61 protein-coding genes (2 of these 61 cut by a window edge) are annotated in these 57,671 nt (G+C 36.6%); 19 read left to right on the forward strand and 42 right to left on the reverse strand.

From position 1 onward, the window contains the following. From CDOM16189_RS03615 to galE, 24 genes are all read right to left on the reverse strand, one after another. Positions 1-559, reverse strand: the beginning of a protein-coding gene (locus CDOM16189_RS03615) for a 2-isopropylmalate synthase (protein ID WP_169973014.1). Its footprint begins 965 nt before the window's first position; 559 of the gene's 1,524 nt are visible here — the first part of the coding sequence; the start codon lies at positions 557-559; its stop codon lies off the left edge, out of view. Between the two features lie 134 nt (positions 560-693). Next, on the reverse strand, positions 694-1,431 hold the full coding sequence (pssA, locus tag CDOM16189_RS03620) for a CDP-diacylglycerol--serine O-phosphatidyltransferase (protein ID WP_169973012.1): 738 nt from the start codon (positions 1,429-1,431) through the stop codon (positions 694-696). Continuing rightward, positions 1,428-2,051, reverse strand: coding sequence for a phosphatidylserine decarboxylase (locus tag CDOM16189_RS03625; RefSeq protein ID WP_169973010.1), 624 nt, complete (start codon positions 2,049-2,051; stop codon positions 1,428-1,430). Before CDOM16189_RS03625 ends, pssA begins: the two co-directional genes overlap by 4 nt. Positions 2,052-2,064: 13 nt before the next feature. Then, positions 2,065-4,005 (reverse strand): ATP-dependent zinc metalloprotease FtsH, encoded by a 1,941-nt coding sequence (gene ftsH, locus CDOM16189_RS03630; RefSeq protein ID WP_169973008.1) that lies wholly within the window; start codon positions 4,003-4,005, stop codon positions 2,065-2,067. Between the two features lie 14 nt (positions 4,006-4,019). After that, on the reverse strand, positions 4,020-4,844 hold the full coding sequence (locus CDOM16189_RS03635; protein ID WP_169973264.1) for a 50S ribosomal protein L11 methyltransferase: 825 nt from the start codon (positions 4,842-4,844) through the stop codon (positions 4,020-4,022). 14 nt (positions 4,845-4,858) lie between these two features. Next, positions 4,859-5,224, reverse strand: coding sequence for a chemotaxis response regulator CheY (locus tag CDOM16189_RS03640; protein ID WP_169973006.1), 366 nt, complete (start codon positions 5,222-5,224; stop codon positions 4,859-4,861). 62 nt (positions 5,225-5,286) lie between these two features. Further along, the gene (gene hisA, locus CDOM16189_RS03645) at positions 5,287-5,997 is read right to left on the reverse strand and encodes a 1-(5-phosphoribosyl)-5-[(5-phosphoribosylamino)methylideneamino]imidazole-4-carboxamide isomerase (RefSeq protein ID WP_169973004.1); all 711 of its coding nucleotides are present in this window, start codon (positions 5,995-5,997) and stop codon (positions 5,287-5,289) included. Further along, positions 5,997-6,617, reverse strand: a complete 621-nt coding sequence (hisH, locus tag CDOM16189_RS03650) for an imidazole glycerol phosphate synthase subunit HisH (protein WP_169973002.1) — start codon at positions 6,615-6,617, stop codon at positions 5,997-5,999. Before hisH ends, hisA begins: the two co-directional genes overlap by 1 nt. Next, complete coding sequence (locus CDOM16189_RS03655) at positions 6,614-7,513, reverse strand: PDC sensor domain-containing protein (protein WP_169973000.1); 900 nt, start codon at positions 7,511-7,513, stop codon at positions 6,614-6,616. The genes hisH and CDOM16189_RS03655 overlap by 4 nt, the downstream gene beginning before the upstream one ends. A gap of 3 nt (positions 7,514-7,516) precedes the next feature. Further along, a complete protein-coding gene (locus tag CDOM16189_RS03660; RefSeq protein WP_169972998.1) occupies positions 7,517-9,292 on the reverse strand; it encodes a UDP-N-acetylglucosamine 4,6-dehydratase family protein in 1,776 nt (591 codons plus the stop codon). Continuing rightward, positions 9,293-10,381 (reverse strand): aminotransferase class V-fold PLP-dependent enzyme, encoded by a 1,089-nt coding sequence (locus CDOM16189_RS03665; protein WP_169972996.1) that lies wholly within the window; start codon positions 10,379-10,381, stop codon positions 9,293-9,295. 46 nt (positions 10,382-10,427) lie between these two features. Continuing rightward, positions 10,428-11,033, reverse strand: coding sequence for an acetyltransferase (locus CDOM16189_RS03670; protein ID WP_169973262.1), 606 nt, complete (start codon positions 11,031-11,033; stop codon positions 10,428-10,430). Further along, positions 11,020-11,625 carry a sugar transferase gene (locus CDOM16189_RS03675; RefSeq protein ID WP_169972994.1) on the reverse strand — a complete coding sequence of 202 codons (606 nt, stop codon included), beginning with the start codon at positions 11,623-11,625 and terminating at the stop codon, positions 11,020-11,022. The genes CDOM16189_RS03670 and CDOM16189_RS03675 overlap by 14 nt, the downstream gene beginning before the upstream one ends. Beyond that, the gene (locus CDOM16189_RS03680; RefSeq protein WP_169972992.1) at positions 11,618-12,733 is read right to left on the reverse strand and encodes a glycosyltransferase family 4 protein; all 1,116 of its coding nucleotides are present in this window, start codon (positions 12,731-12,733) and stop codon (positions 11,618-11,620) included. Before CDOM16189_RS03680 ends, CDOM16189_RS03675 begins: the two co-directional genes overlap by 8 nt. 45 nt (positions 12,734-12,778) lie before the next feature. Beyond that, positions 12,779-14,899 carry an STT3 domain-containing protein gene (locus CDOM16189_RS03685; protein WP_169973260.1) on the reverse strand — a complete coding sequence of 707 codons (2,121 nt, stop codon included), beginning with the start codon at positions 14,897-14,899 and terminating at the stop codon, positions 12,779-12,781. Further along, entirely contained in the window at positions 14,889-16,016 is a 1,128-nt protein-coding gene (pglJ, locus tag CDOM16189_RS03690; protein ID WP_170000757.1) for an N-acetylgalactosamine-N,N'-diacetylbacillosaminyl-diphospho-undecaprenol 4-alpha-N-acetylgalactosaminyltransferase, read from the reverse strand. Before pglJ ends, CDOM16189_RS03685 begins: the two co-directional genes overlap by 11 nt. After that, entirely contained in the window at positions 16,013-17,059 is a 1,047-nt protein-coding gene (locus tag CDOM16189_RS03695; protein ID WP_169972989.1) for a glycosyltransferase, read from the reverse strand. The genes pglJ and CDOM16189_RS03695 overlap by 4 nt, the downstream gene beginning before the upstream one ends. Position 17,060: 1 nt before the next feature. Next, positions 17,061-18,116, reverse strand: coding sequence for a glycosyltransferase (locus CDOM16189_RS03700; RefSeq protein ID WP_169972987.1), 1,056 nt, complete (start codon positions 18,114-18,116; stop codon positions 17,061-17,063). Continuing rightward, a complete protein-coding gene (locus tag CDOM16189_RS03705) occupies positions 18,113-19,048 on the reverse strand; it encodes a glycosyltransferase family 2 protein (RefSeq protein ID WP_349304324.1) in 936 nt (311 codons plus the stop codon). The genes CDOM16189_RS03700 and CDOM16189_RS03705 overlap by 4 nt, the downstream gene beginning before the upstream one ends. Beyond that, positions 19,045-19,809, reverse strand: coding sequence for a glycosyltransferase family 25 protein (locus tag CDOM16189_RS03710; RefSeq protein WP_169972985.1), 765 nt, complete (start codon positions 19,807-19,809; stop codon positions 19,045-19,047). Before CDOM16189_RS03710 ends, CDOM16189_RS03705 begins: the two co-directional genes overlap by 4 nt. Further along, positions 19,796-21,328, reverse strand: coding sequence for an MATE family efflux transporter (locus CDOM16189_RS03715; protein WP_169972983.1), 1,533 nt, complete (start codon positions 21,326-21,328; stop codon positions 19,796-19,798). Before CDOM16189_RS03715 ends, CDOM16189_RS03710 begins: the two co-directional genes overlap by 14 nt. After that, the gene (gene tviB, locus CDOM16189_RS03720; RefSeq protein WP_169972981.1) at positions 21,328-22,563 is read right to left on the reverse strand and encodes a Vi polysaccharide biosynthesis UDP-N-acetylglucosamine C-6 dehydrogenase TviB; all 1,236 of its coding nucleotides are present in this window, start codon (positions 22,561-22,563) and stop codon (positions 21,328-21,330) included. Before tviB ends, CDOM16189_RS03715 begins: the two co-directional genes overlap by 1 nt. Before the next feature lie 14 nt (positions 22,564-22,577). Further along, entirely contained in the window at positions 22,578-23,900 is a 1,323-nt protein-coding gene (locus CDOM16189_RS03725; protein ID WP_169972979.1) for a UDP-glucose dehydrogenase family protein, read from the reverse strand. A 108-nt stretch (positions 23,901-24,008) separates the two neighbouring features. Next, complete coding sequence (gene galE, locus CDOM16189_RS03730; RefSeq protein ID WP_169972977.1) at positions 24,009-24,992, reverse strand: UDP-glucose 4-epimerase GalE; 984 nt, start codon at positions 24,990-24,992, stop codon at positions 24,009-24,011. A 324-nt stretch (positions 24,993-25,316) separates the two neighbouring features. On the opposite strand from galE, the gene nrfH reads away from it, so the two are divergent. Then, the gene (gene nrfH, locus CDOM16189_RS03735; RefSeq protein ID WP_249321525.1) at positions 25,317-25,820 is read left to right on the forward strand and encodes a cytochrome c nitrite reductase small subunit; all 504 of its coding nucleotides are present in this window, start codon (positions 25,317-25,319) and stop codon (positions 25,818-25,820) included. 15 nt (positions 25,821-25,835) lie between these two features. Then, entirely contained in the window at positions 25,836-27,515 is a 1,680-nt protein-coding gene (locus CDOM16189_RS03740) for an ammonia-forming cytochrome c nitrite reductase subunit c552 (RefSeq protein ID WP_169972975.1), read from the forward strand. A 73-nt stretch (positions 27,516-27,588) separates the two neighbouring features. Here CDOM16189_RS03740 and CDOM16189_RS03745 read toward each other — a convergent pair whose 3' ends face one another. Together CDOM16189_RS03745 and CDOM16189_RS03750 are read right to left on the reverse strand one after the other, a co-directional pair. Next, positions 27,589-28,083, reverse strand: coding sequence for a hypothetical protein (locus tag CDOM16189_RS03745; protein ID WP_169972973.1), 495 nt, complete (start codon positions 28,081-28,083; stop codon positions 27,589-27,591). Positions 28,084-28,096: 13 nt separating this feature from the next. Then, positions 28,097-28,510, reverse strand: a complete 414-nt coding sequence (locus CDOM16189_RS03750) for a hypothetical protein (RefSeq protein ID WP_169972971.1) — start codon at positions 28,508-28,510, stop codon at positions 28,097-28,099. Between the two features lie 110 nt (positions 28,511-28,620). On the opposite strand from CDOM16189_RS03750, the gene CDOM16189_RS03755 reads away from it, so the two are divergent. Next, positions 28,621-28,893 carry an XRE family transcriptional regulator gene (locus CDOM16189_RS03755; protein WP_169972969.1) on the forward strand — a complete coding sequence of 91 codons (273 nt, stop codon included), beginning with the start codon at positions 28,621-28,623 and terminating at the stop codon, positions 28,891-28,893. A 124-nt stretch (positions 28,894-29,017) separates the two neighbouring features. Here CDOM16189_RS03755 and CDOM16189_RS03760 read toward each other — a convergent pair whose 3' ends face one another. From CDOM16189_RS03760 to CDOM16189_RS03770, 3 genes are read right to left on the reverse strand one after another with little or no spacing between them, the layout of a single operon-like run. Next, positions 29,018-29,872, reverse strand: coding sequence for a DNA ligase (locus CDOM16189_RS03760; RefSeq protein WP_169972967.1), 855 nt, complete (start codon positions 29,870-29,872; stop codon positions 29,018-29,020). Beyond that, positions 29,869-30,927, reverse strand: a complete 1,059-nt coding sequence (locus tag CDOM16189_RS03765) for an NAD-dependent epimerase (RefSeq protein ID WP_169972965.1) — start codon at positions 30,925-30,927, stop codon at positions 29,869-29,871. Before CDOM16189_RS03765 ends, CDOM16189_RS03760 begins: the two co-directional genes overlap by 4 nt. A 51-nt stretch (positions 30,928-30,978) precedes the next feature. After that, complete coding sequence (locus tag CDOM16189_RS03770; RefSeq protein ID WP_169972963.1) at positions 30,979-31,998, reverse strand: 3'-5' exonuclease; 1,020 nt, start codon at positions 31,996-31,998, stop codon at positions 30,979-30,981. Between the two features lie 64 nt (positions 31,999-32,062). Between CDOM16189_RS03770 and waaC the strand changes: the two genes are divergently transcribed. Genes waaC through rfaQ form a run of 4 tightly spaced genes read left to right on the forward strand, consistent with a single transcriptional unit; the run spans position 32,063 to position 35,718 of the window. Continuing rightward, positions 32,063-33,061 (forward strand): lipopolysaccharide heptosyltransferase I, encoded by a 999-nt coding sequence (gene waaC / locus CDOM16189_RS03775; RefSeq protein WP_169972961.1) that lies wholly within the window; start codon positions 32,063-32,065, stop codon positions 33,059-33,061. After that, positions 33,054-33,950, forward strand: coding sequence for a lipid A biosynthesis lauroyl acyltransferase (locus CDOM16189_RS03780; RefSeq protein ID WP_169972959.1), 897 nt, complete (start codon positions 33,054-33,056; stop codon positions 33,948-33,950). Before waaC ends, CDOM16189_RS03780 begins: the two co-directional genes overlap by 8 nt. Further along, positions 33,947-34,642: a glycosyltransferase family 2 protein gene (locus CDOM16189_RS03785; RefSeq protein WP_169972957.1), complete on the forward strand. Its 696-nt coding sequence runs from the start codon at positions 33,947-33,949 to the stop codon at positions 34,640-34,642. Before CDOM16189_RS03780 ends, CDOM16189_RS03785 begins: the two co-directional genes overlap by 4 nt. After that, entirely contained in the window at positions 34,639-35,718 is a 1,080-nt protein-coding gene (gene rfaQ / locus CDOM16189_RS03790; protein WP_169972955.1) for a putative lipopolysaccharide heptosyltransferase III, read from the forward strand. The genes CDOM16189_RS03785 and rfaQ overlap by 4 nt, the downstream gene beginning before the upstream one ends. Here rfaQ and CDOM16189_RS03795 read toward each other — a convergent pair. From CDOM16189_RS03795 to CDOM16189_RS03825, 7 genes are read right to left on the reverse strand one after another with little or no spacing between them, the layout of a single operon-like run. After that, positions 35,715-36,485 carry a polysaccharide deacetylase family protein gene (locus tag CDOM16189_RS03795; protein WP_169972953.1) on the reverse strand — a complete coding sequence of 257 codons (771 nt, stop codon included), beginning with the start codon at positions 36,483-36,485 and terminating at the stop codon, positions 35,715-35,717. The two genes, rfaQ and CDOM16189_RS03795, sit on opposite strands and share 4 nt — an antisense overlap. Further along, positions 36,482-37,546, reverse strand: coding sequence for a glycosyltransferase family protein (locus tag CDOM16189_RS03800; RefSeq protein WP_169972951.1), 1,065 nt, complete (start codon positions 37,544-37,546; stop codon positions 36,482-36,484). The genes CDOM16189_RS03795 and CDOM16189_RS03800 overlap by 4 nt, the downstream gene beginning before the upstream one ends. A 21-nt stretch (positions 37,547-37,567) precedes the next feature. Beyond that, positions 37,568-38,038, reverse strand: coding sequence for an acyltransferase (locus CDOM16189_RS09960; protein WP_169972950.1), 471 nt, complete (start codon positions 38,036-38,038; stop codon positions 37,568-37,570). Next, positions 38,028-39,110, reverse strand: a complete 1,083-nt coding sequence (locus tag CDOM16189_RS03810) for a glycosyltransferase family 9 protein (protein WP_169972948.1) — start codon at positions 39,108-39,110, stop codon at positions 38,028-38,030. The genes CDOM16189_RS09960 and CDOM16189_RS03810 overlap by 11 nt, the downstream gene beginning before the upstream one ends. Beyond that, positions 39,097-40,140, reverse strand: a complete 1,044-nt coding sequence (locus tag CDOM16189_RS03815; RefSeq protein WP_169972946.1) for a glycosyltransferase family 4 protein — start codon at positions 40,138-40,140, stop codon at positions 39,097-39,099. The genes CDOM16189_RS03810 and CDOM16189_RS03815 overlap by 14 nt, the downstream gene beginning before the upstream one ends. Next, positions 40,118-41,428, reverse strand: coding sequence for an O-antigen ligase family protein (locus CDOM16189_RS03820; RefSeq protein ID WP_169972944.1), 1,311 nt, complete (start codon positions 41,426-41,428; stop codon positions 40,118-40,120). The genes CDOM16189_RS03815 and CDOM16189_RS03820 overlap by 23 nt, the downstream gene beginning before the upstream one ends. Then, positions 41,403-42,329 carry a glycosyltransferase family 9 protein gene (locus CDOM16189_RS03825; protein WP_169972942.1) on the reverse strand — a complete coding sequence of 309 codons (927 nt, stop codon included), beginning with the start codon at positions 42,327-42,329 and terminating at the stop codon, positions 41,403-41,405. Before CDOM16189_RS03825 ends, CDOM16189_RS03820 begins: the two co-directional genes overlap by 26 nt. A 51-nt stretch (positions 42,330-42,380) precedes the next feature. Between CDOM16189_RS03825 and CDOM16189_RS03830 the strand changes: the two genes are divergently transcribed. Together CDOM16189_RS03830 and waaF are read left to right on the forward strand one after the other, a co-directional pair. Further along, positions 42,381-43,412 (forward strand): glycosyltransferase family 4 protein, encoded by a 1,032-nt coding sequence (locus CDOM16189_RS03830; RefSeq protein WP_169972940.1) that lies wholly within the window; start codon positions 42,381-42,383, stop codon positions 43,410-43,412. Beyond that, positions 43,396-44,355: a lipopolysaccharide heptosyltransferase II gene (gene waaF / locus CDOM16189_RS03835; RefSeq protein ID WP_169972938.1), complete on the forward strand. Its 960-nt coding sequence runs from the start codon at positions 43,396-43,398 to the stop codon at positions 44,353-44,355. Before CDOM16189_RS03830 ends, waaF begins: the two co-directional genes overlap by 17 nt. Positions 44,356-44,385: 30 nt before the next feature. Here the strand turns inward: waaF and gmhA are convergent, their stop codons facing one another. Genes gmhA through CDOM16189_RS03855 form a run of 4 tightly spaced genes read right to left on the reverse strand, consistent with a single transcriptional unit; the run spans position 44,386 to position 47,839 of the window. Next, positions 44,386-44,952 (reverse strand): D-sedoheptulose 7-phosphate isomerase, encoded by a 567-nt coding sequence (gmhA, locus tag CDOM16189_RS03840; protein ID WP_169972936.1) that lies wholly within the window; start codon positions 44,950-44,952, stop codon positions 44,386-44,388. After that, positions 44,939-46,345: a D-glycero-beta-D-manno-heptose-7-phosphate kinase gene (rfaE1, locus tag CDOM16189_RS03845; protein ID WP_169972934.1), complete on the reverse strand. Its 1,407-nt coding sequence runs from the start codon at positions 46,343-46,345 to the stop codon at positions 44,939-44,941. Before rfaE1 ends, gmhA begins: the two co-directional genes overlap by 14 nt. Continuing rightward, on the reverse strand, positions 46,338-47,327 hold the full coding sequence (rfaD, locus tag CDOM16189_RS03850) for an ADP-glyceromanno-heptose 6-epimerase (protein WP_170000727.1): 990 nt from the start codon (positions 47,325-47,327) through the stop codon (positions 46,338-46,340). The genes rfaE1 and rfaD overlap by 8 nt, the downstream gene beginning before the upstream one ends. After that, positions 47,324-47,839 carry a D-glycero-alpha-D-manno-heptose-1,7-bisphosphate 7-phosphatase gene (locus CDOM16189_RS03855; protein WP_170000728.1) on the reverse strand — a complete coding sequence of 172 codons (516 nt, stop codon included), beginning with the start codon at positions 47,837-47,839 and terminating at the stop codon, positions 47,324-47,326. Before CDOM16189_RS03855 ends, rfaD begins: the two co-directional genes overlap by 4 nt. Before the next feature lie 120 nt (positions 47,840-47,959). Here CDOM16189_RS03855 and CDOM16189_RS03860 point away from each other — a divergent pair, with 120 nt between their 5' ends. From CDOM16189_RS03860 to CDOM16189_RS03870, 3 genes are all read left to right on the forward strand, one after another. Next, complete coding sequence (locus tag CDOM16189_RS03860; protein ID WP_169972928.1) at positions 47,960-48,265, forward strand: c-type cytochrome; 306 nt, start codon at positions 47,960-47,962, stop codon at positions 48,263-48,265. A gap of 88 nt (positions 48,266-48,353) precedes the next feature. Continuing rightward, positions 48,354-48,656, forward strand: coding sequence for a c-type cytochrome (locus CDOM16189_RS03865; protein WP_169972926.1), 303 nt, complete (start codon positions 48,354-48,356; stop codon positions 48,654-48,656). 140 nt (positions 48,657-48,796) lie between these two features. After that, positions 48,797-49,099 carry a c-type cytochrome gene (locus CDOM16189_RS03870; RefSeq protein ID WP_169972924.1) on the forward strand — a complete coding sequence of 101 codons (303 nt, stop codon included), beginning with the start codon at positions 48,797-48,799 and terminating at the stop codon, positions 49,097-49,099. A 14-nt stretch (positions 49,100-49,113) separates the two neighbouring features. Here the strand turns inward: CDOM16189_RS03870 and ccoS are convergent, their stop codons facing one another. Further along, positions 49,114-49,350, reverse strand: a complete 237-nt coding sequence (gene ccoS, locus CDOM16189_RS03875; protein ID WP_169972922.1) for a cbb3-type cytochrome oxidase assembly protein CcoS — start codon at positions 49,348-49,350, stop codon at positions 49,114-49,116. A 12-nt stretch (positions 49,351-49,362) separates the two neighbouring features. Beyond that, positions 49,363-51,747, reverse strand: a complete 2,385-nt coding sequence (locus CDOM16189_RS03880) for a heavy metal translocating P-type ATPase (RefSeq protein WP_169972920.1) — start codon at positions 51,745-51,747, stop codon at positions 49,363-49,365. 152 nt (positions 51,748-51,899) lie between these two features. Here CDOM16189_RS03880 and CDOM16189_RS03885 point away from each other — a divergent pair, with 152 nt between their 5' ends. From CDOM16189_RS03885 to CDOM16189_RS03915, 7 genes are all read left to right on the forward strand, one after another. Then, complete coding sequence (locus tag CDOM16189_RS03885) at positions 51,900-52,277, forward strand: RidA family protein (protein ID WP_169972918.1); 378 nt, start codon at positions 51,900-51,902, stop codon at positions 52,275-52,277. Positions 52,278-52,308: 31 nt separating this feature from the next. Continuing rightward, positions 52,309-53,394 (forward strand): threonine synthase, encoded by a 1,086-nt coding sequence (locus CDOM16189_RS03890; protein ID WP_169972916.1) that lies wholly within the window; start codon positions 52,309-52,311, stop codon positions 53,392-53,394. A gap of 131 nt (positions 53,395-53,525) precedes the next feature. Beyond that, complete coding sequence (locus CDOM16189_RS03895) at positions 53,526-54,287, forward strand: acyl-CoA dehydratase activase (RefSeq protein WP_170000729.1); 762 nt, start codon at positions 53,526-53,528, stop codon at positions 54,285-54,287. Further along, a complete protein-coding gene (locus CDOM16189_RS03900; RefSeq protein ID WP_169972911.1) occupies positions 54,284-55,396 on the forward strand; it encodes a double-cubane-cluster-containing anaerobic reductase in 1,113 nt (370 codons plus the stop codon). Before CDOM16189_RS03895 ends, CDOM16189_RS03900 begins: the two co-directional genes overlap by 4 nt. Before the next feature lie 20 nt (positions 55,397-55,416). Next, positions 55,417-56,376 (forward strand): sugar ABC transporter substrate-binding protein, encoded by a 960-nt coding sequence (locus CDOM16189_RS03905; RefSeq protein ID WP_170000730.1) that lies wholly within the window; start codon positions 55,417-55,419, stop codon positions 56,374-56,376. Beyond that, positions 56,363-57,109, forward strand: coding sequence for an ATP-binding cassette domain-containing protein (locus tag CDOM16189_RS03910; protein ID WP_169972907.1), 747 nt, complete (start codon positions 56,363-56,365; stop codon positions 57,107-57,109). Before CDOM16189_RS03905 ends, CDOM16189_RS03910 begins: the two co-directional genes overlap by 14 nt. Continuing rightward, a protein-coding gene (locus CDOM16189_RS03915) for an ABC transporter permease (protein ID WP_169972905.1) crosses the window boundary here: on the forward strand, positions 57,102-57,671 show its 5' portion. 372 nt of this gene lie beyond the right edge of the window; 570 of the gene's 942 nt are visible here — the first part of the coding sequence; the start codon lies at positions 57,102-57,104; its stop codon lies beyond the right edge, outside the window. Before CDOM16189_RS03910 ends, CDOM16189_RS03915 begins: the two co-directional genes overlap by 8 nt.

Here is a 57,671-nt window from a genome sequence, read left to right on the forward strand (position 1 = left end):
CGCTTATCATTGCCGTAAGCTCGTTTGGCAATCGATACCCAACGGTATCAGGTAGATTTATAGTCTTTGCTCCTGCCTGTATAACAGCCTCACAAATCTCTTTCATAAATCCTAGCTCAGTCCTACCCGCATCCTCGCAACTAAACTCAACGTCATCACAAAATGTTTTAGCATATTTTACAGCTTCAACAGCACGGTGTATCACTTCGTCAGGTTTCATCTTAAGCTTATACTCCATATGAATCGGACTTGTAGCGATAAATGTATGGATTCTATTTTTTTTAGCAGGAAATATAGCCTCTCCGGCAGCTTTGATATCTCTTTCTACGGCTCTTGCAAGAGAACAAACGGTAATATTTGAAGACTGCTTTGCTATCTGATTTATCGCATCAAAGTCTCCCGGGCTTGCTGCAGCAAACCCAGCCTCCATCACATCCACTCCAAGGCGCTCAAGTTGAAGAGCTATTCTTAACTTCTCTTCAGTATTCATTGAGGCACCAGGGCTTTGCTCGCCATCTCTTAATGTGGTATCAAATATAATTATTTTATTATTATTCATTTTAGATCCTTGTTAAGTTTTTTGAAATTTGTAAATTTAATGAGTTTAAGAGTGAGTAGTAGCTGCTTAGCGCAGCAGCAGAGCGTGTTTAATTTGAAAGAAAATTTGGATGAAATATATGCCAGAATCGATACTCATTCGCTCTCCTTTTTAAATTTAGGATTCTTTTTGATAAACATATAGATAAATCTAACTATACCATAAAAAACGTAAATAGTCATTAAAGCCGCAGGAACTTCTATGGGATATATATAGAGCAAAGAGCATATAATAGTTAAAATTATTAAAATTTTTAAAAAATTAGCCTGTTTTAAATCTATTTTTTTAAAGCTTGGATAACGTATATTACTAACCATCAATACAGAAAGAACGGACTGAAGTATTAGCAAAAACCACTCGGCGCTTCTAGCAAAACTATATTCTAAACTAAGCCCAACCCAAAAAGCGCTTACAATAGCGGCTGTTGGTATAGGAAGACCAATAAATACCGAAGGCTCATATGTGCCCGTCATCACATTAAATCTAGCAAGTCTAATAGCACCAAACACTACAAAAAGCGCTGCAACAAGAGAGCCTAATCGTCCAAAATTTTGCCCTACCGAAAAATAAAATAGCATAGCAGGAGCAACACCAAATGCTACAATATCTGCGAGACTATCAAACTCTACTCCAAATTTCGAAGTAGTCTTAGTAAGTCTGGCTACCCTACCATCAAGTCCGTCAAGAATAAGAGAAAATACTATATATGTTATCGCTTTAAAATATTGTCCATTTACAGAAGCAATAATACTAATGACACCCAAAAATGCACTAGCTGCGGTAAATAAATTTGGAAATATATACATAAGCTGAAGTTTGTCATTCTCTCTCATCTTCTATCCTCATGATTAAAAAATCCAATTACGCTACAAGTCGCCTTTACACTATCTCCTATAGCAGCACTTATGCGAGCATTGGCAGGCAGTATCAACACAACTAGTCCATCTCCTATAAACCCGAATTTATCCCCAGCTTCTAAATCCTCAAATTTCTCAACTGATAAGCTTCTGCTTAAAGCCCCCGCTATAGTGCGTATGGCTATCTTTAAATTTCCATGCTTACAAAGATATAAAGCTCTTTCATTTAAAGAATTTGAAGACTTCATAGTACTGCATAAAAATAGCCCATGTCTTCGCCTTAATTCAACAAGCTTAAGATCGCAAGGAGCTTTAAGAGAACCTGATCCTAAAATTGATTTGCAGATAACAATCTCAATAGAATCATCTCCTAAATAAGAAATTCTCCTAATGCTTTTTACTTTGCCGTCAATAGGGCTTAAAATAGCGTATTCGTCGTTACTTCCTTTCTCTCTTTTAGGGTTTCTAAAAATAAAAAAGGTGATAACAAAAAGTGTTAAAAACAGAGCCCAGAGAGTGTCAAAAAACACCGACGATAAAAACAAAAAACTAAAAATTAGTATATATTTATAGCCCTGCTTAGCGACAATCTCCACACTCTACTCCGTTCTAAGACTTTTGCTCGCTATCATTATGCTCTTCAATAAGACGACTAGGAAGTCCGTTTTCATTTTCATAAGCTTTTATAATCTCTCTAACCTTGGCGCCCTCGATAGTCTCTTGTTCGTATAGAGCCTCAACCATCTTTTCGATAGCACCGCTATACGTTCTAAGGGTTTGCAAAACCTCATTATATCTGGCTTCAAGCGTACTCTTAACGAATTCATCAACATTTTCAGCCATCTTATCGCTATAGTCTTTAATACTTTGCCCACCCGTTAAAAATGTATTTCTTTGTTTCTCAAGTACCATAAGTCCGGCAACATCACTCATTCCATAAACCGATACCATAGCTTTTAATATGTCTGTTGCGCGCTCAAGGTCGTTGCCGGCACCTGTCGAAATCTCTTTTATAAAGACCTCTTCGGCAGCTCTTCCTGCTAAAAGCACATCAACGCGAGCGATTAACTCATGGCGCTGCATCATAAATTTATTCTCTTCGGGAGTATTTAGCGTATATCCAAGAGCCGCCAGCCCACGAGGTATAATAGAAACTTTCGTTACCTTATCGGCACCTTTCGTAGTTTCTGAAATCAGCGCATGCCCGCTTTCATGATATGCTACAATACGCTTTTCTTTTGGATTTATACGTCTTGATTTCTTTTCAAGTCCTGCAATAGCGCGCTCAACTGCTTCAACCAGATCTTTTTGCTCGACATAATTTTTCTCTTTTCTTCCCGCTAGAAGCGCAGCCTCGTTTATAATATTTGCAAGATCGGCTCCTGCAAGTCCTGCAGTCATACGAGCGATTTCCTCGATATCCACATTTGGATCAAGTTTGATATCTTTCATATGCACGCGTAAGATATCGATTCTTCCTTTAAAATCTGGCTTATCAACAAGCACTTGTCTATCAAATCTTCCGGGTCTTAAAAGCGCGGCATCAAGCACTTCAGGGCGGTTTGTCGCAGCCAAAACTATAACAGGAGAAGCATCCGAGCTAAAGCCATCCATCTCAGCTAGAAGCTGATTTAGAGTCTGCTCTCTTTCATCATTTCCACCTATCATACCGCTTGCCGCACGGCTTTTACCTATGGCGTCTATCTCGTCGATAAAGACGATCGCAGGAGCTTCTTTTTTAGCGTTTTCAAAAAGATCGCGAACGCGACTTGCACCAACACCCACAAACATCTCTATAAAGCTTGAACCAGAAACCGAGAAAAACGGCACATCCGCCTCGCCTGCAACAGCTTTTGCAAGAAGCGTTTTACCTGTGCCTGGAGGTCCAACCAAAAGCACACCCTTTGGGATTTTAGCTCCTAAATTTATATACCTATCGGGGTGCTTTAAGAAATCAACTATCTCTTTAACTTCTTCCTTGGACTCTTCAACGCCTGCTACATCGGTAAATTTCACTTTTGGCTTTTCGGAATTTACAAGCTTTTTGGAGCTTCCCATACCAAGTATGCCTCCGCCCATGTTTTTTTGCATTCTACTTGCAAGAAACATCCAAATTCCAAAAAATATAAATATCGGCAACACCCACGAAAATAGCAGCTCACTAAACCAGTTTGTTTCGCTATATGCTCCGTATGGTATCTTGTTTTCCTCTAGTAGCGGTACCAAAGTAGGATCGTTTACGCGTTTTGCTATAAATACACTTCTTCCATCTCCCATATTGCCAAGGGCCTTAATAGATGTCTCTGCAATTCCTACTTGAGAAATTTGCTTATTTTTAATCATCTCTTTTAATTCAGAATAGGTCACACTCTTAGTCGCTGTTTGGCTTCCAAATGAGCTGCCTATCTCCATATTGTCTGTAAAACCTCTAAATATCAAAATAATAACAATAGCAAAAATAGCAAAGATAAAGATCGGGTTTTTATTAAAAAATCCGTTATTGCCGTTATTATTTGAATTTCTATCTTCATCGAATCTTTTATTGTTCATTATATCCCTTAAAATTATTTTTGAAATACGAAGCTACTCCACTCATTTTGCGTGTTTAATTCAACAAGCTTAAGTGAAGCAAAGGCCTCCAAGATACGCTCCTTATATTTTTCTAGCACACCTGCTAAAATCAGATAAGAGCCATCTTTGAGTAATTTTATCAAATCATTTTTTAATATTAATATAACATCAGCTATGATATTAGCCACAACAATATCGTATTTGGCATCTAAATTCGATATTGAACCGGTCCAAATTTTATTAAATTTAACATCGTTTAACTCTGCATTTTGTTTAGAACTGTAAGTTGCCTGCTCATCCGTATCGCAACCATCTACATTGCATCCAAGTTTTGCCAATGCTATGCTTAAAATACCGCTTCCACAACCAACATCAATAGCACTCATTCCTTCTTTTGCATATTTTTGCAAAAAACTTATACAAGCGCTTGTGCTCTCGTGATGTCCGGAGCCAAATGCCAAGGCAGGATCTATTATAATATTCAAAAGATCTTCTCTAGGATTTTCCCAGCTTGGACGTATATAAAATTTACCAAGCTTGATGGGCTTAACATTTTTTTTATATTCATTAATCCAATCTTTATTTTCTTTAACCTGCAAATCAAGCTTAAGATCGATCTTTTTATCAAGAGATTTTTCAGCCGCTTTTACATACTCAATTAAGCCAAATTGAATCCCGCTAAGATCGTCCTCATCTCTGATTATAAATCCATTTTCAATCTCTTCTACACAGGTTATTCCAAAGGCAAAAACAAGATCTAGTAATAAATCGCAAGCATTGCTAGAAACAACACTTAGCTCATAAAATTTTTCTTTCAAAGGAGAATTTTGCATTAACCGATAACGTCTTCAAGCTTCTCTTTTAGAACCTGAGGTGTAAAAGGTTTAACTATATAGTTGTTTACACCCGCTTTTAAAGCCGTTATAACCTCCGCTTTACCGCCTTCTGTAGTAACCATTATGATAGGCATATCTACATATTTTTGCTCTGCTCGAACTTTTTTTACAAGCTCGAGTCCGTTCATTTCAGGCATATTCCAGTCGGTTATAAGTATATCTATATCACTATTTTGAGTTAGTAGCTGCCAAGCTTCAAGACCATTTTCAGCCTCTAAAATATCTTGATGACCGAGCCTTTGCAGAGTGTTTTTTATAATTCTTCTCATCGTAGAACTATCGTCTACTACTAATATTTTCACAATCATTCCTTTTAAAATTTTGGTCTATTTTATCAAATTTTATATTTAAATAAACTTTAATTTTAGATAGTTAATTTAAGCGCCTCTTTGAGATCTATCCTGCCCTCATAATAAGCTTTGCCTACTATGACGCCAAATACTTGACCGGTTTTTTGAAGGGCTATTATGTCGCCGATGTCTTTTACTCCTCCGCTTGCTATAGTGTCTATACCGCTAGATCTAGCTATATCAACCGTAAATTCGACATTAACTCCGCTGAGCATACCGTCTTTACCAATATCAGTGCAAATTATCGCCTCGACTCCTGCGTCTGCAAATTTAAGGGCTAAATCAGTTGCTTTCATAGTCGATACATCCGCCCAACCCTCGGTCGCCACATAACCATCTACCGCATCTATGCCAACTGCTACCCTATATTTTTTGGCCGCTTCTTTTACAAAATCAGGATCTTTTAAAGCTATTGAGCCAAGAATCACTCTAGTAATACCGCTATTTATGTAGCTTTTGATACGCTCTTCGTTTCTTATTCCGCCACCAAGTTCTATCTTTAAATTTGTAGCCCTAACTATCTTTTCTACTGTTTTTAAATTTATAGCCTCTCCGGCAAAAGCGCCATCTAAATCGACTAGATGAAGCCATTTAGCTCCTAAATCCTCAAACTTTCTAGCAAGCTCTTCCGGTCTATCAGAATATATCTTAGCACTACTCATCACACCCTTACTAAGTCTTACCGCCTTGCCCTCTTTTAAGTCTATTGCAGGAAAAATTTCCATTAAAGCCTCCCGAAATTTTCTAAAATTTTAAGCCCGACATCCTGACTCTTTTCAGGATGAGGCTGAAAGCCGTAAATATTATCTTTACAAACGGCACTTACGAATTTATAGCCATATTCGCTATATCCAAGAGCAAAATTATCATCGCAAACCACATGATAGCTATGCACAAAATATAGATATTCGCTATGCTTTAAGCCCCTATTTAGTATAGAATTTTTACTAAAATTTATCGTATTCCAGCCAATATGTGGTATCTTTAGGCCATTGTTCATACGGTCTTGATCAAATTTCTTTACCCTGCCCTCTATTATCCCAAGCCCCTTAGATAACCCAAACTCTTCACTTTCATCAAAAAGTAGTTGCATACCAAGGCAGATGCCAAAAAAAGGCTTTCCACTAGCCGCAAATTCCACTATGGCTTGATCTAAGGATTTAGCCCTTAATTTCTCCATTGCCAACGCAAAAGCCCCGACTCCCGGCAAAATAATCTTATCAAATTTTAAAACCTCATCGCAGTTTTTAACAAGCTTTGCATTAAATCCTAAAAATTTAAAAGCATTAATAACACTTCTTAAATTTCCGGCCTCATAATCAATTATGCCTATGCTTGCACTCATTTACTAGCCTTATTTTTTACAGATATCAGGTATACGCTAAGAGCTACCATAAGCATAGCAACTCCAGCTATCAGATAAATAGCGTTTATTATGTGATCAGGAGCCGTTATTGCAAATTTAAATACTAGCATAAGAGCCTCTATGGCAAGCGCGATAATAATAGATCCGATAAATCTGACCATAGTTTTGTTATGATCGGTATCATCATTTTGGTTACTTTTGCCAAGCACCTCTTCTTCAAAAATCGCCTTAACCAAGTCAAAAATAGCTAAAGCAAGAGTCAGAACTATGGTTGTTTCAAACATCTCTTCAACATTGATATTCATAAGGCTATTAGACAAGAATCTGCTCACGCCATATATAAACAAAAATGCAGAAACCATAAAAAGAGCAACTGCAAATGCAGAATATATACATTTTAAAAATTTACCAAAATACCCTTCCGCAACTCCAGGAGCAATTAGCTCTAAAACATTATCCAAAGAGATATCAACGCAAACTACAAATTTAAGCTCATTTTTCTCATCATAAATCGGAGTAGAAGCCGTGACACAAAGCTCGTTTGTCAGAGTTGAAGGGTATGGATCGCTTAATATACATCGCCTCTCTCTAACTGCCCTATAATAATATGCCTTATTGCTTCTATTTTCACCTTTGCCTGCGCAATATTCTTTGTTTAGACTCATAGAGTCTTCGATCTGTATTCCGTTGCTATCGAGCACATAAAAAGCATCAAAGCTCTCTATCTCGTGAGCTATCTTATCAAGCCCCGCTTTAATACCATCCAAACTAACGCCCGGAAGCTTATTTGGCAAATTTCTACTAAAAAGATAGCATAGATAGGCTCTTGCCTTATATCTAGCATCAGAAAATCTCTGAATATCCTTTATAAACAACTTTCAACCTTTCAAATTTAGCGCATGATTAAACTCAGGCACTATATTTTTTAAATTTTTAGCGATATCTTCGCTGTTTAGTAGCTCATCTATCTCGCAATTTAATCTATTTATATCATAAATTTGAGAATCCGTAACAAAAATAGATTCAAATTTCGTTCTGACGTCATCCTCATTGATCAAAAGCTCCTCATATAGCTTCTCTCCCGGTCTTAATCCTATAAATTCTATACTCAAATGTTCTTTATCGGATAAAATCAGCATCTTTTTAGCAAGATCTGCTATCTTAACAGGCTCACCCATATCAAGCACGAACAGCTCTCCGCCTTCTGCTATGGAGGCAGCCTGAAGCACGAGCTGACAGGCCTCTGAGGTGAGCATAAAGTAACGAGTAATATCAGGATGCGTAACCGTTAAAGGCAAATTTTTAGCAATTTGCTCTTTAAATTTAGGTATTACGCTTCCGCTACTTCCAAGCACATTGCCAAATCTAACCGCAACTATCTCGGTTTGGTCCTTGATATTTGAATTTAGCGCATATATCTCACAAACTCGCTTGGTAGCACCCATAATATTTGTAGGTCGTACAGCCTTATCCGAGGAGATAATGACTAACTTTTTTACACCAAATTCTTTAGAGACATCAACTACAAATTTAGTCCCTAAAATATTATTTACAACCGCTGCCTTAGGATTGGCTTCACAAAGTGGCACATGCTTATAGGCTGCGGCGTGAATTACGATTTGAGGTCTAAACTCATCAAAAATAGCTCTTAAATCCTGCAAATCAGTGATATTAATCATCTTGCTAACAGTCTTATTAGAGCTTGTTATCTCTCCGACTCTATATAGATTAAACTCACTATTATCGAGCATTATAAGCTTTTTGACGCCAAATTTCAAACACTGCTTACAAATTTCACTTCCTATGCTTCCTCCGGCACCAGTTACTAAAACCACCTTATCCTCTAAAAACCCTCTAGCTACGCTATCGCTAAGGTCCTTTGGCTTTCTGGCTAAAAGATCCTCAATAGATATATCCTTAATCTCCTGCTTGCCAAATAAAGAGAAAATTTTAATATCGCGTATTCCATATCCGGTTAACTCATCAAAGAGCTCCTGAAGCTCGTCTTGGGATAGTGCAAGAGCGATTATGGCGGTTTTTACACTATATTCTTTGATTATATTTGAAATTTCTTTTTTAGACTGAACTAAAAATCCATCACAATAAGTTCCTACAAGATCGCTTCTTCCATCAACTACGCCTACAGCATAAAAATCTATATAGCCTTGTCTAAGCCCTTTTAAAACATGCAAAGCCTTTGAAGTAGCTCCTATTACGATACAAGGCTCACCTGCATCGGCTTTTTTAGAAAAATCAAGAAACATCCTTTTTGAAATTCTAAGACTTCCTATCAGCAAACAAGAGATAACCGCATCTATTAAAATCACGCTTCTTGGAAAAGGATTAAACACATCTGAAAATGTAAAAAATATCACAGAAAATGACAAAACAGAAGATATATGAACTAGAAAAATTTTTCTAGCCTCATTTAGTCCAAAAAACCTCCAAGGCACCTTATAAATTTTAAAAATCCACATAAAAAATAGCTTTAAAAAGAGCATAAGAGCGCCGCTTATATATAGACTGCCCTTAAAATATTCAGGTATTATGCCACTAAATCTAAGTAAATACGCGCAATAAAACGAAGCTACAAATATAAAGATATCAAAGCTTAGAAAAAATATTAGCCTCTTTAGCTTAGTAGCTTTAAACATCTACAAATTTTCCTTCACTATTTTAACAACTAAATCCAAACTCTCATCGCTCATCGAAGTACCGCTAGGCAGACAAATTCCGCGAGAGAAGAGATCTTCACTAGTGCCGTCTACAAAACTCAATGCACCTTTAAACAGAGGCTGCAAATGCATAGGCTTCCATAGAGGTCGGCTCTCAATATTTGCTTTAAAGAGAGCATCGATAACTTTTAAGTGATCGTTTTTACCTTTAAAAAGCGCTGTTGCAAGCCATCTATTTCCGCGAGAGTTCTTAATCTCAGGCATAAATTCAATTTCCTTTAAACTCTCTTGATACCTTTGAAAAATTTCACGCTTTTTAACTACTCTATCTTCCAAAACCTCCATTTGTGCCACGCCGATAGCACCTAAAACGTTACTTAAGCGGTAGTTATATCCGTAGTCTTCATGCTCGTAGTGTAAAAATGGCTCTCTAGCTTGAGTCGAGTAAAACCTCGCCTTTTCTACTAAATTTTCATCTCCTACTAGCATACCGCCACCGGAGGTTGTTATGATCTTATTTCCATTAAAGCTATAAACTCCAAGCGTTCCAAACGTGCCAAGAGCTTTTTCGTCATAAAACCCACCAAGAGCTTCTGCGGCATCTTCTACTATGGCAATATTTTCATTTTTACAAATTTCAACTATCTCATCCATCTTGCAAGCCTGACCGTAAAGATGAGTCAAAATCAGGGCTTTTGGTTTTTTTGGAAGCTCTAAAATAGCCTTTTTGAGCATTTTTGGACTTAAATTCCAACTCTCATCTGAGTCTATAAAAACAGGAGTGGCATTTTGATAGAGTATCGGAGAAACCGAAGCTATAAATGTAAAGCTAGAAACAAGGACAAAATCCCCCTGCTCTACGCCTAAAACCCTAAGTGCCAGATGAAGTCCAGCCGTGCCAGAGCTAAGGGCAAGAGCGTCCTTTGCGCCCGTATAAGCCTTGACGCTATTTTCAAATTTATTTACATACTCGCCAAGTGGCGCTATATAATTGCTTTTAAAAGCTTCCGCTATATACTCTTGCTCTCGCCCACTCATATGTGGCGGGCTTAAAAATACTCTTTGCATTATTCCTTCTTTGTTTTCTTCAAATTCTATTATTTTTTATCAAATTTTAGTCCAAATTTCTCATTTTTTTAGCAGGAATTCCGTATGCTACGACATTTTCTTCTATATCTCTTACTACAACACTGCCTGCACCGATTACCGAATTTGCACCGATTTTGATATTTTGTATGACGCTTGATCCAATTCCAACATGACTTAAATCCCCTACTTTAACGCCCCCGGCCAGTGCCACATTAGGACTGATATGCGCAAACTCTCCGATAACACAGTCATGCTCTACAACAGCTGCCGTATTTATGATAGCACCCTGCTTTATGATGGCATGAGCGTTTACTACAGCTCTTGGCATGATTACGACTCCACAACAAATTTTAGCACTACTACTTATAACCGCACTTGGATGAATCAAGCTTACGACATTAAATCCAGCTTTCTGCACGACATCTTGAAGCTTTTTTCTAGTGTTATTATCACCTATAGCTACGATAACATCGGCCTTTTTAAGCTCAGGGCTAAATTTTAAGATATTTTTACCGTCAAATTTAACGTCATCCAAAAACCAAATTTTCTCATACCCGCACTCTGCGGCGATATCGGCTACAACTGCGCCATGCCCGCTGCATCCGTAAATATAAATTTCAGTTTGTTCCATCAAATTTCTCCGTCGTCACATGCCCCTCTTTACTCACTCCGCTTCTGTTAAGCACCTTTTTAACGGTCATCAAAGCTATTTTAACATCCATTGTAAAGCTTAAATTTTCTACATACTCAACGTCAAATTTAAACTTCTGCTCCCAGCTTATCGCATTTCTGCCATTTACCTGAGCAAGCCCCGTAATACCCGGCCTTACATTATGTCTTTTAGCCTGTCTAGCATTGTAAAGAGGCAGATATTCTATAAGAAGCGGACGAGGTCCGATGAAGCTCATATCGCCTTTTAGCACGTTAAAAAGCTGAGGAAGCTCATCTAAGCTAAGGCTTCTAATCGTTTTGCCAAATTTAGTTAGCCTCTGTTCATCCGGCAAAAGCTCGCCATTTTCGTCTCTTTCCTCACTCATTGTCTTAAATTTATAAATTTTAAATATCTTTGCATTTAGACCCGGCCTAGCTTGAGTAAAAATCACGCTTTTACTTAGTTTAAAGTAGATTAAAATCGCAACCACAATCATAATAGGCAAAGTAATAGTTATCAAAACAACGGAGCCTAAAATGTCTAAAAACCTTTTAAAAAACGCTTTATACATCGATAAATTTCCTATACGCCTCAATATATTTTATAGCGATATCTCTTTCGTCAAACTCTTTTTCTACCATTGCTCTGCCATTTGCACCCATTTTCTTAGCCAAATTTTCGTTATCCAATAAAATTTCAATCTTTTTGGCTAAATCTGGAGCATTTCTTACCTCGCAAAGTAAGCCGTTTATTCCGTCTATCACAGCCTCATTACATCCGCTGACATTACTTGCAACTACCGGCACGCCCACACTCATAGCTTCCAAAATAGTCCTAGGAAAGCCCTCGCGGTAGCTTGGAAGAGCAAGTAAAAAGCTAGATTTTAAAAGCTCTGCAATATCGTCTCTTGCACCTAGATAAAGGACATCCCCGCTTCTTAAAAAGCTCTCATTAGCAGTGCTTTTATTGCCATCAAAACCCTCTCCGACATAGACAAATTGAGTATCGCTGCGGTGTTTTAGGATTTTTGCAGCTTCATAAAACTCTTTAACTCCCTTGTGCCACATAGCACGCCCTATCATCAAAACGACTTTTTTATCGCTTAAATTTACGCCATTTACGATATTTGGATCAAATTTTTTGCTATCCACTCCGACACTTTTAATTTTTATAATCTTTTCCGATTTGATCAAATTTCTTTCCAAAAAATATCTAGGATCAGCCTCATTTATAAATATACAAGCGTCACTTAAATTTAGAGCTCTTTTATAAAGCATCTCTATAGCTATACGTATCAACCTTGTCTTTAAATCACTATCTATATAAAAGCTTCCAAGCCCTTCGACTAAATTTATAATATGTTTTATACCGGCTTTTTTGGCGGCAAAGGTTCCAAATACATTTGATTTATGTGCCGAAGTTTGCAGTAAATCCAAATTTAGAGTGCGTAAAATTTCGCTAAGCTTATTTGAATTATCTATCACTACAAACGGATTTAAGCTAGCACGGTCAAGCTCGTATGTAACACAATTAAACTCATTTTCAAGCCGTTTTACATATTCGCCCTTTGGACAAATGGCAAAAACTTCATGTCCAAGCTCTTTTAAGGCTCGCATTATTGGGCTTCTAAAGTGATAGATGCTCATATCGGCATGGGATAAAAAACCGATTCTAGCCATTAAAATTAACCTTTTTATTTATCAAATTTAGATTTTATACACTAATTATTTCAATAATTTATAAATTTTAACCGCACCGTTTAATACAACCGGCTCAAAGAGCTCTTTATCAAAATTTTCAAATACAAAAAGCTGGATATAAGTCGAGTTTAATGCATTCTCATCGATTATTAAAAATCTCCTATAATCCTTCATATATACAACATAAACTTTAGCGCTTGAATCTATCTTATAAGGCTTTACTACAAGCTTGTCTTTTTCATCGTAACTTGTCTCAAAATATGTATTTATAGGCACTATCTCGCCATTATAAATTAGCTTAGAAGCGTCATTTGACATGATAAAACCTCCGCCTATATCAACACCTTCGCTTTTTATAGCATAAGGAGCGCCTATATAAAAAAGCACATTATCATACTCCGCCCCACTAGTTAAATCAAGCCTTGAAAACTGCAAAACGACAGGAAATATATGCATCATCGCATCTGGCAGATAAAAATATATATCTCTTGTCTTTTTAGGCAGATTAAAATTATTGTTATTTAGCGAATTTAAAAAGGCATTTGCATTTGTAGCATTATAATCTTGCATCATTTTTGCTAAATTTGAGCCAAATCTCTCAGTAAAATTACGCTCCGTATACTCCACCTCAAGACGAGCCATATTGGCTGAGCTGATTTGTTTTTCTCCAAGCGCAAAACTAACTGCGAAATTATCTCTACCAAGGTGCTTTCCGCCGTCAATCAAACTCTTAACATCAGCATAGTAGCGAATCGGATAGCCATAATCCCACCAAGCAAGAGCATAATCCTCTCTATCAGCCACAAATTTTAATTTATCCAGACTCTCAACTTCTTGCCTATAAAACACCGTAGGAACCTTGTAGCCATATATGTGAAACAAACAAGGCAGAAGCGAAATAATGGATATAGTTAAGATTATACCTCTATTTAGCCATATATTTAGTTTGAATAAATTTATAGCCCAAACAACAAAATATCCAAATCCAATCGCCATAATAGGCACTGAGTATATAGTAAATCTAAGCCCGCCTTTTACAGCTAAAAATCCTAAAAATAGCATAGGAAGAGCGAGCAGAAAAGATCTTTTTTTAAAACATAATATAATTATTCCTGCTAAAGAGGCTGTGAAAGTGATCACATGCCCGCTTATACGCTGTGCAAATACTTCAAATTCCACTATCCCGGACTCCCTTATGGTCTGATTTACGTTAAAGTAGTGAAATGCCAGTCCGGAGCTTTCAGGCACGCTTCTAAATACATAAAATTTCAGTTGAAAAAGTATAGGATTTAGACCACCTGTGACAGCAAAGAGCAAAATAGCAAGGATTCCAAGGGCGGCTATGCTTTTTTGATTCCATAAATTTGGTCTAAAATAGATTAGTAGATAGATGGTTAATATAAGTGAAATTTTAATGTAAAAATTTATATAGGTAAGAGCTATTATCATAAAGATAAGCGCTTCGTAGTTTAGCTTATTATTTCGATCAAAAATTAAGGTATAGAGCAAAAACATACCTATAGTAGCGAAATTTAGCGAGTATGAGCTAGGATACCACCAGATATAAATCAGCATAAAAATAGGCACAAATATCAAATTTACTCGATTTTTTTGCTCTACCAAACGCACCATCGACCAGATGACAAACATCGGCAAGACTATAGTAAGCATATCGGTATCATAATACCCTGCCATTGTGCGATTATAGTAGCTATTAGCTATACTTGCCAAAAGAGCGGCTATGAAACCAGCTCTAGTTACGCCATATTCGCGTGCTATCAAGATAATAGGAACAACAATTAAGGAGCTAAAAAATACGCTCATATACAAGATAGTGGTTTCAAAAGAAAATGGCAGAATTTTAGCTATGACGTAAGTAAGAGTAGAAAGCGAGCTTCCATAGTAGCTAAGGTCATTTGGCTGATGAAATCCGGCTATCATATCACGCGCGCCCTCGGCGAATGCATAGCCGTCATTGGTGCTAATCATAAGCTGATTATTCCAAAAAAACGACTCATAATCGCTTGCCCAATATACCCAATAAAACCTACAGGCAACACTAAAAATAAATGCCAAAGAGATTAATAAAAATGTCTGTTTTGAAAATTGAATACTCTTTAAGCTCTTTAAAAATTCACCTATCATTGTTTCCTTCCAAATACTCAATAAGCTGCCTTGTTATCTCTGTTTTATCAAAATTTTTAATGCGATTATACGCTTTTTTTTCATATTTTTCTCTAAGTTTTTCATCATCAAGCGCTTTTTTCATAGCCTCTAGCATACCTTTTTCATCATCAACGCCTACTAAAACACCAAATTCATCATCACCCAAAAGCTCTCTTGCTCCGCTTTGATGATCTGTTGATATTATAAATTTCTCACATGCCAAGCCCTCTAAAAGCACATTTGAAAAGCCTTCAAAGCGTGAAGCGCAGACTAGGCAAGAGGCGTTTTTGATAAATTTAAATGGATTTTTTTGAGCTCCAAGCAACTTAACTCCATCATTTAGTTTAAGTTTATCTATGAGACTTTGAAGCTCATTATGCAAATTTCCCTTACCTAAAATTCCAAGAGTAGCCCTAGGATCATCTAAATTTGAGATTATTTTAATCAACATAGCCTGATTTTTTCCGCCATCAAGTCGTCCAATATTTATAAAAAAAGGTATAAAATCACTTTCATAATGCTCATTTGCAAGCTCTTTTATGCTTTCTAAATTAACAGCGTTATATAGCACTCTTACCTTTTTTTCATCACAGCCAAAATTCTCAACCAAATCCCTAGCATTCCCATTCGCATTGGCTAAGATTAAATCGGCTCTATTGTAAAGAAGCTTGATAAGAAATTTATTTGCTCTCCCGCTGATTTTTTTGCCGTATATTATAGAGGGACAGCTTCTCTCGCTTATGACCATTCTCCCCTTTAAGCCAAAAATTCTAGCCATTAAAGCGATATAGCAAGGGCGGTTCATCAACACAAAGTGCCTATCTATACTTAAACTCTCGCACAATTTTTTATATTTTAAAGCTAATTTAGGCAGAGTAAAAAATAATCTAAATATCTTTTTTATACCGCTTTCATAGGGATTTGAGTTCTCTATGAGGTGAATTTTTACTTGAGGAGGAATTTCATAAGATATGACATCGCTCATAAGAATCAGATGCACTTCATACTCTTTGGCAAGTCCGGTAAGTAAATTTGATACTACTCTCTCAGCGCCTCCTGGCCCCATAGAGTATAGGAATACGGCTAGTTTTATCACTTGACCACTACTTCTTCCACAAAATTTTGCCACTTTTGCATGACATTATCTATCCTAAATTTATCTAAATCTTTTCTTGCGTTTTCTACAAGAGTTTGGCGTAAATTTTCATCTTTTATAAGTCTTGTTAGCTTCTTAGCCATCTCCTCTTTGTTTTCACCCTTAAACAAAAGCCCGCTTACCTCATCATTTATAAGCTCCTTGCCTCCGACCGTATCGCTAGAAAGTCTTGCGCAATCAAAATTTGCAGCCTCTATCAATACATTTGAAAGCCCTTCACTACGAGAAGATGATACAAATATTTTAGAGCGCTCATAGTATGGCTCTATCTCCTCGATATGTCCTAAAAATTTGATATTCAGCCCAAGCTCATCGGCTAAATTTTTTAGCTCAGCTCCAGCAGAGCCCTCTCCTGCTATCTTTATCTCCCAGCCCTCTAAAATCTCTTTATCTATCTTTGCTAGAGCCTTTAGATATAGATCATAGCCTTTTACAAATTCAAGCCTGCCCACACTTAATATGATATTTTCCTTTGCAAGCCCCTTGGAGTCCTTTAAAAAAAATGGATTATGCAGTATGACCCTATTTTTTATAAATTTATAGTAATCGATATCGTTTTGAGTTAGCACGCTAAGGCCATCCACGTTTCTATATGCAATATCCCTGATAAATCTAAATTTCAATGACTTTAGGTGCTCATTTTCATGGTGTTCGCTAGCTATATGCTTAAATCCAAGTCCGAAATTTGCCGCTACGCAAGCTACATTTGTCCAATCTATAAAGCTTATTATGACATCTGGCGCAATATTTTTAAAGCAACTCCTGAGCGCTGAAATCTTTCTAAATTTATTTAATATCTTACTTTTACCGTAAATTTTAAGATGATGAAAGATTACTTCAGAAGGAAATTTATAATACCCTAAATCCTCCTCAAGGACTGCTATATGCACCTCATTTTGCTTTGCAAACCCACTAGAAATAGCGCTTAAAACGCGTTCTGCACCACCATTTCTAAGTGCTGCTATAACAAATAAAATTCTCAATTCACACCACCTCTTTAATCATATTCAGCCATTTTTCATATATATTATCCACGCTAAACTCATCAAGTCTAGTTCTGGCATTTTTGCAAATCTCATCTCTTTTTGCGCCATCTTGAATTAGATTTAAAACCATCTCACTCATTATCTTATCATCGTTTATTTCGCATAAAAACCCGTCAAATCCATGCGTTATAAGCTCTTTTGCACCGCTTGTCTTAGTAGCAACCCTTGCACAATCATAGCCAATTGCCTCTATTAGCGTATTTCCAAGCCCTTCAACAATAGAGGTTGAGATTAAAATTTTAGCCCTTTTATAAAGTTTCTCAACATCTGCCACATTGCCTAAAAACTCGACTTGCGCTCCAAGCTGTTTAGATAGCATTTGCAGTTTTTCCCTCTGTTCGCCATCTCCAGCAACTATAAATTTATAGCCATAATTCTTTAAATTTGCAGCCACTCTTACAAACATCGCACAGTTCTTTAGCATATTTAAACGCCCGACAAAAATCACTAAATTTTCTTTTAAGCCGCTTAGTTCATCATCATTGTTACTAAAACCAGGATTATATATAACTTCTACATTTTTACAAAATTTAGAATAATATCCTTTATCCTCTTTTGTCAGTACACTAAGCGCATCTGCAAAAGGATAAAAGATATATTTTAAAGCTTTAATAATCGGTTTTTTCGGGGCATTAAAGCTGGTATGTTCGCTGATTATAACAGGAGTTTTTAAACCCGCACTACTCATTAAAACCAAAATATTAGTACTATCCAAAAAGGATATAACAGCATCAAATTTATCATCTTTTAGCATCTTTCTTAAAGAGGCAAATTTGCTAAAACGCTTCTTTAAATTTCGTAAAAATCCAAGATCGCCAACACCTTGATTTAAATTTACAAGTTTTACTCTGCTATCAATCTCGTAAAATGGCTCGTCGCTATCAAATTTAGCTAGCACCACCTCGTTAGTCTCACTAAATTTAGAAGCGATTATAGAGCACACCCTCTCAGCTCCACCACATCTTAGAGTCGAGATTACAAACAAGATTTTCATATCCCAAACCTCTCTTTTATCTTGACTCTAAGCTTAGACAGACTTTGTAAAAACGGGCTTGGAAGAGGACTAAGCAACAAAAATATAAAAGCCTCTTTATTAAATTTGATTCTTAAACTCTTAAATAAACACTCATACATAAGTGCATATTTGCCAGCTATCTTGGCGTAATATGCGGCATTTTTATATTGAAGCGCTAAAAATTCAGGCGCCATCACGCTTGCTATTTCGTGGCATAAATTTGCTGTTTTTAAATAGGCATTAGCAACTTTGCTAGCATATTTGGCTGCATTTGCCGTAGCGCTGTCCGAGCGAGCTATCCTATATATGTAAAGCGGTTTTTTATGATAATAAACTAAATCTTCAAAAAACCTAATATATAGCTCGTTTTCTCCCCCAAAACTCTTCTCGTCCAATCGAAAATTCTCTATAAATTTACGAGAAAAAAGCTTAAAATACTCTCCGCTTATCCTGCCGCAATGATAGTCTATCTTACTCATCTCGCAGCTTTTTTCATATGGATTTCTACCTGAAATTTTCCCGCTTATTTTTTCATTTATCTCACAAACGCAATCTGCAAAAACAGCACTATATCCTTGTTTTATAAAGTCAAAGCACTCGCTAATAGCGGTTAAATAGAGCTCATCATCATCATCAATCAGGCAGATAAACTCACCACTACAAATATCAAAGCCGTTATTCTTATTTCCATTTGGACCCTTTTCGTGGGTTTCGTTCACCACATATTTCACTCTAGGATCTTTTAAATTTTGACAAAACTCACTAGTGCCATCACTGCTCTTATCATCGGTTATTATGATCTCTAAATTTTTATAAGTTTGATTAAGAGCTGAATTTAAAGCCTTTTTTAATAGATCAATACGGTTAAACGTTGGAATTATGACACTTATTAAAGGCTCTTTTATATTCACGTCTTGTCCTTAAAAATTCTCTCATAACCTTTAAATTTAGCCTCGTATCTAGTTGCTAAGATATATTTAAACGATTTAAATAAGGCTTTTAAATTTATCTTGGCATACCCGCGTTCATCGCGCTCTGCATTGATATTTGAATCGCTTAGATCAATAGGATGAGCAAAAATATCGCTAAAATACATATTAAGCTTATTTGATGTCAATAGATAACTCCATAAATCGGCTGTACAGACCGCTCTTTCGTGCGTTTCAAGCAAGGCTTTAGCACTATCTCTTGTCACTATATAAGCAGCTGCCCTATAAATACTCACAAATGAGTGCTTTGAAACCATGTAAAAATTATCTTCTATCTTCTTTCCAAAGGTCGAAAATCTGCCTGCAAGTCCATCTTGACAGCCACAAATCAAAATTGAGTTTTTATCTATTTTATCCGCTAGTTCAAATGCGTTTTTTATACCCTCATCATCCCCTATAACATCATCTTCAAATATTAGTGCGAATTTAGCACCACTATTTAAAAACTCCTCATAAGCACTCATATGAGAGAGACTACAACCAATCTCGCCGGGACTTAAAAGCCTATTATAAGCCTTAAAACTCCTAAGCGCGTATCCAAAATACTCCTTGGCACTCATAACCCTGCCGTCAATCGCATCGATAATATTAAATTTATCATAACTTGCAAAGCGATTTTTAAGAGTCTCTCGTCTAGCATCGTCCTTTTTAAGAGAGATTAAAAATAGGCTATTTTCCTGCATTCAAAAGCCTTTTAAATTTAAAAATAATCTTATTTATAACAATTTTTTGTTCAAACCTATTAAATATCAAAAACAAGTTAACAACGTATCCAAAAATCAAAAATATAACAGAATACAGAATAAATTGTGTCCAATTTTTAATATCAATAAAGCTGCTAAATATAAAAATAATGAGAGATAAAACTACGAAAATAGCTAAATTTTTAAGATATACCCCATAAAATGTAGTAAGTTTTAGCTTTAAATTTAAAGCAGCATTTATAAGGTCAAAAAATAGTATACGGATACTATAAAAAACAGCTCCTATAATAGCCACTCCATATACTCCGTAATCGCTAAATTTTAAAATGAAAATTTGAGCGATTATAGTACTAACCCCTAAAATAGTGTTTGCAATAGCCGGCCTACGAAGCTTATTGGTCGCACTATCAAGGTTAAAAAGTGCAAATGCATAGCTTATGAAGACAATCGGAACAAGCGTTATCATAGAAAGATTATATATTAAACTTATCTCGTCAATACTCTTAAACGGTAGCCAAAGGGTGTAAAATTCTCGCCCAAATACTACGAAAATAGCTGCAGGAACGCTCATTAAAAATGCTATCACTCGCATTGAAAATTTAGTCTCGTTAATCAAAGCTAAAAGATTGCCTTTTGAATAAAGCTCTACAAATTTAGGCGCAAAAACCCCGCTAAGCTGAGCCACAAAACTCTCTAAAATAATAGGAGCCGCCTTTGATACGGCAAGAAGTCCGGTTACATTGGCATTTATAAAGATATTACATATAAACAGATCCATTCCAGTCATCAACACGCGATTTAAAGCATTAAAACTATTCCAAATGCCAGATTTTAAAAGCTCTTTTATCTTCTTAAAATCAAATTTAGACATATCAAATTTTAGCTCCGGCGTGATACGAGCCGATATAAATATAGTGCTTAAAAAGACAAAAATAGAGGTCACAAGTGCCGAAATAGCGATATATGAGATCATCGGCTTAAAAAAATAGAAGAAAAAAACTATCAAAATAGCCAAAATTGCACTTGAAATTGCATTTCTAATAGATAGCAGATAAAGTTTATTTTTAACAAATGCAGATACAGTAATAACCCCGTTAAATAGTCCTACGCAGAAATTTATAAAGTAAAAAACAAAGGTTAATTTAACATCATTCTCTAAATTTTCAGGCACGTTTAAAACACTACTTAAATTTATAATAAAAATCGCCGAAAGCAGCACTACTAAGATAGAAAAAAATATATTTACGCTTAAAACAGACGAGTAGTAGATATTGGCCTTGGCAATATCGCCTCTATGCCACTCGTAAGCGACAAAGCGACCACTAACCGAATTTATAGCCACAGTAACAACAGAAGCGTATGAAACTACAGCGTTAGAAAGAGCGACAAAGCCATAAGCCTCGTTGCCAAGGCTCTTTAAGATATAGGGGGTTAAAAAGAAATTTATCCCCAAGGATATTATAAAAACTACAATTGAGCTAATCAGATTGATAAGCACTATAGTCTCGCATCGGCGTCCGGATAGATATTTTTGATATCGTAAACTAGGACGTTTTTAAATTTTAGCCCCTTAAATTTATCATGTGCAACAGCGATAATCACGCAGTTATAATCATTTTCGTCATAATTTTTTAACGGAGTTATGCCATACTCCCTCTTTACTTCCGCCTCATCCACCCAAGGATCGTATACATCAACTGTGCAGCCAAAATCCTTAAGCTCATCTATCACATCTATAACACGAGAATTTCTAATGTCAGGGCAATTTTCTTTAAAGGTAAGCCCTAAAACAAGCACCTTTGCACTGCTTATGGTTACGCCTTTTTTGATCATCAGTTTTATAACTTGAGATGCCGCGTATTTTCCCATATTATCATTTATCCTACGACCAGCTAAAATCATTTCCGGATGAAAGCCAAGCTCTTGAGCCTTATGTGTAAGATAATATGGATCTACGCCTATACAATGGCCTCCAACAAGCCCTGGGCGGAAATTTAAAAAATTCCACTTAGTGCCGGCAGCCTCTAAAACAGCCGATGTATCTATGTTCATGCGCTCAAATATCATCGCAAGCTCGTTTATGAAGGCGATATTGATATCGCGCTGAGTATTTTCTATGACTTTGGCTGCTTCCGCCACCTTTATACTTGGCGCCTTATGAGTGCCTGCCGTAATTATTGAGCGGTAAACCTCATCCACTTTGTCTGCGATTTGCGGAGTGGAGCCGGAGGTAATCTTTTTTATTTTTGTTACAGTGTGCTCTTTGTCTCCCGGATTTATACGTTCAGGTGAATATCCGCAGTAAAAATCTTGATTAAATTTCATTTTGCTTATTCTTTCAAGTATTGGCACGCAAATCTCTTCTGTAACTCCTGGATAAACGGTGCTTTCATATACTACTATGTCACCCTTTTTCAAAACCTTTGCGACACTTTCACTTGCTTTTATTACAGGGGTTAGATCCGGTCTTTTATTTTTATCTATCGGAGTTGGAACTGTAACGATAAAGAAACTGCAATCCTTGATATCCTCTAAATTTGTACTAAATTTCATTGAATTTTTTATCGCTTCACTCATCTGCTCGCTATTTAACTCAAGAGTGCGATCAAATCCTCTTTTAAGCTCTTCTATACGAGTATTATTTACGTCAAATCCCACCACTTCATACTTCTTGCTAAAAGCAGCCGCCAAAGGCAGCCCCACATAACCAAGTCCGATAACAGCTATTTTCATATATTTCCTTTATTTTAAACTCTAACGCCTATTTGAAAATAGGTAAATCCAAGCTCTTTTAAAATTTTTGAATTGTATTGATTGCGACCGTCAAAAATAAACGGGTTTTTAAGCCTTTTCTTCATCTCGTCAAAGTCAGGCGACCTAAACTCACTCCACTCAGTCACAAGAATCAAAGCATCGGCATCATCTAAAGCATCATACTTGCTTTTTGCATATTTTATTTTAGAATGTGTTAGATATTTTTTGGCCTCATTTACCGCCTTTGGATCGTAAGCCACAATATTTGCACCTGCATTTTCAAGTAAATTTATAAGAGTTAGCGAGCTAGCCTCTCTCATATCATCTGTATTTGGCTTAAAGGCAAGCCCCCAAATGGCAATCTTTTTATCTTTTAAATTTCCGTTAAAATACTTAAAAATTTTATCGAAAAGAACTCGCTTTTGAGCCTTGTTTCTCTCCTCAACCGCATTTAAAAGCTTAGGCTCGAAATCATTTTGCTTAGCAGTATAGATTAAAGCCTCGACATCTTTAGGAAAACAACTTCCTCCGTATCCGCATCCTGCATAGATGAAGCTATATCCTATCCTAGAGTCGCTTCCTATGCCTTTGCGCACCAAATTTACGTCCGCTCCGACTCTTTCGCATATATTTGCTATCTCGTTTATAAAGCTTATTTTGGTTGCTAGCATAGCATTTGCGGCATATTTGGTCATCTCGGCAGACTTTACGTCCATATGGATAAATCTATCGTGATTTTTCATAAAAGGAGCGTAAATTTCACGCATAACCTCTTCCGCCCAACCTCCATTTGAGCCCACTACCACACGATCGGGCTTTAAAAAATCCTCAATCGCAGCACCCTCTTTTAAAAACTCAGGATTGCTCACAACCTCAAATTTTATATCCAAATTTCTTTTTTTTAGCTCTTGGGCTATGATATTTTGCACCTTTTCACCTGTACCTACAGGAACAGTTGATTTATCCACTACGATTAATGGCTTATTCATATTTTCGCCTATACTTTTTGCAACCTGCAAAACATATTTTAAATCAGCCTGCCCGTTAGCTCCCATAGGCGTGCCAACAGCTATAAATATCACATTTGCATGATCTAAAGCCTCTTTTATATCGGTGCTAAATTTAAGAGTTTCGTTAACAAAGCACTCGGCGACCATCTCGGTAAGCCCCGGCTCATATATAGGCACTATTCCTTGCCTGAGGTCATTTATCTTATTTTCATCCACATCTACACAAATTACACTATTTCCCATTTTGGCAAGACACGCACCACTTACAAGACCCACGTATCCGGTGCCTATAACAGCTATTTTCAAAAATATTCCTTGAAGTTTTATTAAGCTTAGATTATACCTTTTTTAGGTTTATTAAATTTTAAATTTAGTTGAATAAATTCAATTCAAAAGATGTGAGACTAAAAGCTTTTACGCTCTTTTCTCCCACTCAAGAGCCGTTTTGATTATAAATTCCAAGCTATCTCTCTTGGGAGTCCAGCCGGTTAGCTTTCTAAGCTTATTTGCATTTGATATTAACACTGCAGGATCACCCTCTCTCCTGGATGAATTTATAACTTTAAAATCTACTCCGCTCACTCTCTTTGTGGCCTCTATAACGCTTTTTACACTAAACCCGTATCCATATCCGACATTAAAAATCTCGCTACTATTGCTATCTATATATTTAAGTACGGCAAGATGAGCGTCTGCAAGATCATTTACATGTATATAATCTCTCACGCAAGTGCCATCTTTTGTAGCATAATCGTTTCCAAAAATTTTCATATTTTCAAGCTTTCCAAGAGCTGTTTGCGTAGCTACTTTAATTAGATGAGTTGCGTTTGGATAATTTTGACCTATAAGGCCCTCTTCATCGGCTCCGGCTACATTAAAATAGCGCAAAATAGCAAATTTAAAGCTACTATTTGAAGATGCATAATCTTTTATGATCTGTTCGCTCATTAACTTAGAGTGCCCATATGGATTGATAGGATTTGTAGGGCTTAATTCGCTAACTTCAGGAGTGTCGGCCTCTCCGTAAACGGCAGCCGTAGAGCTAAAAATAAATTTATTCACGCCAAATTTTTTACAATAGGTCAAAATTCTAGCCACGTTTGCAGTGTTATTTAGATAGTATTTTAAAGGCTCTCTAGTGCTTTCAAGAACCTCTATAAAAGCCGCTAAATGAATAACGGCTTCAAATTTTCCATTATAAAAAATTTTAGTTAAATCATCCTCTAAATTTATATTTATAAACTCAAATTCACCCATGCTTTTAATGGCATGTATGGCGGCTATCGAGCCCTTTGAAAGATTGTCTATTACGGTTATTTTATGCCCACCCTCTTTAAGAAATGATTTTAGAACGTGAGAGCCTATATATCCGGCTCCTCCAGTAATTAAGATATTCATTTAAAAACCTTATTATAAAATTTAGTAATTTTATCAAAATTCTATTAATAAAGGCCAATAAAACATTTGGCACATTTAATTGCATTTAATATTTATTAATTAATATTATACTAATTTATACATAATCAAAAAACATTATATTAAAGACTACTTTAATATATTTTTACTCAATTGTTATTAATTAAATATTTATTATATAGTTACTTTTTAACGAAAAATTTAAATTTTATTCAACTTTTTCGTTAAAAATTGATTTAAGTCAATTAATCTCTCATTTAAATGTAATATTATTACGAAATATTAATCTATCTATAAGGAGGTTTTTTGAAAGTCATAGAAAAAGCTAAAAAGCAACCCTATTTCTTGGCTACATTAATCCTTGTGATTAGCATAGGTGTTGTTTTGGGGCATGGACTTTATACCTTCGTATATGCAAAAGGTTTTTCATATATGAGTGATGATCCATCAGCTTGTAAAAACTGCCATGTTATGAATCAGGTGTTTGAAAGCTGGGAAAGAGGTGGGCATCAACACGTTGCAACATGTAATGATTGTCATGTTCCTCATGATTTCATAGGCAAGTGGATGATGAAAGCTGAGAGTGGTTTTGGTCACAGCTATGCTTTTACTGCTAAAGACAACCCTGTGCCTTTTAGCGCTAATGCAAAGAGCAAAAAGGTAATTCAAAACAACTGTATAGAGTGCCACGGAGAATATGCTGCGACTTCGGTTAATGCCAAAGCTCACGGTGGAGATCCAAATATACAAAACGAATCTTTAAGTTGTGTCTCTTGTCATAGGCAAGTCGGTCACGCTCATAACTATTAAAATCAAGGAGTTACAATGAAAAATAAACTATTGTTTAGTATAATTTTTATTCTAGCTGTTATCGGCGGTGCAGGAATGTTCGCACTATTTAGCGATATCAGTGAGAAAAAGGCGCAAGAGAGGCACTACCCTCTAATGCTTAACAAGGTTAGTGACCTAAACCCTGATATCAGAGAGTGGGGCAAAAATTTCCCGACTCAATATGATGATTCAGTAGCGATGAAAGATATCTTTTTTGAGACACCTTTTGCCGGCTCGGTACCTTACAGCAAGCTCATGAGATGGCCTGCCGCTACCGTTTTTTGGCAAGGATATGCATTTGCGGTAGATTATAACAGACCTAGACTTCATTTTTATTCTCAAATCGATCAAATCGAAACTATGAGAAATAATAAAGAGTATCTAAACGCTCACGGCCTTCCTGCATTTAATGGACAACCTGGTTTTTGTGTAAACTGCCATACAGGTCACCTAACAGCCATAATAAACGATCCTAGCTATACAGTATTACGCACAGATCCGACAGAATCAAGCAAGCAAGATATGCCTTTCTTTGATATTGACAAAGAGAATGGAAAAGCAAGAAAAGAGGCTTGGGCTAAGATGAATGCTATTCCATATTTTGATGTAATGAAAATGGTCGAGCAAAAACACGGCAAAGATGCCTACGGCGGCTCTCACTTAGGATCAAGCTGTGCAGACTGTCACCATCCTGATGATATGAGCTTAAGAGTTACAAGGCCAGGATTTGTAAATGCTATGGTTAAGCGCGGATACGAAGCTGATCTAAAACAAGGTATAAAGGCTACAAGAGCTGAGATGAGAAACTATGTATGTATGCAATGCCACGTAGAATACTATCCTGGAAAACAAGCCACTCTAGTATTCCCATGGTCAAAATGGCCTAAGGATGAGCCATTTAAAATAGAGATGTTTGATCAGCACTTCGACGAGATGCATGATAAAGGCCTATTCTTAGCGGATTATAAGCATAAACAAACCGATGCTAAAATGATAAAGATGCAGCACCCTGAGGCTGAGCTTCACACTACAAGTATTCACGCCAGAAGCGGAGTAACTTGCGTGGATTGCCATATGCCTTATAAGAGAGTGGGCGCAACTAAGGTTACAAACCATATAGTTCAAACTCCTTTTGCAGATATAACAGCAAGTTGTAAAACATGCCACATGCAAAGCGAAGGTGAGCTAAAAGAGAGAATTTCATTTATCCAAAATCGCCATGCTCACGAGCTTAGAAAATGCGAAAATGACCTACTATCTTTAATCGAAGATTTAAAAACAGCAAGAGTTGAACTGGCTAAACATAGTGATTTTTCAGGACTTGCACCTGATGAGCAGAAAAAATCTATAAGCGAAGCCTTAAAAGAGCCTCTATGGATGCACAGAAAAGCGCATATTAGATGGGATTTTGCGTTTAGTGAGAATAGCTACGGATTCCACGGTCCACAAGAGTCTGCTAGAATCATAGGACAATGCCAATCAATCGCAAGAGAAGGGCAACTACACCTAGCCAATACTCTATCTAAATACGGTATAACAATAGCTCTAACACAAACAGCTACCATACCTGAGCCACCTGCAAAAATTGAATTGCACCATGGTCTAGTCGGAACTCCTCCGTCAGACAGACTAAAGAAACTTGACGAAGACGTTAAAAATCTAAACTTTAAATAAACCATACCCCCGTCCGATCACTCGGGCGGAGGCTATTTTAATAAATTTTCCACTTACAAACTATCTTGAATATCTAAAAGTTTGAGAGAGAAGGAAATTTTATATAGTATTCTTTGTAATTAAAGTCTAAAGGCTGTAAATAGCCTATACGAATATTAAAAGTTATATAAGAATCGTAACTTACGTCCTCATACCTAACAACGGCTTTTATGCCATTAGAATCGCTACCAAGAGAATCAAACCACATTTGTCCATATCTATCATCAAACAAAAGTAGCATTATTGATTCTTTTTTAGTGTTATTGTTTCTTGTAGCACGCAATGCTGCTACAAAAAATTTTCCACAATTGCTATTATCTATAGTCTTCAAAAGATACACCTTATCAAGATTTTCCGACTTGGTTTTATCTTTTACATAGTTCATAAAAGTAGGTTTTTTCTCTATTGAATCGCTATCTATTTTTTCAACAATCCCTTTTTTAGTAAGCTCAGCAAGAAAATTAGAAATTGTTCTACTTTTACTTTCATGAAGCAGATCATAATTAGGCTTTAGTTCAAACTCTTTCATGACACTTATCATCCTAATATTCTTCATTCAGCTTAAAATTTATTTTAAATTCATTAAAAATACCAATAGGCTTAGTTGCAAATCTAACAATAAAGCCGCCAAACTGATGGTTTTCTTCTTTGTATTTTACATTTATAACTGCCATGTTGTCTTTTATAGACTCAAGCCAAACTCTACCATATTCGCCACTTACGACCATATAGACATAATTAATTTTATCAGTATCGTTAGAATCTAATATGCAACATATAGTAGCGACTTCTAATTTCACAAAACCACTACCATCAAAAGAAAACAATTTGTATTCTTTAATCTCTTCGCCCTCTGAAACTAACTGCATATATCCACTATCTACAAGCCACTTAAACAACTCATAATTATTTCTAGTTAAACTATTATCTAGCTGTAATTTAAAGTATTTTTTCACTCTTACTTCCTTGTTAAATTTAGTAATCTCTATAAAAATGATTTCTATAACAAATTGTAAATGGATTTTATACTAAATAAACTTATAAAAAACTTTTCTATAGAAATGAAATGCTAAATTTACCGGAAATAACAACAGAAGAAGAGAATAATAAATTTTTAGATACTGTCGCTTCAAACGTAAAGAAAATTAGGCAGGATAGAAGCTTAAGTCAGCTCGAAACCGCTCTTAGTATAGGGCAAGCATCAAGCGGATTTTACGCCAATATGGAAAACAACGCTCACGGCAAACACTTTAATCTGCTACATCTATTTAAACTATCCAAACTATTTAAATGTGATATTTGCGATTTTTTTAAGGATACCGAAATAAAAAATAAATAAAAATTTGACACCAACCCATATTTACAAATCTACTTTAATTCAACCGTAATTTATAAAACCTGAAAATAAGCATAAGTCACAACTCTTGAATTTAAGTCTTAAAAATTATAAAATTTAATACAAATTAATCCTTTCTAACTCTTACAAAAACAGGAAATCTAGGAAGTCCGTTTGCGGTTAAATTTTGAAATTTGTATGTTATCACTTCGCCGATTTTTGGTGGATTTATTCGCTCCTCATCGCTAAAGCCTGAGCCTATCTTAAAGCGCTTTTTATCGCTTGTTTCGCAGGTAACAGAGCCAAGCTTGCCTTTAAATTTGCCACTGCCTTCATTAAGTGAAACGACCTCGCACTCTGCGTCCTTAAATTTTTTATATTTCATATCGTTTTTACTTCTGCCGTGATAATAGGCTAAATTTGGCTTACGAACTACCACGCCTTCGCCGCCAAGTGCAATTATCTCATCTAGAATTTCTTCAAGATGGGCATTATCTCTTAATTTTATCTGGTTGATTATCTTTATTTTTTCGCCACTAAGTTCACTTTTTGATAGAAAATTTTGAAGTTTTTCAATGCGTTTAAGCAGTCCTTTTTCGCTACTTGGAGCGTCAAAAACGTAAAATTTTATCTCTTGCCAAGCCTTTTCATCTGGATTTTTATCCATCACTATAGACTGGATTTTTTCAAACTCACCTCGCTTCGTATAAAGCTCACCGTCAAGCGCAAAAGGCGGAAAATTCAAAGTAAAATTTTTAGGAGCATTTATCTTTTTGCCGCTTCTTGAAAGTAAATTTTCTCCGTCCCAATAAGCTCTAATGCCGTCAAGCTTTTCGCTTACTAGATATCCACTTACATCTCTTTGATCAAATTCACTAAGTTTTAAAAGCTCAAATTTTGTTTTTTTATCTGCTTGCTCGCTCGCCAAAGAAGGCAAAACAAAAGCAGCAAAAAACAGCAAAATAAGAGTAAAAATTCTCAAATTTTAACTCCGTAAAACTCGCAATACCACTCTATAAATTTCGCCACACCCTCATTTACGCTTGTGCTTGGCTTGTAGTCAAAGTCATCTATAAGCCCGCTTACATCGGCATATGTAGCAGGCACGTCGCCTGCTTGTATCGGCATGAAATTTTTCTTTATCTCGCGCCCGATTTTTATCTCGATAGCCTTTATATAATCCATGAGCTCGACTGGATTATTATTGCCGATATTGTAAATTTTATAAGGCGCTTTTGATGTTGCAGGATCCGGGTTTAAGCCGCTCCAAGAAGCATTTGGCGAGGCTGGGTTATCCACGCATTTGATTATGCCTTTTACGATGTCATCGATATAGGTAAAATCGCGCTTCATCTTGCCGTGATTAAAGACGTTGATAGCCTCGTTTTTAAGCGCAGCATCAACAAACAAAAATAGCGCCATATCAGGTCGCCCCCAAGATCCATAAACGGTAAAAAACCTAAGCCCGGTTGTCGGCAAACCAAAAAGATGACTATAAGTGTGAGCCATCATTTCGTTACTCTTTTTACTCGCTGCATATAGACTGATAGGGTGTTCGGTGCTGTGCTGAGTGCTAAAAGGCATCTTTTCATTTAGTCCATAAACCGAGCTTGAACTAGCATAAACGAAATTTTTTAGCTCAAATTTACGCGCACACTCAAGCAAATTTACAAAGCCCGCGATATTACTAGATACGTATGCATGAGGATTTATTAAGGAGTACCTAACCCCCGCTTGGGCCGCTAAATTTACCACGCAGTCAAATTTAAACTCACTAAAGAGCCTTTGTAAAATTTCAAGATTTTCCAAATCCGCCTTTATAAAGCGTAAATTCGGATATTTCTCAGATACTATGACCTCATTTTCTCTAATACTCTCTTTTTTAAATCCCGCAACCTCAAGACGTGCATATTTTAAATTTACATCGTAGTAATCGTTAATATTATCAAACCCGACTACTTCATCTCCACGCTTTGCAAGCGCAAGAGAGAGATGAAATCCAATGAATCCGGCCGTTCCAGTTACTAAAATTTTCATCATTATTCCTTTTAATTCATACCGATTTTGTTAAAATTTGGCAAATTAATTTCACTCATCATCGAGGTTAATTTCCGGCAATCTCTCCTCAAATTTAGGCTGATTTTTAACCTTTAAATTAATCTCGTTAGCCTTTTTTACCATACCGCCAAGTCCGCTTTTAGTCAAATGATCTTCAAGCTCATCAATGCCTATGCGTTCTGACTCATTATCATCCTCTTCATCTTCATCAAATTCTCTAGCTACTATCTCGTAATCAAGCTCACCCTTTAGCCTTGCAAGTTCCATTTCTATGGCTTCACAAAATACTGGCGTATAACCCATTTGTGAGCATTTTTGAATCAAAAATTCACTCATGTCAGCTAAAAAGCTAGCATAATCGTCTTTTGTTAAATTTCCACGCAAAAGCTCATATTTTAAAAACAGCCAATATGTATTTAAAGTATCAGACTCGCAATATTCATTGATCTTGGCTATCTCACCCGCAAAAAACAGCTGCATAACCTGATCGCCATGAATATCATACTTGCCAGGCAAATTTAGACTCGCGCAAAGAGTATCAAGCTTTAGCCCGCTAACGGCACGAAAATCACTGATATGATCAAGCAAATCCAGATGAAAGCGACCATCATATCTGCTTCTATAATTTTCCCATTTATTTTTATTAAGCTCTTTGTTATCGCTTTCAAAATAGGCAGGGCAGCTTAGATTATAACGCATGGACCGCGTCATAATCATAGGCAGATCAAAACCGCGTCCATTAAAACTAATTAATCGCGGATTATACTCATTGATGAAATTTATAAATTTGGCCAAAATTTCCTGCTCATTTTCACCTTTCATTGTACTAACGCGTAAAAATCTGCCAAATTCATCTGCCATCACTGCAGATATTGCGACTACTTTATGAAACATCACTGGTAAAAACTCGCTTCCACTAGCCTCTTTTTGATCCCAAAATGCAGATTTACAAACATCCAAATCACTGCCTCTATATCCGTAAACTCTCCTTAAAAGCGCGGTATCAGGAACAGTTTCACAATCAAATACACAAATATAACTTTTAGACACTTCAAACCTTTTTTAGCCAAATATTTGTAAAATGATACCAAAAATAGTGAAATTAAGCGAAAAAATGAGCCAAGATTTAAAGAGCCAAAGCCTTAAAATAGCCATCATAAAACTCTCTGCGCTAGGCGATATAGTACATGCTAGCATAGTACTCGAGTTTATCAAAAAAAATCTCGAATCAGCCGGTATAAACTATGATATTTCATGGATAGTGGATGAAAAATTTGCCGAAATATTAGAAGGTCATGAGCTAATTTCAAATCTAATAAAAATTCCGCTAAAAAATAAAAAATTTCTAAGAACTTATAAAATTTTAAAAGATGCAGGAAAATTTCATATAGCCGTAGACTTACAAGGACTTATCAAATCGGCAATAGTTGCGAAAATTTTAGATACGAAAATAATTTACGGATTTGATAAAAATAGCGCCAAAGAAAGCCTCGCAAGCCTATTTTATACTCATAAATTCTCATGCGACTACAACGAAAACATTATAATTAGAAATTTAAGCCTAACGGCTTTTGCGTTAGGATTTAAATTTGAAAGAGATGAAATTTTAAACAAAAAACCATGCCTTATGGCTTATGAAAAAGCAGAAAAAAATGAGCCTAAACGCATACTTATAGCGCCTTTTGCAAGCGAAGAGAGTAAGTGCTATGATAAATTTAAAAGAGTTATCAAAATGCTTTCAAACTATAAAGTTCACGTATGCTTTGGCAACAAAAAAGAGTTTGACAAGCTAGAAGAGATCGTAAAATACACAAATGCCGATGTTCTTGAAAAAATGCCCTTAAAAGAGCTTGTTAAATTTATAAATAGCTGCGATCTTGTCATAGGAAACGATAGCGGGATAACTCATATCGCTTGGGCTCAAAATATCCCATCTATAACGCTATTTGGCAACCGCCCTAGCCAGCGCAATGCCTACATCACAAATAAAAACATAGTAATAGATGCGTGCAAAAAAATAGATGCCAGAAAAATAGATAAAAATGACTTTTGCATCCGTGAAATAAAGCCTGAAATCATAGCCGAAGCAGCCGAGAGAATACTAAATGCGTGATATTTTCTATCTTTTTATCTATTGGTTTTTTAAATTTTTGCTATTTATATTGCCGGATTTTTTACTAAGCCTTTTTTTAAATTTGATCGCAAATTTGTTTTACAAATTCGATAAAAAGCACAATAAAACTATCATGGCAAATCTAGATTTTGCCTATGAAAACGAGCTTACAAAAGAACAAAAAGAGCAGATAGCAAAAAATGTATATAAAAATTATGCAAAATTCGCAATCAATTTCATTAGAAATCAAAATACTACAAAAGAAAAGATACTAAAAAGAGTCAAATTTAAAAATCTTGAAATTTTTACAAACGCTTTAAAATCAGGTCGTGCCATTATAGTCCAAACCGCTCATTATGGCGAATGGGAGCTATTTAGTCTAGCTATGGCGGCAAAATTTGGACCAGTAAGCATAGTAGGAAGAGCGCTTGATAGTAGTGTGATGCAAAAAATTCTAAAGGCTAACAGAACTCAGTTTGATATAGAGCTCATAGATAAATCAGGCGGTGCGAAGCAGATTTTAAAAGCTATAAAAGAGAGAAGATTGCTTGGAATATTAGTCGATCAAAATACTGCTAAAAGCGACGGGATAGAGGTTAATTTTTTTGGCAAAAGAGTTCTTCATACCCCATCGGTTAGTATATTTGCTCAAAAGAGCGATGCTATAATAATTCCGGCTTTTATAAGAATAAGCGATGAAGATAGCAAAATCAATGAAATTTGTTTTTTAGAACCTATTGATATTAGAAATTTTAGCAAAGACGAAGCGATTTTGAAGGCTACTCAAGCCCAAGCTGATGTTACAGAAAAATTTATTAGACAAAAACCGGATGAGTATTTTTGGTTTCATAAAAGATTTAAGCACTTCAATGAAGAAATTTACAGATGATTAGCGTAGTAATTTTGACATTAAATAGTGAAAAATATCTAATAGAAGTGCTTGAAAGCGTAAGATTCGTGGACGAAGTTATAGTCCTAGATAGCGGCTCGACAGATAAAACGGAAGAGATTTGCAAGGACTTTGAAAACGTAAAATTTTACTATCAAAAATGGCTTGGATTTGGCAAGCAAAAGCAAGCTGGAGTAAATTTGGCTACAAACGATTGGGTGTTTGTTCTTGATAGCGATGAGGTTATCTTAGAGCCCTTAAAAGAGGAAATTTTAGAAATTTTAAAAAAGCCTAAATTTGATGCTTATAGGGTGGCTAGGCTAAATTTCTTTTTTGGCAAAGAGCTTCGTTCCATGGGACTATATCCTGACTTTACGATAAGGCTTTTTAATAAAAACAGAGCAAATTTTGATGACAAAGAGGTTCATGAAAAAGTTGTTGTAAACGGCACTATCAGCGAGCTAAAAAATCACTTTAAGCACTACGCTTATGAGAGTATAGAGCAGTTTATCACCAAACAAAATCGCTACTCCAGTCTAGGGGCTAAAAAAAATAGGCTCAAAGCGGTATTTAATCCTGCATGGACATTTTTTAAGCTATTTGTTTTAAAGGGCGGATTTTTGGACGGCTGGCGCGGATTTGTCGTAGCTAAGCTATATTCACAGTATACATTTTGGAAGTACATAAAATGAAAAAAAAGAAAAAATTTAAAATTTTAGTTATGAAATTTAGAAATATAGGCGATGTCTTGCTAACGACTCCGCTTATTGCCAACCTCAAGCATCACTTCCCTGAAGCGCAGATAGATTTTGCTCTAAATAAGGGCTGCGAAGCGATGATAGAGGCAAATCCTAACATAGACAACATCTATATTTACGATAGAGAGATAGTTAAAAACGAGGGATTTTTCAAAAAACTTTGGCTAGAGCTTAAATTTATACACTCCATTAAAAAACAAAAATACGATATAGCGGTGCAAACGACCACCGGAGATCGCGGGATAATAATAGCTAAATACGCAAAAGCTAAAAAAATCATAGGATTTGAAGGCAAAAATAAGACCATTAATAAATTTATCACTGTTAAAGTGCCAAAAACCGCTTCAAAACATACGGTAGAGCGAAATTTGGATGTGCTTAAGGCGCTTAATTTAGAGCCTGTAAGCAAAAGGGTTGAGATATTTTTCGATGAAAATTTAGTAGATAGTCTAAGTTTGCCCGAAACTTTCGTTCATTTTCACCTTACCAGTCGCTGGATGTTTAAATGTGTAAAAGATGAGATAATGGCTGAACTTATTGATTTTTGCGAAAATGAGCTGGGGATCAAAGTGGCTCTAACCGCCGATAAAAACGAAGCCGAGATGAAAAAAATAGCTTCAGTTTTAGCTCTTTGTAAAGCAACTCCTCTAAATTTCGCAGGAAAATTAAGCCTAAAAGAGGTTGCCGCACTTAGTAAAAAATCGGCTCTTTTTGTAGGAGTAGATACGGCTATAATGCATATTGCCGCAGCAAACGATACTCCTGTTATAGCATTTTTTGGTCCAAGCGGAGCCTTTGAATGGGGGCCTTGGGACAATGAGTTGATGCACTCAAGCTATCATGAGCGAAACGGAGTGCAAAGAATGGGCAAACACACGGTTTTTCAGCAAGACATAGAGTGTGTGCCATGCGGTAAAGACGGTTGCGATGGAAGCAAGATAAGCAAGTGCCTGATGAGTTTTGACATAGAAGCAATAAAAGAGGAGATAAAAAAGAAGCTAAAAATTTAGTCTTTAAATTTTGAGTAAATTTGATATACAGACTCGTTGCCGTAAATAAACAGGCTCTTTTTTAGCCACCAAGCTCCTTTTTTGGCTGCGATTCTTCTTGTCTCTTCAAGCTTTTTATCGGCCAAATTTACTCCGCGCTTAGTAGTATAAAATATATCGTATCCAAGCTCTTTAGCCTCTCTTAGCCTAGTTTCATCATATTCTCCTCTGGGCCAACACAGGTGTTTATCATCAAATCCCAAGCGTTTTTTTATGATGTTTTTACAAATTTGCAAATCCTCTTTAAATGGCAGACTGCTAAAATAATCATCATTATGCGCATTCGTATGAGAGTGAAAGCTAAATATATCGCTCATTTTCTCTATCTCATCCCAGTTTAAAAATAGTCCGCCAGGATTTTCGGGAGCCATTTTCTTAGCCTCCTTGTGAGTAAGAGGTGTAAAATCTGCTCTATTTAATGCATTTTGCTCGCTAGCCTTCTCTATCCAAGATGTTACAAGAAATATTGTAGCCTTTAATCCAAATTCTTTTAAAATAGGATAGGCATAATAAAAATTATCTCTCCAGCCATCATCAAAGGTTATAAATACGCTCTTTTTTGGCAATTTTAGCTCGCCTTTTTTATAGGCTAAAAATTCGCTAGGAGTAAGAGCTTTGTATCCGTTTTTGGCCAAAAAGCTCATCTGCTCTTTAAATTCATTCACACTACTTGCTATAAATCCACTATCTTTCAGGACATGATGATACATTAAAACAACTACGCTCACTTCAAAAACTCCCTAATTTTATCCGCGATACTCTCGTAATTTCGCTTTTTAATTAAAATTTCAAGCCCATTTTCAGCCATTTTACTAAGTTCATCTCTTGATGTAGCACAAATTTTTTCAACCATACCGGCTATATTATTACCTACAAAAAACATAGTCTTATCGTCAAAAAGCTCTCTGCACTCTCCTACAGCAGAGCTAAAGCAAACAAGCCCGCAGCTATAATAGTCCATAACCTTAGTCGGAGAGCATAGATCATAAAGCCTATTTATGGGCACATAAAAGCAACCCACATCAAATTCTCTCATAATATTAAAAATCTCATCCTTACTTACCGCATGATGCAAAGCTATCCTACTATCATCAGGCAAAATTGCCTTGGCGTACTCATAATCTTTGGTGTAAATTTCAAGCTTAAATTCGCTCTTAGCCTTGCAAAATTCATTAAAAAAATAGTCCATCTGCCTATTTATATCAATAGCACCTATATATATAAATTTTTTAACTCCGCTCTTTTGCAAGGGTCTGGATATATCCTTTGTATTTACACCTAAAGGAAGTGCTAAAACATGGGTTTTTATATCATCAAAAAACTCTTTTTTCATCAAATTTGAGATCGGGAAAAACCCGTCACATTGATTTATCAAATTTTTATATAAAATCAAATTTATCTTATATTTTAAAAACTTAAATAATATGTTTTTACCGCGAATTTTTGCCTCATGATAACTTCTATAAAAGTGCGGGAAGCTAAGCTGAAAATAGAGTTTAAAGTCATATTTCTTTTTTAGTTTTACCGCATTTTTTAAAACATCTAAAAAATTTCTAACGATTATAAAATCTACGTTTTTAAGATCTAAAAAATGCTGATTTATAAGTTCTAGCGCCCTGCTTCTATCTTTTTTAAGTATGAAAATTTGATTTTCTTTGATTGTAAAACTATCGGTAAAATATACGCAGTAAATTTTAAAATATCGTTTTAAAAATCCGTTTATAACATTTTCTATAAAGCTATGATTAAATTTTTCATCCTTATCGCTAATAAAAAGTAGAGTTTTCATCTGATCTTGCCGTATAAATTTTTAATCATATTTTATATTTAGTTTCTTTACGACTTTATCGCCGATATAAAGCGCATCTGACTCCACATCCTTTGACACCAACGATCTTGCTCCTATCACGCTATTTTCACCTATTGTAACTCCCATTAAAACAAGGCAATCACTAGCAATCCAAGTATTTTTTTTGATAATAACCGGCGCTTTAACGTGAATTCTTGGAAATTTCTTATAATCAAGCTGAGTAGAGTAAATCTTGGCAAAACTGGAAAGAGTTACAAAATCCTCCAATATTACCTTATCTCTACAATTTATAAAAACTCCCTCGTTTATTTTGACATTATTACCAATGATTAAATTTTTAGGATCGCCTAAAACCTTAAACCAGCCAAAAGCTTTTGATTTTTTACCTATACTAGCACCTAATATTTTAAGTTTTAAAAATTGAAGTTGATAAAAAAACATAGATATTTTTTCATAATATTTATATAGCACCCATAATCTCCTTGAGGCTTTCATAAACCTCCTGTGCGGTTATTCTCTCCATCAAATAACCGTAGTCCTTATGCTTTGAATATGTATTGTCTACATTAAACTCCACTTTCAAAAACCTATGCAGATGAGTATCAAAATCTGGCATAAGACAACGAGGATCGGTCACTCCAAAAAGAGCTACAAAAGGCGTTTTTAATGCTGCGGCAACGTGAAGAGGACCTGTATCTGTAGTAATTAGAGCATCAAGCCTGCCTATAAGAGCAGCCGCCTCGCTTATACTAAATTTACCTGCTAAATTCATTACTCTATCGCTATTTAAAAGCATTTCGAGTTCTTTTGTCATATCCCTTTCTTTAGGACTTCCTGTTAAAACTATACGTATATTCTCATGTTTTAAAAGTAGTCCTGCTAGCTCTTGCCAGCGATTAATAAGCCATAGTTTAGATTTTACACTGGCTCCCATTTGAAAACCTACTATTTTTTCGCCTTTTTTACGATTTAAAACTCTATCCACGTTCTCAAAACTAATATCTTGTAAAAATAACTCCATACGTGTATCAAAGCTATTGATACCTACAAATTTAAGCTGTTCTAGCCTATTTAGCACCACATATCTAGGTTCTCCGTAAGGAGTCGGCGGATTGGAGTGAAATTTATTAAAATCGTTTTTAAGATTAGGAAGTTTAAAAATATATTTTGCACCGCTTAAAACTGCAAGCGGAGTCGCTTGAGGTTCGTTTGAATGAAGCAAAAACGCTATATCTATCTGCTTTGTTTTTAAAATTTTTGCAACAGATAAGAAATTTTTCCATCGTCCATTAAATAGTACAATCTCGTCCAAAAATGGATTATTTTTAAATAGATCTGCATTAGATGGATTTAGAATGGCTATTACTTTCACATTTGGGAAATTTTGTTTAAAAACTCTAAAAACAGGAGTATTAAAAAGAGTATCGCCAATAGCTGTATTGCTAAAGAAACATACCGTTTTAAATGGCTCATCTACTAAAACACTCTTTTTTATACCTTTTTCGCTAAGTATAAATTTAATAATTCTCTCATAAATTTTCATATAATTTTTCAGTATCCTTTACCATCTTTTCTATAGAGAAATTTTGCTCCACATACTCTCTTGCGTTTTTGCCAAGCCTAACTCTTAGATTCTTATCCTCTATCAAGCTCTTCAATGCCTCTTTTAGACTCTCTTTGTCTTCGCTTTTAAATATAAGACCGGTATTTTTATCGCTTATCGCCTCTATTATACCGCCTGCATCACTTCCTATACAAGGCACCGCGCAACTACTAGCCTCCAATATAGCGGTTCCTAAGGCCTCCATCTTAGAGGGTAATACAAATATATCAAAACTAGGCAAAATTTCGCTCACGTCCGCTCTATTTCCCAGCATAAAAATATTTTGCTTATCTTTTGTTATAGCCTTTAAATTCTCCTCTCCAGGCCCGTCTCCGACGATAACTAAAGCCGAGTTTTTTAAATTTAATTCACTAAAAGCCTCTATTAAAAGCTTATGATTTTTCGCTCCTCTTAGTACCGCAACTATGCCTACCACGACACAGTCTGAGGGCAAATTTAGCTCTTTTTTTATATCTTTTTTTAAACTTGGATTATACCTATTTGTATCAACTCCGGTATAGACCACATCTATTAAACTCTCTTTGACGCCCTTTTTTATGAGGCTATCCTTGGTTGCCTTAGATACTGCTACGACCTTATTGCTGATATTATAACTAAATGGTGAGCCTATAGGAGTTTGAAGATGTCTGGTGCGAACTACTTTTTTGCCGGTTAGTTTACCTGCTATTGCACCGATATTTCCATCTTTTCCAGAGTGAGTACAGATAATATCGATATGATTTTTTTTGACAAAACGGCAGATTTTAAAGATTTCAAAAATATTGTATATCTTTTTTAAATTAAATTTCACAAACTCACAATCTATATCTTTTTCAAAGCTCTTTGAGCCTTCATTTAGTCCGTAAAATACCTTAAATTTTCTCTTATCCAGTCCATTTATAACGCGCTGGGTACGGTGCTCCTGACCGCCAAAGCCAAGAGAGCTTTCAAGCTCTAAGATATTTATCATTTAAAACACCTTTACGATATGCTATTGCGCAAATCATACCAAAAAGCAGATAGAAAAATTTAGCTTCACTATCTCCAAAAAAACTTCCGAAACAAAGACTTGCGACAAATCCAACTCCTCCAAAAAAGGAGAAAAATCCAAATATTTTAAATCTACTTTCATCACTTCTTAGCAACACAATAGACATTTTAAAATAGTAAAACCACAGAGCCAAGAATAACAAAAGCCCAAATATACCAAGTGAAAAAAAGACACCTATAAACTCATTATGCACCTGAGAATATACTACAAAGGGTCTATTTTGCTCATCCATAAGCTTAGTTATACTTTTGCCATATAGAGATCTTCCATATCCTGTCGGAATAAATGGCTCATCCATCCTATATAAAAGAGCCGATTTCCACATAGATAACCTTGTAGCAATAGAATAATCAAGTCCATGTTCCTTATAATCTCTCATTTTAGCCGGGATCTCTTTCAAAAGACTCATATACTCATTTACATGGGTTAAATTATATCTACTTGAAAGATTATCTGAAAATTTATAAAAACTCACCGCAGATAGTGCTAAAATGATGAAAAATATAGCCCTTGTCACTCTTTTTTTAGGCATAACTGTAAATAAAAATACAAAAATTAAAATCACACCTACATATGTGGCTCTAGTTTGATTGGCCACTATATTTATTAGCGCCAAACATAAAGTCAAAATTGCAAATTTTCTATCCGAAAAATACCAAAGAGATAGAGCAAAGGCAAGAAAAAATGTAACCCAAATCCCAAACCTCTCTCCCGCTCCTCCTCCTTGCTCAAGCGCACCGTCCAATAGCCCTCCCATTCTCGTGTTAACGCTAAATTCAAATCCAAAATGATGCCATATATATATATTAATAAGCATATGAACGAAGATTGAGATATATATCAAACGCATATAAAATTCAAGCAAGTGCTCTGGTAAAGATTTAAAATATAAAAAAACAAACAGCATGATAATTATATTTTTAAGCAGCTCAGAGTTAATCTCCTTAAAACTTTGCTCTATGTCTACCGAGTAAAACAATGAAAGATAAGAAAGTAGCAGCAAACCAATAAGTATGATTAAAATATTTTTTATAGCCAAAATATCTTTAAAAACAAAGTTTTTGTAATCGTTAAATAGAACAAGAAACGCGAAAAGACCTAAAGAGATCGACTGAACCGCCGTCACATGGCTTATAGGCAAAACAAAAATGTATATGCCAAAAAATAAAATCTTGCTATAATCAACTAAATTTCGATATTTGCTCATAAATATCTTCGAGTTTTACATTTTCAGCCAAGCCGCTATTATCTTGCAAAACATACACATCATCACCCCACGGCTTCCAGCGAGTCAAGTTTGTTTTGCCAAATATGACAAAAGTTTTCAGCCCAAGAGCTGGACCTAAATGCGCCACTCCACCATCTAATGTGAGTAAAAATTTGGCTTTGCAAAGGTAGTTTGCAAGCTCATCCATACTTGAAGTTTGCAGATAATCAACTCCAGATAACCTAGAAGCTCTCTCGCCAAATTCAACATCTTCACTACTTAATACCACATCGGCAAATTTTTCTTTTAAAAATTTAGCAATTTGTTCTATCTTGCTGATACTTAACTGATTTTCACTAATCCTACTAGAGATATGAAAAAATACAAAATCTTTAAATTTATCACTTACATTTTTTGGTAAAAACAATGTCTTTTCGCTATTGTAATAGACTCCAAGAGGCGCTAAACAGTCAAAGCAGAGCATAACCTCATGCGGAATATGACCAAATTTGATCTTATCGGTTATAAATTTTTTAGGATATTTATAATCTACCCCAATCACTCTTTTAGCCCTTGCTGCTCTAGCAAAAATTGAGGCAGACGGTGAATACGAGCTTCTAAATATCACTACCGCATCATAATTTTGGCGGTAAATTTGAAATAAAATCTTGCATTTTCCAAGAAATGCCCAAATTTTATCCTTCCATCTCTTTTTATGCTTTGGCTTTGTATAAATATAAATTTTATTCAAAAATGGATTTTTAATCACAACGCAAGCATTTAGACTATTTACAACTATATCGATTTTAGCATCCTCAAATTTATGCCTTAATGCCTCAATAGCCGGAGTAGTACAAATTAAATCGCCGATATTATCATTTCTGATTAGTAAAATTTTCATAATGGCGCAATTATAACCAATCTTTTATTAATTTTTTTATAGAATGTTTTTATGAGAAAAATAACATTTTTAAGAATGAATCCAAAGGCGATAGGAGGAGCGGAAATTTATCTATCACGCCTTATAGGCGCACTTGAGGAAAACGGTATAAAATGCGAAATAAAAAGCCTTAAAGCACCGAATTTTCTTAGCTCATGGATAAAAGCTCTTATTTATAACTTTCAGGTTTGCGTAAGCAAAAATGATGATTTTTACTTCTCGCTTGAAAGAGTAAAATGTGCAGACATCTACCGCGCCGGAGACGGGGTGCACAAAGTCTATATGCAAGAGAAAAAAAGTGGGTTTAATCCGCTAAATTTAGTATACTGTTACCTTGAGCGACACTGTTTTGAAAACTCAAAAAAAATCATTGCAAATTCAAATTTTATCAAAAAACAGATCATTGAAACTTACGGAATAAGTGATAAAAAAATTGAAGTTATATATAACGGTGTTAAAATTCAAGATGATTTTAATAAGCTTGAAGCCAAAAATGCGCTTAACATAGAGTTTGGCATAAGAGCCGATGTGCCACTTATTTTGTTTGTAGGAAGCGGCTTTGAAAGAAAAGGAGTTAGAGAGCTTCTGCATTTGCTATCAAAGCTAAAGGGTAAATTTCATGCTTTAATCATCGGAAAAGATAAAAAAATCCATACTTATCAAGAGCTCGCAAAATCCTTAAATTTAGAGCATAAAGTGCAGTTTTTAGGAGCCAGAAACGACACTTGGAAATTTTACAAAGCAAGTGATATTTTTATATTTCCAACAAGATATGAACCATTTTCAAATGTCGTTTTAGAAGCGCTTAGCTTTAAAAACGCAGTCATTACTACCGCTCAAAACGGAGCTAGCGAAATCATTCCAAAAGAGTTTGTGATGAGCCATTCAAGCGATGAATCTATCTTAAATATGATCGAAAAACTACTTAGCTACTCTAAATTTTTATCATCGACACAGGCATCAAACTTCGAGCTTGCCAAAAATTTTAGCATAGAAAAAAATGCCGCAAAAACACTGGAGATAATAAATGCGTATCTTCATTGAGCTTCCAACTTGGCTTGGTGATGCGGTTATGGCAACGCCTGCGATTGAAAGCATAACACTTAAATTTCCAAAGGCCAAATTTACATTTTTTGGCTCTTTTGCGGCAATAGAACTCATAAAAAACCATCCAAATTGCGAGCAAGTACTGATTGATGACAGCAAAAAGGATAAAAGTCGCTTTCTAAATATCTTTAAAACTGCAAAAAATTTAGGCAAATTTGATATTGCAATTAGCTTTAGAAGCAGCTTTACAAGTAGATTTTTAATGTTTTTTTTGAACGCAAAACGAAAATTTAAATTTAAAAAGATAAAAAGCAAGGTTCATCAAGTAAAAAAATATCAAAATTTCATACAACAATCACTAAAATTAGACATTATCTATGATGAATTAAAATTAGATTTTAAGCCTTTTAAATTTGAAAAAAAGAGTATAGGACTAAATCCCGGAGCAAGCTATGGAAATGCCAAAAGATGGTATCCGGAGTACTTTGCAGAGGTTGCCAAGGAGTTTAGCAGTGAGTTTAAAATAGTGATTTTTGGCTCAAAAAGCGAAACTGAGATTTGCAATAAGATTGAGGCAATTTTAACACAAGAAAATATAGAGTGTGAAAATTTAGCCGGAAAAACCGACATAAAAGAGCTTTGCGAAAAAATCGGCGGAATAGATATTTTCATCACAAACGATAGCGGCCCTATGCATATAGCGGCTGCTTACAAAGTGCCTACTATAGCAATTTTTGGACCAACTAAATTCAAAGAGACCAGCCCCTGGCATAACGACAAAGCACATATCTTACATCTAACCCTAAAGTGTGCACCCTGCATGAAGCGAATATGTCCTATTGGCACACACGAGTGCATGAAAGAGCTAAAACCGCAAATGGTTATAGAGGCTATAAGGAAAAATTTTAAAGAAATTTTAGACAAGAGAGCGTCTATATAGTAAAAAATAATCAGGCGCTCTTTTAAAACCCTAAAAAGCATCGTCAATAGCTTGACAGATAGTATGACCCACCAAAATATGCATCTCTTGAATTCTAGGCGTATCGCTTGAAGGCATAACTAAATTTAGATCACATATTTCATTCATCGCGCCACCGTCTTTGCCACTAAGCCCGAGCGTTTTAATTCCCATATCACGAGCCATTTTAAGCGCTCTTATGACATTTGGGCTATTCCCGCTGGTCGATATAGCTATAAGCAGATCTCCGCTTCGTCCGATAGCTTCAAGTTGGCGTGAGAAAACAAACTCATATCCGTAGTCGTTTCCTATCGCTGTTAAAGCCGAAGTATCGGTAGTTAGCGCTATACCTGCTAACGCACCGCGCTCTTTTTTATATCTTCCGCTAAGTTCGGCTGCTATGTGTTGCGAGTCAGCAGCGCTTCCTCCGTTTCCGCAGAGCATTATTTTGCCGCCGTTTTTAAGCGTGTCAACAGCCATTTCGCACGCTTTTTTTATCTCGTCCTGAAGTTCAAAAATAGCTTCTGCTGTCTTTTTGTGAGCTTCAAGTTCATTTTTTATCATCTCATTTATCTGCATTTTGTATCCTATTTATCAAATTTGTAGTGCTTCTGCCCTCCACAAACTCAACCAATCTTACGTCGCTTACGACTTCGCTTCCAACGACTTCTTTACCTGCGTAATCAGCACCTTTTACTAAGATATCAGGCTTTAAAGCCTTTATCAGATCAAGTGGGGTTAGCTCATCAAAAATCACTACATAATCAACCGAGCCAAGCGCTGCAAGCACCGATGCTCTATCAAATTCGCTATTTACCGGACGACTTTGTCCTTTTAGCTCGCGAACCGATCTATCCGAATTTAGTCCCAGAACCAAAATATCACCAAATTCCCTAGCCTTAGCAAGATACTTCACATGCCCCGCATGCAAAATATCAAAGCAGCCATTTGTAAAAACAAGCTTTTTTTCGCCTCTATTTTTAAGCAGCTCACACAGCTCATCTACTTTTTTTATCTTACTTTCAAAGCTAAGCGATCCGCGACTTCTGATAAGCTCATTTATCTCTTCAAAACTTGCCGTAGCGGAGCCAACCTTCGCTACCACAACCGCAGCGGCCAAATTTGCAGTCTCTATCGCTTTTTCGATACTTTCTTTAAGCCCAAGCATATAACCAAGTGTCGCTAGCACCGTATCTCCTGCGCCAGTGACGTCAAAGACTTCTTTTGCAAGAGCAGGAAATTTTACTGATTTATCATCTTTTAAAAGCGCGATCCCCTCTTCTGAGATGGTTATAAGCGAGTGAGTCAAATTTAGCTCGTTTTTTAGCTTCTTTAACGCATTTTCAAGCTCTGAGTCGCTATTTATACTAAAACCCACCGCTTCGCTAGCCTCTTTTTTATTTGGCGTTAGAAGCGTTGCACCTGCGTATTTTGAGTAGTCTTTGCCTTTTGGATCGATTAGCACGGGTTTATTCTTTAAATTTGCTTCATTTATGAGCTTTGCGCAAACCTTTGGAGTTAGCACTCCCTTGCCGTAATCAGAAAGCAAAACCACGTCATAGCTATCTAGCGCCGCGCCAAATTCTCTTATCAGCTCATCTTCACAAGCGATATTTTCAATGCTTTCTTTATCTATCCTAACTACTTGCTGATGGGTTGCCATAACACGGCTTTTTATCGAGCTTGTTCGCCCATCTTCAAATTTTATAAACTCAGGCTTTGCTCCAAAATCCTTGATGATCTTAGCTATCTCTTTGCCCACTTCATCATTGCCCACAGCGCTTATCACGCCCACTTTAGCGCCCAAAGAGAGCAAATTTAGCACTACGTTTCCTGCTCCACCAAGCCTTTTGGTCTCATTTTTTATCTTTACAACCTGCACGGGTGCTTCAGGAGAAATTCTGTCGCAACTACCCCAAATATAGTGATCAAGCATCAGATCACCAACGACTAAAGTACGAACTTCACGCATTTAGCTCTTCCTTAAAGATCCTTTTTATCTCAGAGATGTAGTCTTTTATCCCCTCTTCCAAGCTCCACTGCGGCTCATATTTAAGAGCGGCTTTGGTAGGCTCTATGTCAGCTTCCGTGTGAAACTGATATGAGCCGGCATATGGATTTTTGATGTATTCATTGCCTAAATTTGTGCCAAGCTCTCGCTGCAAAATATCTGCTATATCTTGAAAGCTTCTTGCTTTGCCTGTGGCTGCGTTATAAACACCGCTTGGAGCATTGATAGCTAGCAAATTTGCATTTATGATATCTTTTATATAGACAAAATCCCTTTTTATCTTATCGCTTCCTTCAAACAACTTTGGAGTATTTCCGCTTAAAATTTGAAGCCCAAACTGAAGCACCATAGAGGCGGTTTTATTCTTAAAAAACTCACCTTTACCATACACGTTAAAATACCTAAGTCCTACGACTTTAACGCCCATTTTTGCGTATTTTTGCCCTAGATGATCCATCTTTAGCTTGCTAAAACCATAAACGTTATTTGGCGATTCGCATTCGCCTACTTTTTGAGGGCTTTTAGCATTTCCGTAAGTTGCACCCGAGCCTGCATATATCATCTTAGCACCCGTTTTAAGGCAAATTTCAAGCAAGTCTTTAAAGCTATTTAAATTCGTACGCATTAACTCGTCTTGCTCTCTAACTGTAGTATCAGAAATCGCTGCTTCATGGTAGATGATATCAGGCTTAAACTGCTCTATCATACCAAGCGTCTTAGCGCAGTTGATATCGCCTTCATAAATTTCACCCTTAAAGCCGAGCAAATTTTTAAAGTGTCCAAAGCTCTTTAAATTTCCATTGCTAAATTTCTCATCGCTTCTAAATTTATCAACCACAAGCACTTCGCAACTTGGGCAGTTCTCATCAAAATAATGCGCCAGTGCCGAGCCGATAAAGCCCGCTCCACCTGTTATAACTATCTTTTTATTTTCTATCTTCATATCAAATTTTCCTTTTTCAGCTTTTCAAAAACATCAGCCACACTTTTAAAATTTACGCCGTCAAGCTTGAAATTTGCTCCGACTCCCGCGCTTTCTCCAGCCTTGATATCGCTATCTTTATCGCCTATCATTATTGATTTTGCCAGATCTATCTTAAATTCGTTTGCCGCGTCAATTATCATCTTTGGCTTTGGCTTTCTGCACTCACAATCCTCTTCTGGAGCGTGCGGACAAAAGCAAATTTTAGCTATCTCAATGCCGTTTTTTGCAAACTCGCCAAGCATAAATTCACTAAGCTCATTAAACTGCTCAAGTGTATAATAACCTCTTCCGATTCCTGATTGATTAGTAACGATGATAACGATAAATCCGCTATCTACAAAGCCTTTAACCGCTTTAAAAATCTCATCCTTAAAGATAAAATTTTTAACCTCATAAACATAGCCGAAATCCTCGTTTATAACGCCATCTCTATCTAAAAACAGCGCCTTTTTATAACCCAAACTACTCATAGGCGAATTATACTTAAAATTGCTAAAATTTAAGAAGCGCAACAAATATTTATAAAATATATCCAAACATTAATCTTTTTATATTATAATGCGCCCCGTTATTTTACTAAAGGGGATAAAATGAAAAAACTACTTATCGTTTCAGGTGCTGCGGCACTTCTTGCTTCAAGCCTTTTTGCGGCTGATGGAGCTACGCTTTACAAAAAATGTGTTGCCTGTCACGGCCCAAAAGCTGAGAAATCTTTCTTAAACAAGGTTCCGGTTCTTACAACTCTTTCAAAAGAGGAGATGGTAGAGGCTCTTAAGGCTTACAAAGCCGGCACGTTAAACAAATTTAAATCAGCCGCTATGATGAAACCGATCGTAGCTCCACTAAGCGAAGCTGATATGGAAGCTGTCTCTGAGTATATTACTACTTTAAAATAAACATCTGGGCGGTCTTCCGCCCTATTTTATCAAAAAGCACTTATACTTTATTTTTGAAACTGTATTTTAGATTAAATCAAGAGTATTAATGAAAAGTCTATATATTTTTATAACTATTTGCATTTTACACTCATCTTTATATGCCATAGATGGTAAAGAAATTTATAAAAAATGCATGGGTTGTCACGGGCAAAAAGCCGATTTAAAATATCATCCCAAGGCATCTGCGATTGTAAATATTCCAAAAGAGAGACGTTTAAAGGCACTTGAAGGCTACAAAGATGGTACAATCAATAGATACGGAATGGGTAGCTCGATGAAAGATCAAGTCGTAAATCTGAGTATAGAGGAGCTGATAGCTGTAAACGAATTTATAGATACTCTAAAATAGTCTCTTAACTCCCGTCTTGTAGTCCTATATCATTTACTAATCAAGAACAAAATAATAAGTAATATTTTAGTTTCTTTTTATAATTTATTTTAAGTAAATTTAGAATATAATAACAAATAATTTTTATTAAAGGAAAAAAAATGAAAAAGATTATCTTTTTTGTAACCACCCTTGTTTTAGGCTCATCTTTATATGCAGCTGACGGTGCCGAAATATATAAAAAATGCAACGCCTGTCATGGTCAATATGCCGAAAAAAAGTATGCAAATAAAGTTCCGCCTCTTGTTTCAGTATCTAAAGAAGATCGCTTAAAAGCACTTGAAGGTTATAAAACAGGTACAGCAAACTTATACGGTATGGGTGCGGTAATGAAGACTCAGATGATAAAATTAAGCATGGATGATATAAAAGCAGTTAATGATTTTATCGAAACTTTAAAATAATCTTATTTTTAAGTTTAACTTGGCAATTTATCAATCGGGCGGTCTATAACTTTTTTGGCCGCCTCTTTTTGCTTTAACTCCATTTTATAAGCGTCATTTAGCGACTCTTCATCATCATATTTCGTTCCGTCTAAAAATTTGCGATAGTCCTCAAACTGCTTCGTTTTAAGCCCCCAAAGCAGAGCAAATAGCCCAAAAGCTCCGAGCAGTGTTGAAATTCCGATCATCAAAGCTATTATACTTATATCCATTTTATTCCTATTTCACTTCAAATTTTGCCTGATTCTCATTGAGTTTAACACGACTACAAGCGAGCTTAATGACATCGAGATAGCAGCTACGACAGGCACCACGTATCCTGCCATCGCAAGCGGGATGGTTAGCGCGTTATAGACAAGCGAAAAGGTTAAATTTTGCTTTATCACTCTAAAAGTGCGCTTTGATAGGATTATAGCCTCTTTGATAAGCCTTAAATCATCACTCATCAGCACCACATCGCTTCGCTGCAAGCTCACATCAGCCCCGCTTCCAAGACAGAGTGCCACATTTGCGTGACTTAGGGCAAGAGCGTCGTTTATACCGTCTCCTACCATCACGACTTTTTTGCCGTTTTTAGTAAAATTTTCTATAAAATTTGCTTTATCGGTCGGTAAGCAGTTGGCTTTAAACTCCTCTATGCCAAGCTCGCTTGCTACTTTTTTAGCCACAAATTCATTATCTCCCGTTAGCATTACGATCTCAAATTTAGCCTGTTTTAGCGCCTCTATACACTGACTTGCGCCGGCTCTTATCTTATCGCTTAGCTCAAATTTTGCAGCCGGCTTGCCGTTAATAGAAAAATAATAATTTGTACTTTTACTAACATCATCTAAATTTATGCCAAGTTCTTGCATAAATCTCCCGCTTCCGCCAAAAATTTCGCTTGTATTAAATTTCGCTCTAGTTCCCTTTGCTTCGATACTTGCGACATCTTGCAAATCATAAATTTTAAGCCCCTCAAATTTAGCCTCCAGATACTCACAAACCCCTTTGCTAACGGGATGAGCGGAACTTTTTGCAAGCGAATAGAGCAAATTTATATCACACTCCATAAAGCTTTCAAATTTATCCACACAAAGTTTGCCCGTAGTAAGCGTGCCAGTCTTATCAAATACGATCACATCGCACTTTGCAAGGCTTTCAAGCACCTTTGCCTCTTTAAATATCAAGCCTTTTTTAAATCCAACCCCAAGCCCCACAAGCGTACTAACGGGCGTTGCAAGACCAAGCGCACACGGACAAGCTATGACGATAACTGAAATTCCCACGATCAAAGCCGCTTCAAAAGAGCCTGCATGCCACAACCAAAAGCAAAACGTAAGCAGGCTTAAAAGCATAATGGCACTTGAAAATTTGCTTGAAATTTCATTTGCAAGCTTTTCTATGTGCGGTTTTTTCGTAGTTGCCTTTTCAAGCAGATGTATGATCTTACTAAGCGTTGAGTCGCTAAATTTCGCGCTCGTAGCGCACTCCACAAACCCGTCAAGGCATATCGTGCCGCTGCTTAGCGACTCTCCTTGCTCCTTAAAAACCGCCGAGCTTTCGCCCGTAAGACTTGAATAATCAAAACTGGCAGAACCGCTAGTTATCACACCGTCTATAAGTGCGCGCTCGCCTGCTCTAAGCACGATTATATCGCCTATTTGCACTTCGTTTACATCTTTAAGCAAGGTTTTACCCTCCATCTTTACGCTAACCTTACTTGACACCATTGAATTTAGGCTATCAAGAGTATCTCCCGCTCGCTTTTTGCTTAAGACTTCTAGGTACTTGCCGATAAATACGAAAGTAATTATCATCGCAACCGAATCAAAATAAACCTCGCCGCTCCTTGAAAACATCGCATATATCGAAAATATATAAGCTAAAAGCGCTCCCGAGACGATAAGCAAGTCCATGTTTTGTCTTCTGTTTTTAATCGCTGCAAGTGCACCTTTAAAAAACCCGCTTCCTGTATAAAAAAGCACAGGAGTAGCCAAGACAAACTCCGCAAAGCTTAAAACGGCCTTTACGTCATCTCTTATGCCCGTAAAATAACCGCCGTATTTTGCAACACTTAGCCACATTATGTTCATGGTGGCAAAAATCCCCACTAAAAGCTTTGCGTAAAATTCTCGCCTTTTATTGGTTATATACTCCTCTTCGCGACTTGGATCATAAGCGTAAGCGTCATATCCGATAGATCTTATAAGCCTTAAAATTTCGGACAAATTCGTCTCACTCTCATCCCAAACGATAGTGGCTTTATTATTTAACGAATTTATATTAGCCTCTAAAATTCCTTTGGCGTTAAATAAAACTTTTTCATTTAGCCAGATACAAGCTGCGCAGTGAATGCCGTCTATCACGAGTGAAATTTTGCTAAATCCATTCTCGTTTTTTACATAATTTTGATAAGCCAATTCTAAATTTTCATCTTTCTGAGCGCTAGACTTAACGGGGCTTAAGACATTTTTACCAAGACGATCGTAAAACTCACTCAGTCCGCTGGAAGAAAGAATTTCAAATACGCTTTTACAGCCGTTACAACAAAATTTATTGTCGCCGGATTCGATCATAACGCTATCTTCAAAGCTCTGATGACAATGCGCGCACTTGGTTTTACTCATGAGTTACATTTTTCTTTCAAATTTAGATTTGTAAATTATACAGCTAATGTTTTGATTTTAAGGTTAAATCAAATTTGTATATCAAGCCAAATTTTACATAGAATTTATAAAAAAGGTTGTAAATTTTGATAATTTTCATCAAAGGAGCGAATTTGAAAAAGATCCAGACTCAAAGTTCAAAAAACAGAAAGGCTCACTACACTCCGGCTATCGAGCATGGCGGCATACTTTACGTCTCAGGTCAGCTTAGCATCGACACGGCAACCATGCAGCTTCCAAAAGGCGGCGCTAGAGAGCATGCTAGGCAGGCGCTTGCAAATTTACAGACGGTTTTAACTGAAGCCGGAGCCAAAAAAGAAAACGTGATAATGTGCAGAGTTTATACGCCCGATATAGCGTTTTGGGACGATATAGACGATGAGTATGCGAAGTTTTTTGGCGAGCATAAACCTGCGCGCGTAGTCGTGCCTACCTCGGCACTTCATTTTGGCTGCTTGGTTGAGATAGAAGCTCAAGTGGCGATGATTTAGGCTTAAAATATCAAATTCATAAGGAATAAAAATGGCAAATTTCAAATGCACAAGTTGCGGTAGCGAGGCTTCGCTTGAAAATTTAAACTTTGAGTGCAAGTGCGGTGGGCTTTATGAGCTTAAATTTACTCCGCCTAAATTCTCGCTTGATCTTGTGGATAAGAGCGAATTTAGCCTATTTCGCTACCACAAATTTATGCCGCTTCAAAATGAAATTTGGAAGCAGATCACGCTTGGCGAGGGCATGACGGCATGCGTTAAATTCGATAATAAGCTTTACTTTAAGCTTGATTATGCGATGCCTACGCTTTCGTTTAAAGATCGCGGAGCGGCGCTTCTTATCTGGCTTTGCAAGAGCATAGGAGTTAAAAAAGTCCTTCAAGACAGTAGCGGAAATGCGGGAAATTCGGTTGCAGCCTATTGCGCTAGAGCAGGGATTGAGTGTGAAATTTACGTTCCAAAAGGAACTTCTGAAAAAAAGATAAACATGATAAAAGCTTTTGGCGCTACGGCAACGGTGTTTGACGGAACTCGCGACGAAACGGCCGATGCATGCCGTAAAAAAGCTCGAGATGAAGGCATTTATTACGCAAATCACGTATATAATCCGATCTTTTATCAAGGAACTAAAACTTACGTGTATGAAATTTACGAGCAGCTCGGACGTGTGCCTGATAACTTCTTCTTGCCTGTTGGCAACGGCACGCTGCTAATCGGCTGTGAGCTTGCACTTACGGAGCTTTTTGAAGCGGGGCTTATAAAAAAGCTGCCTAAAATTTTTATCGTACAAAGCGAAAATTGCGCTCCATTTTTCGGCGCTAAAGATAAGCCGCTTGATATCGTCGTAAAGCCGACCGAAGCTGAAGGCATAGCTATAGGAAAGCCGATGAGAGGACGTGAAATTTTAGCTAGCAAATACGCAGGCGAGCGCGAAGTGATAACGATACCCGAAAGTGCGATTTTGCCTGTAAGAGAGCATCTGGCGAAAAGCGGATTTTACGTAGAGCATACTACGGCTGCGATATATGCTGCGTATGAAGAGTATGCAAAAACTCACGAGATCGCAGGAGACAGCATCATCTCGCTTTGTGGCGCAGGGATTAAAAGCGAACACTAATTTTGATTGATTAAGCAAATTTAAAATTTAGGATATGCGCTCATGTCCTAAATTTATCGTTTGACAAAAAATCGTTACTTTGTTACAATTTTGCAAGTTCTAAGGTTAGAAACACAAACGCAAGGCGCACAATGTATCTCATCGGTATAGACATCGGCTCGACATCTACAAAAGTGGCTGTTTTTAATAAAAACGATCAAAAATTCACAGAGTTGTTTTTGCGCCCTACAGGATTTAGCGGAGTAAAAATAGCGGATGAAATTTATGAAATTCTAAAAGAGAAAAACTACTTCCCAAGCTTCATAACCGCAACCGGATACGGCAGAGTAAGCGTTAAATACGCAAATTTTACCACGACTGAAATTTTATGTCACGCATTGGGAGCGAATTTTTTATTTCCCAAAGACTGCACGGTAATCGACGTAGGCGGGCAAGACACAAAGGCTATCAAAATCGTAGCAAACAGGCCCGAAGACTTTATAATGAATGATAAATGCTCTGCAGGAACGGGCAAATTCATCGAAGTTATGGCAAATCGTCTCGGGATTGATATAAACGAGCTTTACACCACTGCAAAGAAAAATTTAAATATCAAACTAAGCTCCACTTGCACCGTATTTGCCGAATCAGAAATAATCTCGCTAATGGCAAACGGCGTAGATAAAACGCAAATCGCTTACGGTATCATCGATTCGTCCGCTCAAAAGGTGGCCTCCTTAACCAAAAGGCTAGAGAATGAAATTTACTTTTTAAGCGGCGGGCTTAGCAGGGTAAGTCTTTTTAAAAATTTGCTCGCAAATCACTTACAAAGAGAGGTTTTTACCGATGAAAATGCCATATTTTGCGGAGCGATGGGAGCTAGCCTGATCGGACTTAAAAAGGAAAAATCATGAGAATGGATTTTGACAAACTTAAAAAACGCAACTCCTTTGAACTGCAAAATTTAAAAGCTGAGGGCAAGCCTATAGTAGGCACGTTTTGTACATATTCGCCAAAAGAGCTGATATACGCTGTAGGCGGAGTTGCCGTTAGTCTTTGTGCAAATGACGAAAGCTCTATAAATATCGCGCATAAAGAGCTTCCAAGAAATCTCTGTCCGCTTATAAAGGCAAGCTACGGATATGCGGTTAGTAAAAAATGCCCTTATATGAACGCAAGCGATATCATCGTGGGAGAGACTACTTGCGACGGCAAAAAGAAGATGTATGAGCTGCTTGCAAACCACAAGCCGGTGTATGTTTTAGAGCTTCCAAATATGACAAATAAACGCTCGCTAGCTCTTTGGAAGGATGAGCTAATAAGCTTTAAGGAGTTTTTACAAGAGAAATTCAAAGCTAAGATAACCCAAGAAAATCTCCTTGAAGCGGTAAAAATCCACAACGAGGAGCGCGAGTTGATGTGTGAGCTGATGGAGCTAAACAAGGCCATCCCAAGCCCTATTAAAGGTAGCGAACTTCACGAGATACTATTTGCAAGCGAATTTATTTACGATAAAAAAGAGAAGATAAAAACTCTAAAAGCCTTTATAGAGGCAACTAAACAAAATTTAGAAGCTAAAATTTCAGATAAAAAGCGTATAATCATAACCGGCTGTCCAAGCGGCGGAGTGTATGAAAAAATAATAAAACAGATAGAAAATTTAGGTGCTGACGTGGTCGCTTTTGAAAACTGCGTCGGAACGAAAAATTACCGAAATTTGGTCGAAGAAGAAGGAAATTTGATAGAAAATATCGCTAAAAGATATCTTGAAATTCCATGTTCGGTGATGTATAAAAACGACAAAAGAGCGCAAATCATCAAAGAATTTATCAAAGAATACAGCGCAGACGGCGTCATAGATATAGTTTTAAGCGGATGTCATACATATGCTATAGAGACGAATAAAATAAGAGAAGCTAGTAAGGAGGCGGGTGCGAATTATATGAGTTTAGAGACTGATTATTCAAGGCAAGACAGCGGACAAATACGTACAAGATTAGAGGCTTTTATAGAGCTTTTATAAACAAAATTTAAGGAGAAAATATGAAATTTAAGAGCATTTTACTAAGTTGCTTACTGCTTGCGGGCTCGGTTGCGGCAAGCGATAAGCTTAAAGTTTATTTTGAAGCCGGAAGTATCGGCGATAACTTCTCAAGCGTTATCTCAAACGGCGCAAAAATGGCGGCAAAAGACCTAAATGTCGATCTTAAGGTGGTATATTCCGAGTGGGATCCAAACAAGATGGTTGAAAATTTCAAAAACGCCGTTGCAACATCGCCTGACGGCATCATAGTGATGGGTCATCCCGGAGACGAGCTATATCAGCCGCTTATCAAAAATGCGATAGAAAAAGGCATAAACGTAACAAGCATAGATACCGAACTTCCAAAAAGCCTAGAAGCCTTTAAGTCAAGCGGATTTGGCTACACTGGAAGCAACAACTACGAAAGTGGCAAGGCGATGGCGCACGAAGCGGTGCAAAAATTTGAGATGAAAAGCGGCGAAAAGGTGATGGTATGGGGTTTGCTTAGCATGCCTGTAAGAGGCCTTAGAGCAAAAGCAATGCTTGAAGTGTTCAAAGAAAAAGGGCTAAAGGTCGAATATATCGAAATTTCACCTGAGATAAACAAAGATCCAAGCCTAGGACTTAGCGTATTTAGCGCTTACATGGCAAAACATCCTGACACCAAGCTGGTAGTGCTTGACCACGGAGCTCTAACGGCGCAGTCACCGCAGTTCATGAAAAGCCTAAATTTGGATAAAGAAAAGCTAAATATCGCAGGATTTTCGCTATCTCCTGCTACGATTGCAGGCATAAAAGACGGCTCAATCGATCTGGTTGCCGACGCACAGCCGTTCTTTCAGGGGTATTTTAGTATCGTGCAAATCGTAATGAGCAAAAAATACGGATTTTCAGGGTTTAAAGTTGATACCGGCGGAGGCTTCATTACAGCTAAAAACATAGCTCTTATCGAGCCGTTAGTAAAAAATGGCATCAGATAACGCGATAGAGCTTAAAAACGCTTTTAAAAGTTTTGGCAAAACCAAAATTTTAAAAGGCATAAATTTTACCCTAAAAAAGGGCGAGACGATCGCTCTTTTGGGCGATAACGGAGCGGGTAAATCAACTCTTATCAAGTGCCTTTGCGGTTATGATAGGCTTGATAAATTTGATAGCTTTAGCGTGCTTGATACTCCTATAAAAAGGGGAGAATTTGACCTGCTACAAGCTAGAAATTTAGGCATGGAAGTAGTCTTTCAAGATAGCTCGCTTGGGCTTTCTCAAGAGATTTATCGCAACATCTTTGCCACGCGCCATATCACGAAATTTGGGCTCATAGATAGGAAAAAAGAGATAGAAATTTCAAATCAAATTTTAAAAGAGTTCATGGGCTTTAGCGGAGCGGGAATTGATGCCACAAGCCTTGCAAGCAACCTAAGCGGAGGCGAAAAGCAAGGGCTTGCCATAGCTAGAGCGATTTATTTTAAATCACAAATTCTCATTCTTGATGAGCCCACAACCGCGCTTGGCGTAAATGAGACCGAGCGGTTTATGGGCTTTTTGGATAAACTCAAAGAGCAAAATTTAAGCATCATAATCATCACTCACAACTTAAATCAAGCCTTTCATATCGCCGATAAATTCGTGCTTTTGAGAAGCGGAGTGATAGAGCAAGAACTAGATAAAAGCGAAATTTCGGATCTAAATTCACTCTACAAGGTATTTTATGAGTAAAAATTTAGTCATTACCGCGATACTTTTTGTGATTTTAGGAGTATTTACAGCCTTTTCGCCCGAAGTGTTTTTAGCCAAAAACATCTATTTTAACTACCTAACCTCAGTGCCTATCATACTCATACTCTGCCTTGGCTTGCTTCCTCTTATCATCTCAGGCGAGTTTGACATGAGTTTTCCTGCGACGATGGCGATGAGCGGATTTGTATTTTCTTATGTTTTTAAAGCAAGCGGAAATTTAGCCTTAGCTACGCTTGCAAGCCTTAGCTTTGGTGCACTTAGCGGAGCTTTTAACGCGATTTTGGTTATAAACGCAAAAATACCTTCCATTATCGCAACTATCGGCACACAGTTTTTCTGGCGGGGGCTTGCGGTGGTGCTAAGCGGAGGACTTTCGCTATCTTTAGCGAGTGCCGAAGGCTTCATGAAAGAGCTTTTTGTAGGCAGGATCGCAGGAGTGCCGGCTCAATCAATCATCGCGACTATTTTGGCGATACTAACTTACATCATGATCTTTAAACACAAATTCGGAGATAATATCTTGTTTTCAGGCGATAACGCA

Origin of the sequence: Campylobacter sp. RM16189 (assembly GCF_012978815.1) — a bacterium.
In the GTDB taxonomy this organism is placed as follows: Bacteria; Campylobacterota; Campylobacteria; order Campylobacterales; family Campylobacteraceae; genus Campylobacter_A.

Excerpts from the sequence above, each read along its gene's own strand:
- pssA (WP_169973012.1), bottom strand. The coding sequence starts at position 1,431 with ATGAGAGAGAATGACAAACTTCAGCTTATGTATATATTTCCAAATTTA.
- ftsH (WP_169973008.1), bottom strand. The coding sequence starts at position 4,005 with ATGAACAATAAAAGATTCGATGAAGATAGAAATTCAAATAATAACGGC.
- hisA (WP_169973004.1), bottom strand. The coding sequence starts at position 5,997 with ATGGAAATTTTTCCTGCAATAGACTTAAAAGAGGGCAAGGCGGTAAGA.
- hisH (WP_169973002.1), bottom strand. The coding sequence starts at position 6,617 with ATGAGTGCAAGCATAGGCATAATTGATTATGAGGCCGGAAATTTAAGA.
- CDOM16189_RS03660 (WP_169972998.1), bottom strand. The coding sequence starts at position 9,292 with ATGTTTAAAGCTACTAAGCTAAAGAGGCTAATATTTTTTCTAAGCTTT.
- CDOM16189_RS03665 (WP_169972996.1), bottom strand. The coding sequence starts at position 10,381 with ATGCAAAGAGTATTTTTAAGCCCGCCACATATGAGTGGGCGAGAGCAA.
- CDOM16189_RS03670 (WP_169973262.1), bottom strand. The coding sequence starts at position 11,033 with ATGGAACAAACTGAAATTTATATTTACGGATGCAGCGGGCATGGCGCA.
- CDOM16189_RS03675 (WP_169972994.1), bottom strand. The coding sequence starts at position 11,625 with ATGTATAAAGCGTTTTTTAAAAGGTTTTTAGACATTTTAGGCTCCGTT.
- CDOM16189_RS03680 (WP_169972992.1), bottom strand. The coding sequence starts at position 12,733 with ATGGCTAGAATCGGTTTTTTATCCCATGCCGATATGAGCATCTATCAC.
- CDOM16189_RS03685 (WP_169973260.1), bottom strand. The coding sequence starts at position 14,899 with ATGATAGGTGAATTTTTAAAGAGCTTAAAGAGTATTCAATTTTCAAAA.
- CDOM16189_RS03700 (WP_169972987.1), bottom strand. The coding sequence starts at position 18,116 with ATGAAAATCTTGTTTGTAATCTCGACTCTAAGATGTGGTGGAGCTGAG.
- CDOM16189_RS03710 (WP_169972985.1), bottom strand. The coding sequence starts at position 19,809 with ATGCAGGAAAATAGCCTATTTTTAATCTCTCTTAAAAAGGACGATGCT.
- tviB (WP_169972981.1), bottom strand. The coding sequence starts at position 22,563 with ATGAAAATAGCTGTTATCGGACTTGGTTATGTGGGGCTGCCTTTGGCG.
- galE (WP_169972977.1), bottom strand. The coding sequence starts at position 24,992 with ATGAATATCTTAATTACTGGAGGAGCCGGATATATAGGCTCTCACGTT.
- CDOM16189_RS03740 (WP_169972975.1), top strand. The coding sequence starts at position 25,836 with ATGAAAAATAAACTATTGTTTAGTATAATTTTTATTCTAGCTGTTATC.
- CDOM16189_RS03745 (WP_169972973.1), bottom strand. The coding sequence starts at position 28,083 with ATGAAAGAGTTTGAACTAAAGCCTAATTATGATCTGCTTCATGAAAGT.
- CDOM16189_RS03755 (WP_169972969.1), top strand. The coding sequence starts at position 28,621 with ATGCTAAATTTACCGGAAATAACAACAGAAGAAGAGAATAATAAATTT.
- CDOM16189_RS03765 (WP_169972965.1), bottom strand. The coding sequence starts at position 30,927 with ATGAAAATTTTAGTAACTGGAACGGCCGGATTCATTGGATTTCATCTC.
- waaC (WP_169972961.1), top strand. The coding sequence starts at position 32,063 with ATGAGCCAAGATTTAAAGAGCCAAAGCCTTAAAATAGCCATCATAAAA.
- CDOM16189_RS03780 (WP_169972959.1), top strand. The coding sequence starts at position 33,054 with ATGCGTGATATTTTCTATCTTTTTATCTATTGGTTTTTTAAATTTTTG.
- CDOM16189_RS03785 (WP_169972957.1), top strand. The coding sequence starts at position 33,947 with ATGATTAGCGTAGTAATTTTGACATTAAATAGTGAAAAATATCTAATA.
- rfaQ (WP_169972955.1), top strand. The coding sequence starts at position 34,639 with ATGAAAAAAAAGAAAAAATTTAAAATTTTAGTTATGAAATTTAGAAAT.
- CDOM16189_RS03800 (WP_169972951.1), bottom strand. The coding sequence starts at position 37,546 with ATGAAAACTCTACTTTTTATTAGCGATAAGGATGAAAAATTTAATCAT.
- CDOM16189_RS03810 (WP_169972948.1), bottom strand. The coding sequence starts at position 39,110 with ATGAAAATTTATGAGAGAATTATTAAATTTATACTTAGCGAAAAAGGT.
- CDOM16189_RS03815 (WP_169972946.1), bottom strand. The coding sequence starts at position 40,140 with ATGATAAATATCTTAGAGCTTGAAAGCTCTCTTGGCTTTGGCGGTCAG.
- CDOM16189_RS03820 (WP_169972944.1), bottom strand. The coding sequence starts at position 41,428 with ATGAGCAAATATCGAAATTTAGTTGATTATAGCAAGATTTTATTTTTT.
- CDOM16189_RS03825 (WP_169972942.1), bottom strand. The coding sequence starts at position 42,329 with ATGAAAATTTTACTAATCAGAAATGATAATATCGGCGATTTAATTTGT.
- CDOM16189_RS03830 (WP_169972940.1), top strand. The coding sequence starts at position 42,381 with ATGAGAAAAATAACATTTTTAAGAATGAATCCAAAGGCGATAGGAGGA.
- waaF (WP_169972938.1), top strand. The coding sequence starts at position 43,396 with ATGCGTATCTTCATTGAGCTTCCAACTTGGCTTGGTGATGCGGTTATG.
- gmhA (WP_169972936.1), bottom strand. The coding sequence starts at position 44,952 with ATGCAGATAAATGAGATGATAAAAAATGAACTTGAAGCTCACAAAAAG.
- rfaE1 (WP_169972934.1), bottom strand. The coding sequence starts at position 46,345 with ATGCGTGAAGTTCGTACTTTAGTCGTTGGTGATCTGATGCTTGATCAC.
- rfaD (WP_170000727.1), bottom strand. The coding sequence starts at position 47,327 with ATGAAGATAGAAAATAAAAAGATAGTTATAACAGGTGGAGCGGGCTTT.
- CDOM16189_RS03855 (WP_170000728.1), bottom strand. The coding sequence starts at position 47,839 with ATGAGTAGTTTGGGTTATAAAAAGGCGCTGTTTTTAGATAGAGATGGC.
- CDOM16189_RS03860 (WP_169972928.1), top strand. The coding sequence starts at position 47,960 with ATGAAAAAACTACTTATCGTTTCAGGTGCTGCGGCACTTCTTGCTTCA.
- CDOM16189_RS03865 (WP_169972926.1), top strand. The coding sequence starts at position 48,354 with ATGAAAAGTCTATATATTTTTATAACTATTTGCATTTTACACTCATCT.
- CDOM16189_RS03870 (WP_169972924.1), top strand. The coding sequence starts at position 48,797 with ATGAAAAAGATTATCTTTTTTGTAACCACCCTTGTTTTAGGCTCATCT.
- ccoS (WP_169972922.1), bottom strand. The coding sequence starts at position 49,350 with ATGGATATAAGTATAATAGCTTTGATGATCGGAATTTCAACACTGCTC.
- CDOM16189_RS03880 (WP_169972920.1), bottom strand. The coding sequence starts at position 51,747 with ATGAGTAAAACCAAGTGCGCGCATTGTCATCAGAGCTTTGAAGATAGC.
- CDOM16189_RS03890 (WP_169972916.1), top strand. The coding sequence starts at position 52,309 with ATGGCAAATTTCAAATGCACAAGTTGCGGTAGCGAGGCTTCGCTTGAA.
- CDOM16189_RS03895 (WP_170000729.1), top strand. The coding sequence starts at position 53,526 with ATGTATCTCATCGGTATAGACATCGGCTCGACATCTACAAAAGTGGCT.
- CDOM16189_RS03900 (WP_169972911.1), top strand. The coding sequence starts at position 54,284 with ATGAGAATGGATTTTGACAAACTTAAAAAACGCAACTCCTTTGAACTG.
- CDOM16189_RS03905 (WP_170000730.1), top strand. The coding sequence starts at position 55,417 with ATGAAATTTAAGAGCATTTTACTAAGTTGCTTACTGCTTGCGGGCTCG.
- CDOM16189_RS03910 (WP_169972907.1), top strand. The coding sequence starts at position 56,363 with ATGGCATCAGATAACGCGATAGAGCTTAAAAACGCTTTTAAAAGTTTT.